The organism is Vibrio sp. 10N.222.49.C9 (genome assembly GCF_041474985.1).
Taxonomy (GTDB): domain Bacteria; phylum Pseudomonadota; class Gammaproteobacteria; order Enterobacterales; family Vibrionaceae; genus Vibrio; species Vibrio crassostreae_C.
Genome location: NZ_JBFRVD010000026.1, coordinates 15,196 through 72,211, shown reverse-complemented (window position 1 = coordinate 72,211; position 57,016 = coordinate 15,196). Strand labels below are relative to the sequence as shown.

Genomic DNA, 57,016 nt, shown 5'->3' with positions numbered 1-57,016 from the left:
TGGGCGAGGCCCCTGAAGCTTGGGACGAACGTGTAGCGGTAATGAGACCATACCAAGTGAATATGGATGTCATTAAGCTCACTGGCAATCCTCAAGTGAAATTCATGCACTGCCTACCCGCTTTCCATAACAATGAAACCGTGATCGGCCAGCAAGTCGCAGATAAGTATGGAATGAACGGTTTAGAAGTTACTGATGAAGTCTTTGAATCGGATTACTCAATTGTGTTTGATGAAGCTGAGAATCGCATGCATACCATCAAAGCGGTAATGGTTGCGACACTGGGTCAATAGCGAATACTGAAAGTAAACAAAAGCGTGATGTAATCGCTTGCGCTCACAAATTGAAAGCGTATAATTCTCGGCAATTTGTCTGAGAGTAGTGAAAATGACGCCAAGCAATGTTGTGATAAAACATAATGATATTGTGAAAACACATAGTAATATTGTGAAAACACCAAATATTGCTCGTAAGCTAAGATGCTTACCAGGCCGTCTATTCTGCTTTTCAGCACTTTTTTAAAGCCTCCCATTATGGGGGGCTTTTTTATGGCCAATACATTATTGTGGGGAAGAAGATCATGGCGAACTCGCTCTATCAAAAGCACATCATCTCAATTCCAGAGCTTTCTCGTGAAGAGCTAGAATTAATTGTTCAAACGGCAGGTCAGCTAAAGGCTGAACCAAACCCAGAACTCATCAAGAACAAAGTTGTTGCCAGCTGCTTCTTCGAACCTTCTACACGAACTCGTCTCTCTTTTGAAACTGCGATTCAACGCATCGGTGGTGATGTGATTGGTTTCGACAGTGGTGGTAACACTTCTTTGGCAAAGAAAGGCGAAACGCTAGCGGACTCGGTACAGGTTATCTCTTCATACGTTGACGCTTACGTGATGCGTCACCCTCAAGAAGGCGCAGCGCGTCTGGCTTCTGAGTTCTCAAACGGTGTACCTGTTATTAACGCAGGTGACGGCGCAAACCAACACCCAACACAAACGTTACTAGACCTATTCTCTATCGCTGAGACACAAGGCCGCCTCGACAACCTAAACGTTGCATTCGTTGGTGACCTTAAGTACGGCCGTACGGTTCACTCATTGACTCAAGCACTAGCGAAGTTCGACAACATCTGTTTCTACTTCGTGGCTCCAGAAGCTCTAGCGATGCCAGACTACATTTGCGAAGAGCTTGATGAAGCGGGCATCAAGTACCAACTATTGACGGACATGGAAGATGTGATTCCTGAGCTCGATGTCTTGTACATGACTCGAGTTCAAAAAGAGCGCTTCGATGAGTCAGAATACGCGCACATAAAATCCGCATACATCCTGACCGCTTCGATGCTGGAAAATGCACGCGATAACCTGAAGGTTCTGCACCCTCTTCCTCGCGTTGATGAAATTACTGTCGATGTCGATAAAACACCTTACGCTTACTACTTCCAGCAAGCAGAGAATGGTGTTTACGCCCGTGAAGCATTGCTAGCCCTTGTTCTTAACGAAACGCTGTAGAGGAGAGATATCATGTCTAAAGAGACTCAATTAAAAGTTGAAGCAATCAGAAACGGTACTGTTATCGACCATATCCCAGCCAATATCGGGATCAAGGTGCTAAAACTGTTCGACATGCACAACTCTCATCAGCGCGTGACGATTGGCCTGAATCTACCGTCTTCTGCACTGGGCGGAAAAGACCTGCTCAAGATTGAGAATGTGTTTATCACAGAAGAACAGGCGAGCAAGCTGGCACTTTATGCGCCTCATGCAACAGTGAATCAAATCGAAGATTACGAAGTAGTTAAGAAGCTACCACTAGAACTTCCTGAGCAAATCAACGATGTGTTCGAGTGTCCAAATACTAACTGTATTACTCACAATGAACCGGTTGAAAGCAGCTTTAAGATCTTTGAAAAGAAAGAAGATATTCGATTGAAGTGTAAGTATTGCGAAAAAGTCTTCTCTCGCGAGATCGTGACAGAAAGATAACGTCAAACTGCAAAGAAGACCGAATGTAAAAACTATCAAATACCTCGCCTGTGCGGGGTATTTTGCGCTTTACCTATCCAAAGTTTGAAGGCACACTGAAAATTGATTTTTATCTAATAACTGATGGAATAAACCAATGACTAAAGTACTTCACACAGAATCTGCTCCAGCTGCAATCGGCCCATACGTACAAGGCGTTGACCTTGGCAACATGGTACTGACTTCTGGTCAAATCCCAGTAAATCCAGCAACTGGTGAAGTATCTGCTGATATCGCAGAGCAAGCTCGCCAATCTCTAGACAACGTTCAAGCGGTTGTTGAAGCTTCAGGCCTGACTGTAAAAGACATCGTAAAACTAACGGTATTCGTTAAAGACCTAAACGACTTCGGCACAGTAAACGAAGTTTACGGTAAATTCTTCGATGAGCACGGCGTTGCAAACTACCCTGCACGTTCATGTGTTGAAGTAGCTCGTCTGCCAAAAGATGTAGGTATCGAGATCGAAGCTATTGCGGTTCGCAAATAGGTTTTAATCTTTAGATTAAACACCTTCTAATAAACGACTTAGCGTAATACTGGGTGTTTATTAGATACAAAAAAAGGTTGCCCCGTTGGCAACCTTTTTTATTGTTCATCGTTTCGCTTAGATAATTACTTTTTATTAAGCTCAACCACTTCTTTGTCTAACTCTTCAAGTTTCGCAGCCATCTGCTCACGAGCTAGGTTAGCCAGTTCACGAACATTAGACTTGTCGTAGCCTTCAGTGCTGATTGGTGGCAGCATTTCAACAATCACGTGACCATTGTTCCAACGGTTTAGCTTCACGCCACCGGTTGAGCTACACACGATAGGGATGATAGGCAAGCCAGCACCAATCGCAGCATGGAATGCACCTGTTTTGAATGGCAGCAGACCACGGCCACGAGAACGAGTGCCTTCAGGGAACATCCAAACTGAAACATCGCTCTCTTTTAGACTCGTCACGACCTGATCAATCGTACCTACCGCTTTGCTACGGTTAGCACGGTCAATTAGGATGTTACCCGTCAACCAGTAAAGCTGACCAAATAGAGGCATCCACACTAGGCTTTTCTTACCAACAGTTACCACTTTTGGCGTTACCGCTGATGAAATCGTGAATAGATCCCAGCTGTTTTGGTGGTTCGCCACATAAACATGTTGGCCGCGAGAGTAGGCATCTTCTGGGATGCGAAGCTCTAACTTCATGCCGAAGATCTTCGACATGCGACCGAAATAACGGCCAAAGGTAAATACGTGTTTCGGGTTGCGTGGACTTAATAGGCAGTAACCACAACCAAATACAAACATAAGAATCGCAAATATCGCCACTGCGAAAATACGTAATATTGCTATCATTTTGTTCCTCACCGACCGCCAAGTTGATTCATCTATTCGCGCAAAAATGAGCAATAGATTTACTCGCGGTAAATACAACTATAAAAAAGCCGAAACCAAGGTTCCGACTTTTATGTTTTCATCTTACTGATTCATGAATCCACTAACCTAGGTTAGTTCGACTCACTAAATCGTGTAATGTTTGCGCCTAAGGCTGACAATTTATCTTCAATCTTATCGTAGCCACGATCGATGTGATAAATACGGTCAACGATGGTTTCACCTTGAGCAATACAGCCAGCAATAACAAGGCTCGCAGATGCGCGAAGGTCCGTTGCCATTACTTGAGCGCCGCTCAGTTTTTCCGTTTCACCACAGATAGCCGTGTTACCTTCGATTTCCGCTTTTGCACCCATTCGCTGTAACTCAGGAATGTGCATAAAACGGTTTTCAAAGATAGTCTCAGTGATAACACCACTGCCCTTCGCCATCATGTTAAGCAGAGTAAACTGTGCTTGCATGTCGGTTGGGAAACCAGGGTGAGGTGCCGTTACGATTTTCACCGCTTTCAGTTCACGACCCGTCATATCAAGACTGATCCAGTCTTCGCCCGTTTCAACCTTCGCACCCGCTTCTTCAAGCTTCGCTAAGGCAGCTTCAAGAAGATGAGCGTTGGTGTTGCGACAAACCACTTTACCGCCAGAAACAGCAGCAGCAACCAGGAAAGTACCTGTTTCAATACGGTCAGCAACCACAGAGTGTTGGCCACCACCAAGACGTTCAACGCCTTCGATAGTAATCGTATCTGTACCTGCGCCAGAAATTTTAGCACCCAGTTTGTTTAGGAAGTCAGCCGTATCAACAATCTCAGGCTCACGCGCTGAGTTATCGAGTACTGTTGTTCCTTCCGCTAGCGTTGCTGCACACATGATAGTAATGGTGGCACCCACACTTACTTTATCCATCACGATGTGCGCGCCTTTCAGACGGCCATCAACACTTGCTTTCACATAACCATCTTCCAACTTAATGGTCGCACCTAGTTGCTCTAGGCCGTGGATATGCAGATCAACAGGTCGAGCACCAATTGCACAACCGCCTGGAAGTGACACTTGGCCTTCACCAAAACGAGCGACTAGAGGACCTAAAGCCCAGATAGAAGCACGCATTGTTTTCACTAAATCGTAAGGCGCACAAAATTCATTAATTTCGCTGCCATCAACATGAACACTACCATTACGCGATACTTTTGCGCCTAAACGCTTAAGCAGTTCCATCGTAGTATCGATGTCACGTAGGTGAGGAACGTTACTTACTTCCACTGGCTCTTCAGCAAGAATTGAAGCAAATAAGATAGGTAGCGCTGCATTTTTTGCGCCTGAGATCGTCACTTCACCGCTTAGCGGCTTATCCGATCCAATAACTCGAAACTTTTCCATCATAAACCTTAAAGTGACATCAGTTTCTTATCACGTTCCCACTCTTCCGGCGTGAAAGCCTTAATAGAAAGAGCATGGATGTCATTGCGTTGAATGTATTCCATTAGTGGGCCGTAGATTAGTTGCTGCTTCTTAACTCGATTCATGCCGTCAAAACATGGATCAACCGCAACAACTTCGTAATGACTGCCTTCCCCTTTCACGAAAATTTCCTGAAGGTTCAGTGCTTCTGCTAATAATTCTTGTACTTTTGTGCTGTCCACAAATAGCTCCTGCCTAATTTTTTATGTGTTCTGCCATCATTGGCTGGATATTGCTCAATTGGAACAACGTTCGTAATTGTTCTGGCACGAAACTGAGCATTATATGACAGTTTTGATTTTTTGCATGCTCTAATAAGTGAATTAGCATCACCATTCCTGCTGAATCGACTCGATTTATATGGCTAAGGTCAATTTCAACGCTCGATTCCGTCGTTTGCCACTTTTCCAATATACGCCAGATTGCAGGGACACTGTCTCGGTCTAAATCACCGAACAGTTGATACTCTTTAGAGCTTAGTGCTTGCCATTGAGAATGGCTCATTATTTGTTACTCTCAAAACGAATCGGTTGTGCGGCTAATTTCTCTAGTTCGTCTGCAACTTGTAAGATGCCTTCTTGACGAATCTTAGTATTCCACTCCGATTGCTTGCTCGACAACAAGCTAATACCTTCGGCAACCATATCAAATGCTTTCCACTCGCCAGATTTCTTGTCTTTGCGAAGCTTAAATTCAAGCTTAATGTTTGGTCGCGGCGTATCGATGATGTCGACCTTGATACTGGTAATGCGGCTATCCGCTTTGATTTTTGGTTCTGGACCAAATTCAATCGTCTGATCTGTGTATTGAGTCAGCACTTGGGCATAAGAAGAAACAAGGTATTTACGGAATGAATCGATAAACACGCCCACGTCTTTTCTATCCGCGCCTTTCAAGTTTGGTCCAAGTAACTTAAGAGCTGCATATTGTGCATTCACATAAGGCATCAACTCTTCTTCCACGATGACCTTCAATAACTCTGGATCTTGGTGGATGTTGTCTTGTTCACTCTTCAAACGCTCAAATGCCACTTCGGCAACTTGAGTCATCATCTGGTAAGGCTGAGTACGGTCAATCGATTCTGCAGCAAAGGCTTGGGTAGAAATAAGCAACGCCATTGCCGCCATAAACATTGATTTCAAGTAACCAATAGCTTTTAAATAACTAATAGTTTTCAACATTATCTTATTCCTTAGCTTCGCTGTCATTAGAACCACCAACGCTATACAGCACTTGGCCAATCAAATCTTCTAGTACCAATGCTGACTTAGTGTCTTCAATTGAATCACCATCGACCAACATCTCTTCATCATCAAAAATGAAGCCTGGAACCAGACTAATGTACTGCTCACCAATTAAGCCAGATGTTAAAATTTGAGCACTAGAGGTATCTGGAAATTGTGAGTACTTCCCGTCAATAGACAGTTCAACGACAGGAAGGTAGCTCTCGGTATCAAGCTCAATGCTTTTAACTCGTCCAACAACGACGCCACCCACTTTCACTGGAGAACGAACTTTTAGGCTGCCAATGTTGTCAAAGGTCGCTTTTAGATTGTAAGTATGGTTCGAACCTATGCCTTTTACGTCAGCGACTTGAAAGATCATGATTAAGATTGCGCAAATTCCGGCAATAACAAAGGTGCCGACCCATAATTCTAATTTTCGAGTTTGTTGCATGATTAATTCCCAAACATCAATGCGGTAAGAACAAAATCTAGCCCTAGTACCGCTAGAGAAGAGTGCACTACAGTGCGTGTGGTTGCCTGACTGATACCTTCTGAAGTCGGTACTGCGTCATAACCATTGAAAAGTGCGATCCAAGTTACGGTGATAGCGAAGACCATACATTTGATCATGCTGTTACCAATATCTCGGCCAAGTTCTACTGAAGACTGCATCGCAGACCAGAAACTGCCGTGATCAATGCCTTTCCAATCAACACCAACCAGTTGACCGCCCCAAATACCTACCGCCATAAAAATCATAGCAAGCAATGGCATTGAGATAAGCCCGGCCCAAAGACGTGGTGCAATAATGCGTTTAAGAGGGTCAACGGCCATCATCTCAAGGCTTGAGATCTGCTCTGTTGCCTTCATTAACCCAATCTCTGCCGTGAGTGCTGAACCGGCTCGACCTGCAAATAATAACGCAGTCACCACAGGCCCCAACTCACGCAACAGTGAAAGCGCGACCATTTGACCAAGGTTTCCCTCAGCGCCGTAGTCAATTAACACGACATAGCCCTGCAGGCTGAGCACCATGCCGATAAACAGACCCGAAACTAAAATAATAGCCAATGACTGAACGCCAACGCTATAAAGTTGTTTTACTAATAAGGGGAAGTTTTTTAGTCGCGGGATGCCAAACAAAGCCCCAAATAACATCAGGCTTGCTCGACCAAATGACTCACAGCTCGCAAGTGTACGCTTACCGACACCCGCAATAGTTTTAACAATCATATTAAAACAAATCCTTTTCTAAGCTCTTCGCAGGGAATCTAAATGGTACTGGACCATCGGCTTCGCCTTGCAAAAATTGCTGCACTCTCGGATCGCTATTGTTGTACAACTCATCAGGTGTTCCAGCGGCAATAATCTTGCTATCTGCCATGAGGTAAACCCAATCAGCAATACTCATCACCTCTGGCACATCGTGAGAAACAACAATCGAGGTTAAGCCCAAGGCTTGATTGAGATTTCGTATCAATTCAACCAATACGCCCATGGTGATGGGATCTTGGCCAACAAACGGCTCATCGTACATGATAAGTTCTGGATCCAGTGCGATTGCGCGCGCCAGTGCGGCACGCCTAGCCATTCCGCCAGACAACTCACTCGGCATCAATTGCGCAGCACCACGTAATCCTACCGCTTCAAGCTTAAGTAATACGATGGTACGAATGAATTTTTCATTAAGTTCAGTGTGCTCTCGCAGCGGAAACGCCACATTATCAAAGACATTGAGATCCGTAAAAAGCGCACCCGATTGGAATAGCATGCTCATTTTCTTACGTGCTTGATATAGCTTTCGACGTGATAATGCAGGGATATTGTCACCATCAAACCAAACTTCGCCTTCATCTGGCGGCAGTTGCCCACCGATCAAACGCAGTAAAGTCGTTTTGCCGATCCCAGACGGCCCCATGATGGCGGTTATCTTGCCTTGAGGCACCTCTAAACTGATGTCATCAAAGATAACGCGGTCACCGCGTGAGAAGCTGAGGTTCTTAACTTTCACAAGCTCAGTGTTCAACATATTTTTGTTGTTTCCTTGCTTTAAAAAACGCCAATTATGGCTGCAATAATAATGAGTCTACTTTAGAATTAAAAGCACTGTTCAATTAATTCATATTAAACAGGAATCTATGCAGGGATTTGAAAGCATTAGGAAATTATCTATTGATCTCTCTTTCTTGCCTGCTAACTGGTAATTAATTTGCCGAGTGACTTCCCTTTTATCTAGCAACAGGTCAAAATTAGCGGTTACTTCTCCGTTTTTATTATTTTTTTAGGAACCATTATGCTTCTTGAAGCGATTGCTTTTCTCGTTATCGGCCTAGGTTTTTTGGTGTGGAGTGCAGATAAGCTAGTTTACGGCGCTGCGGCTCTTGCTCGCAATGTCGGTATCTCACCATTAGTTATCGGCATGACGATTCTTGCAATGGGATCTTCGGCTCCTGAAATGATGGTTTCTGCAACTGCCGCCCTAGATGGCAAAACAGATACGGCTGTCGGTAATGTTTTAGGCTCGAACATCGCCAACATCGCACTGATTTTAGGCATTACAGCGCTTATTAAGCCGCTCTCTATCAGTTCTGGTATCATTCGCCGTGAACTTCCATTAATGATAGGTGTTACCGTATTAGCAGGCGCACTGCTTTGGGACAACCATTTAGGCTTTTATGAAGGCGTGTTGTTGTTTGTTCTTTTTGCCGCTTTCTTATTTGCCATGTTACAAATCAGTCGCAATGAAAAAAAGAATGGCGACGCCTTTCTTGAAGAGCAAGAGTCAGAGATCCCTGAAGGTGTCAGTAACCCTAAAGCTGTAATGTGGGTGATCATTGGCCTAATCGTTCTGCCTTTGTCGGCGAATATGCTGGTGGATAACGCGGTTGTTATCGCAAAATACTTTGGTATGAGTGATCTTGTCATTGGTTTAACCATCATTGCGGTTGGTACCAGCCTACCTGAACTTGCAGCATCACTTGCCGGTGTGATGAAGGGTGAAGATGATATGGCTGTAGGTAATATCATTGGTTCAAACGTATTCAACATCCTTGCTGTTATGGGTATCCCGGGCATCCTAAACCCTTCGATCTTGAGCGAGTTCGCTATGGGTCGTGACTTCTGGGTAATGCTAGGCGTATCGCTACTACTTGTTGTGATGGCACTAGGAAAATCTCGTAGTGTGAATCGTATTGAAGGCGGCGTGTTAATTGTGACGTTCGTGGCCTACCAAAGTTACCTATTAATGAACATGTCGGCTTAATTGTTGATTTAACTTCCCGTACTTGGAGTATTTGATGTCTCAGCCATTTGATTACCGCAGCGTTGCAAAACAAGTTTTGGAAACCGAAGTTGCAGGTCTCACTCAATTAGACCAATATTTTAATGATGATTTTTGTAAAGCTTGCGACCTTATCCTGAACAACAAAGGCAAAGTCGTTGTGATGGGCATGGGTAAATCAGGCCACATTGGCAACAAAATCGCAGCAACATTGGCAAGTACCGGGACATCGGCTTTCTTTGTTCACCCAGGCGAAGCGGCGCATGGCGACTTAGGCATGATCGAACCTGGTGATATTGTGATTGCAATATCCAACTCCGGCGAATCGGGAGAAATCCTCAGCCTATTTCCTGTGTTAAAGCGTCTGAGCATCAAGATCATCAGCATGACAGGCAAGCCAGCATCAAACATGGCAACCCTGTCTGATATCCATTTACAAATTTCAGTACCGGAAGAAGCTTGTCCGCTGGGCTTAGCACCAACAACAAGCACCACGGCGACTTTGGTCATGGGTGATGCATTAGCCGTTGCACTTTTGCAGGCTCGAGGCTTCACCGCTCAAGACTTTGCCCTGTCTCATCCTGGTGGCGCTTTAGGTCGTCAGCTGCTGTTGAAGATCGACGACATCATGCACACAGGCGATTCACTTCCTGTTGTAGCACCCGACGCACTAGTAAGAGACGCTCTACTAGAGATATCTCAGAAAGGCTTAGGCATGACAGCAATCGTTGGTGAAGATGGCCAAATGGCCGGTATTTTTACCGATGGTGATTTACGCCGTATCTTAGACAAACGCGTTGATATCCATAACACGCAGATCGGTGATGTGATGACGCTAAACCCGACGGTAGCCGAGCCAAACATGCTCGCGGTTGAGGGCTTAAACTTGATGCAAGCGAAGAGCATCAATGGCCTGATGTTATGCCAAGAAGGTAAATTAGTCGGAGCGTTAAACATGCATGACTTACTGAAAGCAGGAGTAATGTAATGACACAGACAGTCGAAACTCTATACGGCACTGTTAATTCAGATGTATTTGCAATTGCAAAAGAGATCAAACTGCTGATTTGCGATGTCGATGGTGTCTTCTCTGATGGTCGCATCTACATGGGCAACAACGGTGAAGAGCTGAAAACCTTCCACACTCGTGACGGTTACGGTATCAAATCACTGATGAACGCAGGCATTGAAATCGCGATCATCACGGGTCGCAAATCTCAAATTGTTGAGAATCGTATGACCGCTCTAGGCATTAAGCTGATTTATCAAGGTCAAGACGATAAAGTTAAGGCATACCAAGATATTTGCGATAAGCTTTCTGTAAACCCTGAAAATACAGGTTACATCGGAGACGATCTGATTGACTGGCCTGTAATGGAAAAAGTTGGCTTGAAGGTCTGTGTGGCAGATGGGCACCCGCTACTTGCAAAGCGTGCAAACTACGTGACAACCATTAACGGTGGTCATGGCGCGGTACGTGAAGTCTGTGACCTTATTTTACAAGCAAGAAATGAACTCGACGTGCATAAAGGTTTAAGCATATGAGTTTTACTCGTATTATCTATTTAATACTCATATTTATTGCCTCTTGGTCGACCTATTACTTGTACGACAAAGAGCAAACATCAACGATACAAGTGGCTCCAAATTTGGAGCTGCCCGCGTTTAGTGGCAAAAGCCTGAACAACATTAGCTACGACGAAAGCGGTATTCGCAGCTATCAGGTTGAATCGACGTATTTAGAACACTACTCAGTAGTTGGCGATACGCACTTTCAAAACCCAGTTCTTTCGGTATTCCGTGAAGGGCACACGATTGAATGGCAAGTCACCGCTGATCGCGCGATTATGGATGAGAATCAAGTTGTCACGTTTTATGACAACGTCGTGGCAAAGAACCTGTTGCCAGAAGCCAGCTTCGATACAATGACCACAGATAAAATGGTTGTTGAGCTGCCTAGCCGAGATTTTTATTCAGAGACTCCGGTCCATATGATCGGTACATTTTTTGAAACTGAGGGACAAGCAATGAAAGGTAACTTCGGTACCAACAATGCAATCCTCTTTAATTCTGTTCAAGGTAGATATGAAACTCTTACACCTTAGTTTATTCGCTTTGACCCTTGCGGCACCTAATGTCTATGCTCTGTCTTCGGATAGTGAGCAACCTGTCTACATTGACTCAGACAGCCAGCAATTGGATATGAAAAGTAACCAAGTGACTTTCCTTGGTGATGTGAACCTTAAACAAGGCAGCATCAATATCAATGCCGATAAGGTTATTGTTACTCGTAACGCCGTAAACGGTGAGATTGAAGAAATTCAAGGCTTCGGTAAGCCAGCAACCTTCTCTCAGCTTACTGACGACGGTAAGACACTCTACGGTGAAGCTGACGACCTGCACTACCAGCTTGTTGCCGACCGACTGATCATGACTAAGAATGCGATGTTATCTCAAGATGGCAGCATCATTCGCGGTTCTAAGATCACTTACCAGATCGGTTCTCAGAAATTAGTCGCTGACAGTGGTGAAAACAAACGAGTGTCAACGGTTTTACAACCAACGGAAGTGAATAAGTAACGATGGCTGTTCTTAAAGCAAAAAACCTAGCGAAAACCTACAGTAAACGTAAGGTTGTTACCGATGTAAGCTTACAGGTAGAGTCAGGCCAGATCGTCGGTCTGCTTGGGCCTAACGGTGCAGGTAAAACCACATCTTTCTATATGATTGTTGGTTTGGTGGCGCGTGATGAAGGTACCATCAGCATTGATGACCGAGACATCAGTATCTTACCAATGCACAGCCGCTCTCGTCTTGGTATCGGTTACCTGCCTCAAGAAGCATCGATTTTCCGTAAGTTGTCCGTAGAGAACAACATCATGGCGGTTTTACAAACCCGTGATGAAATGACCAACGAACAACGCCAAGATAAGCTGGAAGACCTGCTAGAAGAGTTCCACATCCAACATATCCGCACCAGCAATGGTATGGCTCTGTCGGGTGGTGAGCGTCGTCGTGTAGAGATTGCTCGTGCACTAGCAGCAAACCCGCAGTTCATTCTATTGGATGAACCATTCGCCGGTGTTGACCCGATCTCAGTAATCGATATCAAAAAAATCATTGTTCACCTGCGTGATCGCGGCTTGGGCGTTTTGATTACCGACCACAACGTTCGTGAAACATTAGACGTGTGTGAAAAAGCTTACATCGTAAGCCAAGGACACCTGATCGCTGAGGGTACTCCTGAAGATGTTCTCAATAACGAACAAGTTAAACAAGTTTATCTAGGCGAACAATTCCGTCTATGATTATATAGAGAGTATCGAGAGTTCTAAGAATAATAACTAGGTAAGTCACACTGAATGAAACCCTCATTACAACTTAAGCTAGGCCAACAGTTAGCAATGACTCCTCAATTGCAGCAAGCGATTCGTTTGTTGCAATTGTCTACTTTAGATTTGCAGCAAGAGATTCAAGAAGCACTTGAATCTAACCCACTACTCGATGTCGAAGAAGGCAATGAAGATACGCCAACATCGGAAGAAAAACCTAGCAGTGACGAAAAAGAAACTGTTGAAGCCACAGAGCAAGACTTACCTGATAGCTCAGACTTAATCGAAAAATCAGAGATTGGCAACGAACTAGAAATCGACACAACTTGGGAAGACGTCTACAGCGCGAACACAGGTAACACGGGTATTGCGATTGATGACGACATGCCGGTTTATCAAGGCGAAACCACTCAAAGCCTGCACGATTACCTACTTTGGCAACTCGACTTAACGCCATTCACTGACACCGACCGAAGCATCGCTTTTGCATTAATCGATGCCATCGACGACTACGGCTACCTCACTGTAACTTGTGAAGACATCCTTGAAAACTTCGACAATGAAGAGATCGAGCTTGATGAAATTGAAGCGGTACGTAAACGAATTCAGCAGTTTGATCCGCTAGGTGTCGGTTCAGTCAACCTGCAAGATTGCTTGTTACTGCAACTGGCAACCTTTCCCCAAGATACGCCTTGGCTTAACGAAGCTAAGTTAGTACTTACTAGCCATATCGACCAACTCGGCAATCGCGATTACAAACTGGTTATCAAAGAGACCAAGTTGAAAGAAGCAGAACTACGTGAAGTTTTGCAACTGATTCAACAGCTGGACCCTCGTCCTGGCAGTAAGATTACTCCGGATGAAACTGAGTATGTGGTTCCAGATGTATCTGTCTTCAAAGACCTTGGCAAATGGTTAGTGACCATTAACCCTGATAGCGTGCCTAAGTTGAAAGTGAATCAGCAGTACGCTGATCTGGGCAGTAAAGGCAACAGCGCCGACAATCAATACATCCGCTCAAATTTGCAAGAAGCAAAGTGGTTAATTAAAAGCCTAGAGAGCCGAAATGAGACGCTACTCAAAGTTGCGCGATGCATTGTTGAACATCAGCGTGATTTCTTCGAACATGGCGAAGAAGCGATGAAGCCAATGGTTCTTAATGATGTTGCGTTAGCTGTTGATATGCACGAATCCACGATCTCTCGTGTGACGACTCAAAAATTCATGCATACGCCACGTGGCATCTTCGAGCTCAAATACTTTTTCTCAAGCCATGTCAGCACTGACAATGGCGGTGAATGTTCATCTACAGCAATTCGCGCACTCATCAAGAAGCTTGTCGCAGCGGAAAATACCGCGAAGCCTCTAAGTGATAGTAAGATTGCTGCTTTACTGGCTGACCAAGGAATTCAGGTAGCTAGACGTACCATAGCGAAATACCGTGAGTCTCTGGGCATTGCCCCATCGAGTCAGCGTAAACGCCTGCTATAAGCTCATTTAGTCGCTAGTTACTTAGCAACTATGATCAGGCAACCAACTGAAAAGGAAAGTCTATGCAAATCAATATTCAAGGCCATCACGTTGATCTTACCGATTCAATGCAAGACTATGTTCACACCAAATTCGACAAACTTGAGCGCTTCTTTGATCATATCAATAGCGTTCAGGTTGTTTTAAAAGTTGAGAAAATCAATCAAATCGCAGAAGCTACCCTGCATATAAATCAGGGGGAAATCCATGCGACAGCAACAGATGAAAGCATGTATGCCGCGATTGATTCATTGGTTGATAAACTCGTCCGCCAACTCAACAAGCACAAAGAAAAGCTAAGTAGTCACTAACATGCAATTAAGCGAAGTACTTTCATTGGACTGCACCAAAAGTGCAGTCCAATGCACAAGCAAAAAAAGAGCCCTTGAGCTCATCAGCCAGATAGCAGCTGAGAGCTGCGGTCAAGATTCAACAGAGCTATTTGAGTGTATGTTGAGCCGTGAGAAGATGGGCAGTACCGGTATTGGTAATGGTATCGCGATTCCCCATGCTCGTATGAATGTCAGTGATAAAGCGATAGCTGTATTACTGCAATGCCAAGATCCTATCGAATTTGATGCGATTGATAATCGTCCTGTCGACCTACTATTTGCCCTGCTTGTTCCTAGCGAACAATGCAAAGAGCATCTAAAAACCCTTTCTTGTATGGCAGAACGACTAAACGACAAGCAGACTCTTAAACAGCTGCGTAATGCTCAGAGCGATCAAGAGCTTTACGACATCATGATTCAAGTGCCAACTTGCGAGCAATAACATGCGATTAATCGTGGTTAGTGGCCAATCAGGGGCCGGTAAAAGTGTTGCGTTACGAGTCCTAGAAGACTTGGGGTATTACTGTGTCGATAATCTACCAGTAAACCTGCTCAACAACTTTGTCGAATCGGTACGCGAAAGCAACCAAAACGTTGCGGTAAGTATTGATATACGTAACCTACCGAAAGAGCCTCAGTTAGTCACCGACACGCTCGAGCAACTCGAGTCAGCTACAAACATCGATGTTGATGTATTGTTCCTCGATGCCAGCAAGCAGACACTCCTTAAGCGCTACAGCGAAACCCGCAGAATCCACCCTTTATCAATTGGCCAAGAAAAGCTCTCTCTTGAGCAAGCGATTGATTTAGAAAAGACACTTCTCAGTCCTCTAGCAGAGCAAGCCAGCATTGTGATTGATAGCAGTGACTGCAACCTCTACGAGTTGAGTGAAAAAGTGCGCTTTAAAGTCGAAGGCAAAGAGAAGCAAGAACTAATCATTGTCTTTCAATCTTTCGGCTTTAAATTTGGTCTGCCAAGCGATGCCGACTACGTGTTTGATGTTCGCTTCTTACCAAACCCTCACTGGGAACCTGACTTACGACCAATGACAGGCCTTGATGCTCCGATTCACTCCTTCCTAGAGCAGCATCAAGAAGTGATTGAACTCAAACAACAGATTCAAGGCTTTGTTGAGCAGTGGCTACCAATGTTAGAGAAAAACAATCGCAGTTACCTAACGGTAGCCATTGGTTGTACTGGTGGTAAGCACCGCTCGGTCTATCTAACCCAGAAAATTGGTGAGTACTTCGAACAACTTGGTCATCAAGTTCAAATCAGACATGTCTCTTTAGAGACGCACCAACAGGGCTAACCATGGAATTAACTCGAACTGTACTGATCCAAAACCGTTTGGGTCTTCACGCTAGAGCGGCCGTAAAGTTGGTTGAGCTTGCACAAAGCTTTGATGCCACTATCACAATTCATAGTGAAGAAGATAAAAGTGCCACCGCAGACAGCGTAATGGGACTATTGATGCTGGAGTCAGCCCAAGGCCAACACATCACGATTCAAGCTTCGGGTACTGATTCACAACAAGCACTTGATGCCGTTTGCCACCTTATCGAAGATAAATTTGATGAGGGTGAGTAGCTAAGACGCTTTACTCACAACACCGCAAACTCAAACGGTGAACCAACCTATATTAAATCTTAGTTCTACCTAAGTTTATGATTTAAATAAGCCCTAGAATTAAGTTACTATTCCAAGCATTGTAAGAATAATGAGATAGGAGGAAAATATGGCAGAGCAATTAGAATTCGACCAAGCTCACCAAACCCTCCAAGAAGTCAGCGAAGCCCTAGAAAACGGCCGATTTGTTCACGTACGCCGACAACTTCAGGACATGGAACCTGAGGATATTGCACACCTTTTAGAAGCCTCCCCTCGCAAAAGTCGTGACGTACTCTGGCAACTCACCGATCCTGAAGACTACGGTGAAATTCTTGATGAACTAAACGAAGACGTCAAAGATGCTCTTGTGTCGAAAATGGCACCTGAGACCTTGGCAGAAGCAACCGAAGGTATGGAAACCGATGACGTCGCGTACGTACTTCGAAGCCTACCCGACGATGTTTCTCGCGAAGTCCTTTCTCAAATGGACTCCGTCGATCGTGCATTAGTTGAAACTGCCCTGTCGTACCCTGAAGATTCAGCGGGTGCGATCATGAACACCGACGTAATCACGATTCGTGGTGATGTCGATGTTGACGTTGTATTGCGCTACATGCGTATGCGTGGCGAACTGCCGGATGCAACTGATGCTCTGTATGTTATTGATGAAGAAGAACGTCTTATCGGTAACCTATCACTTACCACGCTAGTAACGACTCAACCTGATGTCCCTGTTTCAGAAGTGATGGATGATGCCGACGAAGCGATCGCGGTAGAAACCAGTGCGTCAGATATCGCGAGCCTGTTTGAACGTCGTAACTGGGTTTCTGCGCCTGTCATCGATAGTAACCAGCACCTTGTTGGTCGTATCACCATCGATGACGTGGTTGATGTTATCCGTGAAGATGCCGAACACTCAATGATGAGTATGGCGGGTATGGACGATGACGAAGATACCTTCGCACCGGTCGTAAAATCTGCTCGTCGTCGTAGTGTGTGGCTTGGTGCTAACGTACTCGCAGCACTGGCGGCAGCATCTGTATCAAACATGTTTGAAGCAACGCTCGATCAAATGGCAGCGATTGCGGTTCTGATGACTATCGTGCCTTCGATGGGGGGTGTTGCGGGTAACCAAACCGTTGCTCTGGTGATTCGTGGTTTGGCACTCGGTCATATCGGTGACAGTAACAAACGCGAACTGCTACTCAAAGAGGCAGCCATCGGCTTCCTAAACGGCGTTCTATGGGCCGTTATCATTGGTGGTATCGTGGTGGCTTGGAAAGGTAACTGGATACTGGGAGGCATCATCTCAGCGGCGATGATGACCAACTTGATTGTCGCAGGTATTGCTGGTGTAACTATCCCAGTGATGTTGAAGAAGATGAATATCGATCCAGCCCTTGCTGGCGGTATGGCACTGACCACAGTAACCGATGTTATTGGCCTATCGGTGTTCCTAGGCTTAGCGACCATACTGATCTAGTTAGCATAAGCAGTTAGCCAATTTTTGGCGAAATACAGAAAACAAAAAGGGAGCCACGGCTCCCTTTTTTAATTCATCAGATTCGCTTTAATTGAATTACTCACCCGCGACTTTCATCGACTCAAGCAGGATAGAACCCGTTTGAATTTGCGAACGTGTTTCTACGTCGTTACCCACAGCAACAATCTGAGTAAACATGTCTTTTAGGTTACCTGCGATTGTTACTTCTGATACTGGGTATTGGATCTCTCCGTTTTCAACCCAGAAACCTGCAGCGCCACGTGAATAATCACCCGTTACGGTGTTTACGCCTTGGCCCATCACTTCAGTGACTAGGAAGCCAGTACCCAACTCTTTTAGCATCTGCTCAAAGTTTTGACCGGTCGATTTAACGAACCAGTTATGAATACCACCAGCATGACCGGTTGGCGTCATATCCATCTTACGTGCGGCATAGCTCGTTAGTAGGTAAGTTGCTAGCACACCGTCAGTGATGATTTCACGATCTTGAGTGAACACACCTTCGCTATCAAATGGGCTTGAAGCCAAACCACGTAGGATGTGAGGACGCTCAGAGATATTGAACCAATCAGGTAGGATTTTCTGACCTAAATGATCCAATAAGAAAGATGACTTACGGTAAAGGTTGCCGCCACTGATCGCCATCACAAGGTGACCGATAAGACCTGTCGCAACATCGTTAGCGAACATAATTGGGTATTGGCCTGTTGGTAGCTTTTTCGCATCCAAACGGCTAATGGTCTTTTCTGCAGCTTCTTGACCTACACGCTCAGGCGTCCACAGCTCGTCACGGTGACGTGCAACGGTGTAGCTGTAGTCACGCTCCATCTCACCGTTAGCGCCTTGTCCAATTACACAGCAGCTCGTGCTATGACGACTAGAAGCATAGCTTGCTAGTAAGCCATGGCTGTTACCATAAACCTTAACGCCATAGTGGCTGTCGTAGCTTGCGCCATCACTCTGTTTGATCTTATCGCTATAAGCTAACGCTTGCTTCTCAGCAGCAATCGCAATCTCAGCGGCATAGTCAGGGTTTGGTTCATCAGGGTGAAAAAGATCCAAATCTGGAATTTCTTTTACCATGTATTCTTTTGCCGCAGGACCGGCAAATGGGTCTTCAGAAGTGTACTGAGCGATATCAAGTGCGGCCGCGACGGTTTGAGCAATCGCCTTTTCACTCAGATCAGATGTAGATGCGCTGCCTTTTTTCTGGCCGCGATAAACAGTAATACCTAGCGCACCATCACTATTAAATTCAACGTTTTCCACTTCACACATACGTGTTGAAACACTTAAACCCGTTGACTTAGTAATAGCGACCTCAGCTGCGTCTGCACTCACTGATGCCATATCCAACGCTTTAGCTACTGCGGCTTCTAGCTCAACTCTTTGCTGGGCGACTTGCTGTTTTACATCCATATCTATTCTAATTTTTTAGGTCAATATTACGTAGGATAACAAGAATTTCGCTTTCTCCCCAAGATTCTTGCTAAAATAGGCAATATATTCGTTTGAGATAGTGACATAGGCAGAAAAGATGGCTCGCAAAAACCAAAAAGCCCCATGGGAACCAGAAGAAGAAATCATCTGGGTAAGTAAGACAGAAATGAAAACGGACATGGATGCCCTGCAAAAGCTGGGAGAAGAGCTTGTTGGTCTAAAGCCTTCTGTATTAGATAAATTTCCGCTGTCTGAAGATTTGGCACAAGCGATTAAAGATGCACAACGCTTTAAAAATGAAGCGAAGCGTCGTCAACTTCAATACATTGGTAAAGTAATGCGTAATGTCGATCCTGAGCCAATTCAAGCGGCTTTGGATAAAGTACGTAACAAGCACTCACAAGCAACAGCTGAACTACATAAGCTTGAGCAACTGCGTGATCGTGTTGTTGCTGAAGGTGATGCGGCTATTTCAGAAGTAATGGAAATGTACCCTGAAGCAGACCGTCAGCGTCTTCGTCAGCTAGCTCGCCAAGCTAACAAAGAGAAATCAGCGAACAAGCCTGCAAAGTCTTCTCGTGAGATCTTCCAAATCTTAAAAGAGCTAAAGCTAGAAGACTAATCGTTATCTCGCTTTACTCATAGAGTGAATAAAAGACCTAGCACATGCTAGGTCTTTTTGTTTTTGACGCACTCGATATCAAGAAGCACTCAATATCAATAAATACTCACAGGAGTGATGAGTCGTCACTCACCCGCTTTAACAAATGAGCTTAATTCTGTCTGTGGATGATCCGCCGTCAGTGCCTCTATCGAGTCTTCAACCAACACCTTACCTAGCGCCACAAACACAAACTTATTCGCGATACTGCGTGCGTCACCTAAATGGTGAGTCACCATCAAGACCGTAATATTTCGCTCTGCCGCTAATCGCTTCACTAAACTAAGCATCTCTTCACGCAGCAAAGGGTCAAGCGCAGAGAAAGGTTCATCAAGCAGCCAAATATCATGAGGTTGGACAAAACAACGCGCTAACGCGACACGCTGGCGTTGACCACCGGATAAGTGCTCAGGCAATCTATCCAAATACTCTGCAACACCTACTTGTGCGGCTGCTTGCTCAACTTTGAGCTTTTGGGTTGCCGTAAGCTTTAATCCCGGGTGCAGACCTAAACCAATATTTTCACGTACCGTGAGATGGGCAAACAGGTTGTGCTCTTGAAACAACATCGCCAACGGACGCTGATGTGCTTCTTTACCAATAAGCGACTGCCCAGCCACTGATATCTCACCCGATGTAGGCTCGATGAAACCAGCAACTAGCGCCAACAGTGTAGACTTACCCGCACCACTCGGCCCCATAAGCGCAACAATATCGCCCTGCTCAGCTTGAAAATCAAAGCTAAACAACTCTCTGTGATAATGGTAATCCACATCTTTCATCACTAACATCATCGGTTCCTTAATTCTTTAGCATCGAGCTTAGATCTTCGAGTAAATAAGAATTCTATTAAGCTAAAACTGCCGACACTCAGTAACAGTAAGCTCACAGAAACTACCGCCGCCGCTTCCATTTGATAGCTGCCTAACAATTGGAATAGGTACAAAGGCAGAGTTCTAAAATCTTGGCTACCAAACAAAGCAATCGCGCTTAAATCACCCATCGCCAACATAAAGCTGATCGAGAAGGCTTGCGCCATCGGCTTACGCAATGCGCGCCATTCCACGAGCCTGAATCGAGTGAAGCCAGTCATCCCTAAACTCGCACACACATACTGATACTGCTGAGACAGGTGCAGCATAGGTTGAGCCAAGGTTTTAATTACGTAAGGCAGCGCCATTAAGCTGTTGACGGCAATCACGATAAAGAAAGCTAAACTGAATACATCGGTGAATGAACGCAGTAATAAGAAGATACCCGTACTGATCACCAGCCCCGGAGTCACCAAGATAATAGTGCCAATCAGCTCGATTTTATCGGCTCGAAAATTCTTGTTCTGTAAACGCCATGCTCGGCTAGTCAGTAGTATGGCGATACCAATACCAACTGCGATAACACTTGCTAATGACGCGACTTTAACCGAGGTCATTAACGCCGCCCAAAACGGCTCGCTGCTGAGTACGGTTAATGCCTGCGAGTTAATTCCACTGACGATAACCATAGCTAATGGCGGCAATACCAGCATTGAGACTATGATGATCCAAAAGCTATCCCAAGCTTTTGACCACCAGCTGTCCTTAACCAAATATTTCTCTTCAGACAACTGACTGGCCGTCACTGAAATAGGCTTCGATAGGCGTTGAATGCTCACCGCTAGCACACCACACAGCAGCATTTGCCATATCGCGAGCAAGGCACCAGCTTGAAGGTCAAAGTCGAATTTAATCGCCTGATAAATAGCGAGCTCGATAGTGGTTGATTTAGGTCCACCGCCTAGCGCCATCACGGTAGCAAAGCTGGTAAAACACAACATGAAGACTAAGCCACACACATGTGGTAATTGCTGTCTTAAGCGAGGCCATTCAACCCATCTGAATTTGTTCCAATGACTCATACCCAAGTGAGCACAAAGCTTGTGTTGCTCGGCAGGCACGGTATCTAACGCTTGCAGAAGTAAGCGACTGGCATAAGGCAAGTTGAAGAAAACGTGCGCCAGCAAAATACCATTCAATCCGTATATGGAAAATGGCAATTCAATATCGAAGTTCGCCAAAAACTTAGCTAACCAACCACTATTGCCATAGATCGCAAGTAAGCCAAATACACCCACTAACACTGGCAGGACTAAGGTCGACGCGAACAGCCTTAACAACAAAGCGCGTCCAAAAAATTGTCTACGACACAGCGCATGAGCAATAGGTATAGCAAAGCCAACACTCAGCACCGTTGAGAGTGTCGCCTGATAAAAACTGAATTTCGTTACATGCCAATAGTAGGGATCGGACCATACTTGGCTGATATCAAGAGAAGGGGCATTGCTAAGCAATGCCCCAACTGCTGAAACCACGAAGGCGGTAATGAGTATCGCTACCCAAATCCCAACCTTAGGTGTTTTCTTTATCATAGATTGATTTTTTACCGTAAATGGTTCGCTCAGTTAACATCGAACAAACCTTTAAATACAGAAAGTTAGAAAGCTAATTTTTTAAAAGCAAATTAAAAAGTAAGTGCACTCTGCCATTCACGAATCCATGGCTTACGCTTAGCTGCAATTTCTTCGGGCGTAAAGCTTAGCGCTTTCTGAGGAACCGTAAGTTGCTCGAACCCTTTTGGAAGCTCAATATCGGTCACTGGGTACATCCAGTTGCCTGTTGGCATCGCCGATTGGAATTCATCACTTAGGATAAACGCCATAAACTCATCAGCAAGCTTTTCGTTCTTGCTGCCTTTAACCTTAGCGGCCACTTCCACTTGAGTGTAATGCCCTTCTTCGAAGCTTGCTGCTGCATACTTAGAATCGCTTTCAGCAATAATGTGGTAAGCCGGAGACGTTGTATAAGACAACACTAAATCCGACTCGCCTTCTAGGAACATAGAGTAAGCTTCAGACCAGCCTTTGGTTACAGTCACTGTTTTCTGAGCAAGCTTCTTCCATGCTGCTGTCGCTTCATCACCGTATACTGATTTCATCCAAAGCATCATGCCTTGGCCTGGTGTTGATGTACGTGGATCTTGGTAGATGACCTTAAGATCATCACGCTGCTCAACCAGTTCTTTCAAGCTCTTCGGCGGGTTTTCCAGTTTCTCTTTATTGTAAACAAAAGCAAAGTAGCCAAAGTCATAGGGTACAAAAGTGCTGTCGTTCCAACCATTAGGAAGCGTTACCGATGACGTATCAACATTATGCTCAGCCAATAAGCCCGTCGCTTTCGCTTCAGCCATCAGGTTGTTGTCGAGACCTAGCAAGATATCGGCTTTGCTGTTGCCGCCCTCAAGACGTAAACGGTTCAGAATAGACACGCCATCTTCTAGAGCGACAAAATTCACATCACAACCACACTTCTCTTCGAATGCTTTTTCAACGGCAGGACGAGGGCCCCAATCCGCAGCAAAAGAGTCATAGGTGTATATAGTCAAAGTGTTGTCTGCAGCAAAGGCAGAAAAAGAAATAGCTGTAGTAACAGCAAGGGTAGTTAATGTGAATTTCACTGGACGCTCTCCATGGTCTGAGCGGCACAGGTTTGAGGGAGGAGAACGGTAGAGGTTGTTCCTAACTCAATTCCTACGCCAGCATTATCTGGTTCAGGTTTACGGGTCCCAAGCACCTGCTTGATCTCAGCTCGCATTCATTATTTGAATGGTTCGCTCCCCGATGAGTGTTCAGAATTGTAATTTGATTTTTAACAATAAGCTATCAAGTTTGGATCAATTACGTTGATCGTAACCCCAACGTGGCACTAAACCTTGTTCGATACCAAGGTGATCTAGAATACGCGCCACCATAAAGTCGACCAGTTCTTCAATTGACTTAGGTTGATGATAAAAACCCGGGGCTGCAGGCATGATCGTCACGCCCATGGTCGAAAGCTTATGCATATTCTCTAGATGAAGCGTCGAAAATGGCGTCTCACGAACCACCAACAACAGCTGTCCTCGCTCTTTCATGACTACGTCTGCTGCTCGCTCAATCAGGTTATCCGACAATCCATGTGCAATCGAAGCCAAGCTTCCCGCGGAACATGGGCAAACGACCATCTGCTTCGGTGCAGCTGAACCAGAGGCAACCGGCGAGAACCAATCATCTTTGCCACACACCACCAGCTTTTCAGGGGCGCAGCCAAGATGTTTAACCAAAGCTTGTTTCGCCGCATCTGGCCCAGCAGGTAACTTAAGTTCATGCTCGGTCGCCAATACCACTCGCGCTGCCGATGAAATCAGCAAGTAGACCTGATAGTCGGCTGCCAAAAGGCATTCAAGTAAACGCAGGCCATAAGGCGCACCAGATGCGCCAGTGAAAGCAAGGGTTATCGCTTTATCGTGTTTTGTCATGTTCTCAATTACTTCAAATTATAAGGTCGTGGATGCCGTTAGCCTTTGAGTGCCAATCCATCCAACAGTTTTTGATGAATGCCACCAAAGCCACCATTACTCATTACCAAAATTTGGTCGCCAGCTTGTGCCTCTGAGACAATTTTAGCAACGAATGCATCCATGTCATCACTCACGTGTGCCGGTTGGTGACAAGCGTCTGCAACATCTTGAACTGACCAATCAATGTTATCCGGTTGGAATAAGTAGGTAGAATCCGCCTGCTTCAACGAATCAGCCAGTATTTCTTTGTGCACACCACGTTTCATGGTGGCAGAACGAGGCTCTAAAACGGCAATGATTTTCTTAGTGTCGACCTTATTACGTAATCCCCCGAGCGTAAGTTCAATCGCCGTTGGATGATGAGCAAAATCGTCATAAACAGACACACCTGCCACCTCGCCTTTAAACTCCAAACGGCGCTTAGTATTAATAAAGGTAGCTAGTGATTCACAAGCAAGGTCAGGTGTCACGCCCACATGACGTGCAGCTGCAATCGCCATCAAAGCATTATTTACGTTGTGGTCGCCCACTAAATCCCAATTTACGGTTCCAACACATTCATTTTGGAAGTAAACCTCAAATTGAGAGCCATCTTTGACCAGTTTCTTGGCATCCCAGTCGCCTTGCTCGCCACTCGATTCAGTTTCACTCCAGCAACCGCGAGCTAGAACATCTTCAATAGCGCTGTCTTGCTTAGGTGAGAAAATGCGACCATTGCTTGGCACAGTACGCACCAAATGATGAAATTGTCGCTTAATCGCTTCAAGATCGTCAAAGATGTCCGCATGATCGAACTCTAGGTTATTCATCACTAAGGTTCTTGGGTGGTAATGAACGAACTTAGATCGTTTATCGAAAAAAGCACTGTCGTATTCGTCGGCTTCTACCACGAAGAACATGCTTTCACCAAGGCGAGCAGAGATACCAAAGTTACCCAACACTCCGCCAACTAAGAAGCCCGGTGCATAGCCACAGTCTTCCAAGATCCAAGCCAACATGCTTGATGTCGTGGTCTTACCGTGCGTTCCCGATACCGCTAACACCCAACGGTCATGCAGTAAGAACTCTTGCAACCACTGAGGACCAGAGGTGTATCTAAGGTTGTTATCCAACACATACTCAACACACGGATTACCGCGGCTCATTGCGTTACCGATAACCACGAGATCTGGCCTTGGTTCTAATTGGCTAGGGTCGAACCCTTCAATAATTTCAATCCCTTGTGATTCCAACAAGGTGCTCATTGGTGGGTAAACATTCGCGTCACTACCCGTAACCTTGTGACCTAATTGACGAGCCAATACCGCAGCACCACCCATGAAGGTGCCACAAATTCCTAAGATATGAATATGCATAAATTGCTTCCAAACGCTTGGCTAAATAAACAGTGCCTAATTAAAACGGCTTGAACTCATTATCATTAAATGGCGATTAAAAGCGAGCGGCAATGCAAAACAAATTGAGTCGACATAGTAAGTGAGATCTGTGTCGCTTAGTTCATTACCATTAAAAAGATCTAACCTTTAGAATTTAGGTAAGCGTCTAGATGAATAAAGCCCACTCAAGAGGCCGAATCTACAGTGCTCAAATCCCCCCTAATATTGAGAGAAGTTTAAGGAAATAACATGTCTGAGATGCGCACCCTTGGTGAGTTCATTGTTGAGAAACAGAGTGACTTCCCCCATGCAAGCGGTGATCTATCATCCCTTTTGTCGTCTATTCGACTTGCTGCAAAAATTGTTAACCGTGAGATCAACAAGGCTGGCCTAGTCGACATCACTGGCGCTGTTGGTACAGACAACGTGCAAGGTGAAGAGCAGCAAAAGCTAGACCTTTACGCGAACGACAAATTTAAAGCGGCTCTAGAAGCCCGTGACCAAGTTTGTGGTGTTGCAAGTGAAGAAGAAGACGAAGCTGTCGCCTTCAATAAAGAGCTCAACAAAAACGCAAAATACGTTGTACTGATGGATCCACTAGATGGCTCATCAAACATCGATGTAAATGTATCGGTTGGTACAATTTTCTCTATCTACCGTCGAGTATCACCGATCGGTACACCACCAACACAAGAAGATTTCTTACAGCCCGGACACAAGCAAGTAGCCGCGGGTTACGTGATTTACGGTTCTTCAACCATGCTTGTATACACAACAGGTGCTGGCGTAAATGGTTTCACCTACGATCCATCTCTGGGTACTTTCTGTCTATCTCATGAAAACATGATGATTCCAGACGAAGGCAAGATCTACTCGATCAACGAAGGTAACTACATCCGCTTCCCAACCGGTGTTAAGAAGTACATCAAATACTGTCAGGAAAGCGAGCCAAGCGATAACCGCCCTTACACGTCACGTTACATTGGTTCTCTTGTGTCTGATTTCCACCGTAACTTGCTAAAAGGCGGCATCTACTTATACCCAAGTACAGAGAGCCACCCTCAAGGTAAATTGCGTTTGCTTTATGAATGCAACCCTATTGCTTTCCTTATGGAGCAAGCTGGCGGTATTGCATCAGACGGTGCACAGCGTATCATGGATATCAAACCAACTGAGCTACACCAACGTGTGCCTTTCTTCGTTGGTTCAACAAAAATGGTACGTAAAGTAGAAGAGTTTCTTGAGCTGAACCCTGAGTAACCCTCTCATTTCATTCTCAAACTAACGCTATTAAAAAGCCAGCACCTCAGTGCTGGCTTTTTGTTGTCTCGTAAGGTGATTAACTAGTTAGGAATCATTGTTCCGCTGACACCAGTTACCCGAAAGTATTTCTTTATTAGCTGTTATATCAAGCTGATACAAATATACCCATGCTAATCCAAATATAGTCTCTATTTGCTCGCGACGATACTCAACAGGAACATCTTCTAGCCGATCGAGCGACTCTAAAATTTCGTCGTTAATGATATAGACCTCACCAGCGACACTTTTCTTTCCCAAAATCATCGCCGGATAGGCACCTAAATCAAAAAGTGCGTATTCCTTAGGTGTATCAAACTGCCCTAATAAATCGCAGCCCTGCAAATAATGGTGATTGGACTGACCTTGCCTCAAGGTTCCATAGACAAAAACAAGATGCTGCATATGCCCTCCCATACGGCTCTACTCGAACTCAAATTGATAGAGAAGATCCACAGCACTGTCTAGGCCAGAAACAGCTTCAACATAGAGATCCTGCATCAATCTATAACGAACGGTAAACTCACCTAACGAGTTAAAGATACCCACACCATACTTCACCTGTAAGCCAGGCAGGATGTAACCACTTACCGTCACTTGAGAGTCATCGCCAGAGCCTGCAGTATCCAGTTGCAAGTCCTTTACACCAAAGGCTTCACCGATTTCACCAACAACCTTACCACTCTTCGCTAAACTCAAACCGATTAAAGTCGTTGTCATCGAACCGCTCGACTCACCGTCGATATCTTGGCCACGCAAAATATAAGACAGTGCGTTCGCTTGTGGCATCGCTGGGTCAGAATAAATCTCGATGGTAGGCTCTGTCGCAGGGCCAGTCACTCGAATACCAGCGGTCACGTCATCCTGAGTATTATCAGGATTACGAATCGCGTTGATGGCTACGTATGGCTGATCCGGTGGTCCATTCATTAGGATCTTACCCTCTTCGATCAAGAGGTCTTGCCCGAATGATTGATAAGTACCATCGACGATGTTCACTTCACCTGTAATAAATGGACCTTGGTCTTTTTGAGCCACGTTGAGCTTACCGACCAAATCACCTTCAAGACCGAAGGCAGACAGTTTAAAGTCATCACCAATGGAGATATTAATATTCGTCATCACATTGAATGGATTCGTATCTTCGTTTTCTGGCTCTAGATCTTTATTCAAAATAACCTGATCAGAAGAGACGCCAACCGCTGACGGTGGTAAATCTTCAACAACAATTCGTCCCCATGGTAATGCAATATCACCGGTGATTTTCGCCAGATCTGGTGTGACATCAATAGTCATATCAGGTACGACCTTCACCTTAACCATCGGTGGGATATCAACCATCAACTCATCAGCGAAAACTCTAACGTTCGAATGCCATGCTTTAAGATCTTGCCAATCTCCGGTTCCCTCAATATCAAGGTGACCATCAGGTGTTTCGACATTCGCATCCAGTTTTGCACTATAACCATCAAAGTCGAGGTCGATGCGGCCATCTTTCACATCAACAGGCGTAACATCGCCTTTGACTTGAATACCATCAACAGAGAATTGACCAAAGACTTGAGGGTGCATCAGAGAGCCTTTAACTTGAAGATCACTCTCAAGGTCGGCTTTCAATAAGCTGTATTCACCTAGAATGGGTTGTAAGAAATCAAGATGGAACGTGGTCAGCTTAATTGCCGCATCGACCATTTTGTCTTCGGCAAGAATATCCGGTAACGACACCGTGCCAGACAGGTCACCATTGTCGGAAACATCCAACTTAAAATCGGCATCCAGTTTGTTGTCTTTCAGTTGGGCATTCAATGCAACGCTTTCCCAACCCAGTGTGATTGGCTCACCCACTTGTTGAACAACCTGACCTTTCGGCATATCAACGCTTACCGTGACTTCAGGCTCATCTTGTTCAGACCACTTTGCATGAGCAGTCGCATTGACTAAGCCCTGTAATTGCGTCTCTTTAGGCACAAAGGCTTTAATCTGCTCGAAATCGAATTGATTGATGGCTACCTTGGCCTCACCCGATTTTCCGACACGAACGTCTTCATCCAAACACACGCTCGAACCCGATTGTTTCCAACAGTGCGCTTGAACATCGGCAAACTGTTTATCAACATCCGCATTTATCGCGACAGGTTGATCTAACACCCAAGGGCCTTGCTGAGTGGTGATTTTGACTCTGTCTAACGATCCATACCAAATAAGAGAAGGCTTTTGAATCAACTCTCCGGAAATAGCTAAGCTTGTAGACACGATGTCGGATATCACATCAAGTGTCACTGTGTGTTTCTTCTCACCACCACTCACCGTGAGATCAATGCTTTTTACGCTCTGATCTTGATAGGTTAGGTTGTTAGCTTTTAATTCAAGATCAGCTTGAGCTTCAGGCAATGGCAGAGGAACCACAGAGCCATTAAGCGACAAGGATTCTAGTGTTGCTTCGTTATTCCAATCTACCTTATCCACATTTAGAGCGAGATCGACTTCAGGCTTTTTCGTTGGACCACTGAGCTGGATGTTACCAATCACTTTACCTTTCAAATCAGGGACGCTTTTTACAAGCTCAGGGAAGTGAATCTCAACACCCATGTCCCATTTCTTATCAAGCTCACCCTGAGCCTTAATCGAGTTAACACCGTGAGCTAAGCTCAAACCACTGGTTTTCAGTTTTGGTTCACCGCTCGCGCTGCGATCCGACGCTGACAACTGACCTTCGATATCCAGAGGGTATTCTCGCAAGATCCCTTCAATATCCAATTTAGGCAGTTCAATCGCCCAGCCGCCCGCTTCAGTCAACTCACCTGAGGTGACGATGTTTCCACTAATGTTGCCCTCAGCTTCTGGCCACTGCAGACCCGGTTGAATATCTTTGAGTGTCACGTCAGCTTGCCAGTTAATGAGACTCTTCCAGTTCGCTTTAACGACACCGTTAAGCTCACCGCCTAGCGTGTTGAGCTTTAGACGCTCGAGAACAATTTGTTCCGTCGTGCCTTTACCCTGTAGATCGATGGCTAATTCAGGGATTTCCTTACCATCGGCTTCACCTTTAAGAAGAACATTAAAACCATCTAGTGAGCCATCAGCTTTAAATTGCTCAATTGTCGCTTGGTAATCGCTTTTTCCGGTAAGGGGCCACTGTGCTTGTCCGCCCTCTAAAAGAAGGTCAAATGGCAGAGTCGGTTCTAAGGGTTGAATATCCCCAGACAACTTTGCCTCAATCAGCTCAGAAAATTGGGAGTCTAGGTTTAGCTTAGCCACGCTGCCTTGTGCTTTCAGAGACAACTTCTGCCCAACAAGGTCGGTTTCTTTCACCAACGCATCCAAAGAAAGTTCTAGCGGGTAACCGCCCTTGAGCTCAACCTTCGTGGTTAGATTGGCGCTTGCTTGTGGCATATCGAGTTCGAGAGTTGAAACATCAACCGTGTGTTTGCCCGCGCGAGCTTCTAGCCCAAGGTGGTTAACAACGATTGGTGTTTCTTGTTCTAAGGTGAAACGGTTGAGGTCAAAACGCTCCAACACAACCTGCAGAGGAATCCAGACTTCCGGCAATTCGATAGCCGTTTTAACGGCAGCTTTTGGCTCAACCTTTTCTGCTTGCGGTTCTTCTGTCGACTCAGCGAGTTTAACCTTAAGATCATTGAATAAGGTTGGCGATACAGTTAGCTTTTCGCCCTGCATACTCAAAGCCGTAGAGAACAAGCTCCATTCAATTTCATGCCCTAAGATATTCAACTTGATATCAGACAAAGCGATACGGTTGATTACGATTGGCAACGGTGTTTTTACCGATGTTACGGGCGGAGTAGGTTCTGTTTCTTCTGTAGAGGCCGGAGGCAGTTCAGTAAATGCGAAGTCCAATCCTTGAATCGCTAAACGATCGACACACAACTTAGGGTCGAGCAGACAGCGAGGATTAATCGCCAAGTTCAGCTTTTGAACTTTGGTGTCTATATGCAGGCTGTCATCTTTAAACTGAACATTATTAAGCGTAAAGCTCGGGAACAGAGCCCCTTTAGTGCTTTCCACTTTAAGCTGTGGCAACGCTTTTTCAGCGCCCCACAACACAGTGTTCAACCCTGGATTGGTGAACAAAACAAAACCTAGCAAGGCTATCAACAACAGCAAAATAGACGTCAATGAGATCGACGTCCACTTGATGCACTTGCCCATAACTTTGATCATAATTCTGGCCCTAAACTAAAGTGTAACTGGAACTCATCACCTTTTGCTGCATCTAGACCCCAAGCAAAATCTAAGCTCACAGGGCCGACGGGCGACGCCCAACGAACCCCGACGCCGGTACCATGTTTCCATTCAGGTTTATCATTGAAGGCATCACCAATGTCGTAGAATGCTGCGCCCCACCAGTTTCCAACCAAGCGGTATTGGTATTCAAACGAGCTGGTTGCAATGAATTTGGCACCCGTTAGTGCGCCACTTTCATCTCGAGGAGAGATCGACTCATAACCATAACCACGAATGCTATTGTCACCACCAGCAAAGAATCTTAGGGAGGGAGATAGCTTATCAAACTCGTCGGCAAAGTTGCCGCCAAATTGAAGTCGAGTTAAGCCTCGGTGATTGTCGCCAATGCTTCGAATCCAAGCGGTTTGACCTTGAAAACGAACAACCTTAGTTTCAGATAACAAGGTATCATCACCCGCTTCAACCATAATGGTTTGTTTATCGCCCCACATCGGCATCGAACCGCCTCGCGTTCGAGTGCGTGAGAAAGAGATACCCGGCAGCACAAATTGCGCTAAATCATCCTGCAAACCTTGCTCATAGTTTTCGACCAAGTATCGAATGAAGACCGTGCGTTGCCAACCGTTATCCAGTCGCCAATATCTTTCTAGCGCTAAGTTTGACTCCAAACTCTTGGTATCACGATTATCCAAGTTTTTCATACCGTACTTAACTTGATAGTAGTCGTTCAGCACGTCATCCAGAGGGATTTTATAGGTAGCGGTAATCGTCTGTTCAGGTTTAGAAATCGACAGGCTGCTATTGAAGCTATGGCCTTGTTCATTAACCCAAGGTTTTTTCCACTTCAGAGTGCCTTTTACGCCAAGGTCGGTGGATACACCGATACCCGTTTCGATTTGGTTACGAGCTTGCGGAGCAAGGCTAACCTTCATCGGGATCTCTCGGCCTTCGCCTAACTGGCTTAAATCTGGTTCAACAAATACCGAGGAGAACCAATCCGTATTGGACAGGTTTTGGTTGTACTCACCGACTTTGGTGATTGAGTAAGGTTCGCCATCCTCAAATGGTTTAAGTGACTGCACCTTATCTTCTTCTATCTGGCTACCAGTAACCTGAGTAGTACCAAAGTGATAGCGGATACCACTGTTATAATGAAGACGAACATAAGCGCGGTTCAATTCAGGAGCGACTTCTAGCTTACTAAGATCATAAGCACCATCGAAGTAGCCTTTCGCTAAGCCAAGGTTGCGGATCGACGATTTCAAAGAGTCATAATTACCATGATTCAGAGTCGAACCTTTAGACAAGCTACTCTTCGCTATCAAGGCTAAAAAGTCTGGGTCATCCTTGGCTTCACCAGTTAGAACGATATCTGAAGTATAAATAACAACAGGCTCTCCCGGCTCAACCGTAACGGTCATTTCGGTATCATCTTCGGAGTGAGTAAATGTGATTTTAGGGTGGTAGTAGCCTAACGCATTCAGGGCTTCTTTAATCATAGATTCCAAGCGGGATTGGAATCTTAGTGAAACCGAATACTCTTCTTCAGGGATCGCACTCAGATAAGCATCAACATTATCCTCAAGCGCTCCATCTAGCCCTTTGATTTCAAGGGAAACGTCAGCGAAAGCGAGCGTCGATGACAATAGAGTGCCAATCAGAACTGGTAAAGTTTTTCTTATCATGTTTAATTGGTGAAGAAGTTATCAATACGTTAATAAGTGAAAAGAAATAATACCGCTAAATAGGCATTGAGTCTGTAATAAATCCTGGAATAACACGGTCTAATTTAAAGACTTATTCAATATTGACCAACAGTTAATATGAACCCACGTTAAATAAAAGCCAGCGCGGTAAACGTATGCGAAAAGGAATATAACATGCTAAACAAACAACAACTGGTTTCTGCAGCAACCGCACTACCGGGAAATGCTGACCCAATTCGAATCACTGAGCGCCATTTCGTCAATCAAACCGACCTGCTCGATGCACCCACGGGCTCTCAACAAGAAGTCCTGTTTGGTATGGGGTGCTTCTGGGGAGCTGAGCGTTTGTTTTGGCAATTGGATGGCGTTATTTCAACATCCGTTGGTTACGCTGGCGGATACACAGTTAATCCCACTTATGAACAAGTATGTACTGGGCAAACCGGCCATACCGAGGTCGTTCGTGTCATATTTGATAGTGAACAAACCTCTCTAGCTCGAATACTTGAAACCTTTTGGGAGCGTCATGACCCAACTCAAGGGATGCGCCAAGGCAACGATTTAGGGACTCAGTACCGTTCTGCGATTTACACCTTCAGTGAAGAACAACAATCTATCGCTGAGCACTCTAAACGTGAATATCAACGAGCAATGACTGAATCTTTAGGCAACGAGATCACGACGGAAGTTCTGCCTGCTGGAAAATATTTTTTCGCAGAAACCTACCACCAGCAATACCTAGCTAAAAATCCGAATGGGTATTGCGGGTTGGGTGGAACAGGTGTGTGCTTCCCTCCACAATAAAGTGCCGTTCGGCATACCATCGTGAACGACACGCATTAAAAAAGGGCTTCCATCAGGAAGCCCTTTTCATTGTTAATCTATTCGGTGCAAGACAAATCGATAAAGCTCAGTTACACCGGCAACGCTGCAATGGTGCCGTTAACTTCTTTAAAAATAGTGAGCTTTTGTTTGTCTGAAACTTCAGGAAGTAGCACCTTGCCTTGGTCGAAGCGAAACTCTCCAACACCTTCAATAGCAAATTGGCCTTTGAACAGGACTTTAACGAAACGCGCCACCTGACGTGGACGGTAAGTAGAAAATTTTCTTAACATAATACAACCTCAATTCCATTTGAGTACTACAGTCACATACCTGAACAGCGTCGCTGTTCAAAGCACATTTAATCGCTAATTCCTTTAGCAAACAGCAAGATAATCTATTGTTCATCTTGATATTGATGCATTATACCTTTTGGTAACAAGCCTGCAACTTCTTTCCACGTCGTACGATAAAAAAGTTAAAGAGGCATTTTTCAAATTTCATATTATACTTCCTGTGCAAACCAATAAGCGGAACAAAAATATAATGAAAAACAAAACTCTACTGGCTTTTCTAGCCGCAGCCTCTCCACTCTTCGCCAATGCTCACAACCTATCAGTAGGCGCTACCCTGCCTGCCGTCGATGTGAGTAACTATGGTGAGATTGTTCTAAACGACGGAAATACTGGATATCAAGCTTGGGCAACCAATGATCTTCTAGGTAAAGTTCGCGTCGTTCAAGCTATCGCTGGCCGCAGCAGCTCTAAAGAGCTCAACGCACCACTGATGGCAGCCATTACCGCATCGAAATTCTCAGAAGACAGCTACCAAACCACCACTATCATCAACCAAGATGATGCGATTTGGGGTACTGGGTCTTTTGTTAAGTCCTCTGCCGAAAGCAGCAAAGAAGAATTTCCATGGTCTTCTATGGTCCTAGATGAAGACGGCGCCGTTGCGTCAACATGGGCTCTAAAAGAAGAAAGCTCAGCGATTATCGTTCAAGACAATCAAGGTAAAATCTTGTTTGTAAAAGAAGGTGCATTAAACGAATCAGAAGTCACTCAAGTCATTGAGTTGATTAAAGCGAGCCTTTAATAAGATATTCGCGTCTTTTTCGAGACCTAACCAAAGGATATTGTTATATTATAACAGTATCCTTTTTTTAATTCTGTGGTTAATCATCCTGATGTGGCAAAACACACCCAACAATGTGAAACGCAAAACAGGCTTCTTGCTTGGGCTTATGCTCATGTTAAGCGTGTTAGCCGCAACACACATTGTGGATATCGCACCAGAGCACCACACCTCACACCATTGTGAGCTGTTTTCGCTTAATCAGTTCATCACAGCGCACTCACTACCACAGATTCCAGAGTTCCATTCGGAATTTACTGTCGCTATCACAGAGTCAGTAACTTCACTACAGCGGCTATATTTCGCTTATTTGGCACGCTCACCTCCTGTAAATATCGCTTAATTACCACTACTTTTTAATTAACCTTTATTCAGGAAAAAACATGAAACCTACTTTTTTAGCCGTTGTTATCGGCATGACTGTCTCTACAAATGTTCTAGCTAACGAAGAATTCCGCTCTCATGATGCACACGTACATGGCCAAGTTGAAGTAAACATCGCGCAAGATGGGCAAGAATTGCTTGTTGAAGTAACAGCTCCAGGCGCAGATGTGGTTGGGTTTGAACATGCTCCAAAAACTGCAGAACAGAAGAAAGTGTTTGAACAGGCTATCGCACAATTAAACAAGCCAGAAGAGCTGTTTAGTTTTAACAATGCGAGTTGTACTCTGAAGTTCAAGTCAGTAGCAAACACCTTAGAAGGCGGTCATGACGACCATGAAGGCCATGACCATGCGGAACACGGTCATGGCGACCACAAAGACCATGATCACGCTGAACACGATCATGACGACCACAAAGACCATGACCACGCTGAACACGATCATGATGACCACAAAGACCATGACCACGCTGAGCACGATCATGATGACCACGAAGGTCACGACCACCACGATCATGAAGGCCACGATCACTCAGAAGGTGGCCACGGTGAGTTCACTGTTGAGTACCACTATGAATGTTCAGATGTTGCTAAGCTAGACACAGTTAGCACTCAGTGGTTCTCTAAGTTCAGCAACACTGAAAAAATGACGGTGAACCTACTAACAGACACAGCTCAAGTACAAGAAGTGCTTAACGCAGAGCGTATTAGTTTCCGATTCTAATCACTCCTAGATCGGATTAAACGTAAAATAAACAGCCAGGTAAGTCATCGCTTACTTGGCTGTTCAAATCGGTGTGTTCCTGGGAATTTATGTTTCAAATTACTGTCCAGTAGATACACCGCTTTAATTATTGGAGCTAGCATGTCTTCTGACAGTTCATCACTTGTGGTCAAACTCGAAAATATCAGCTTTCGTTGGAAGCCTGAATTACCACCAACGTTAGAGATCCCCTCTCTTCACATCCAAGCCCAAGAGCACCTTTTTATTAAAGGGCCAAGTGGTTGTGGAAAATCAACTTTGTTAGGGCTACTGACCGGAATCAACCAAGCTGAGCAAGGAGAAGTCTCTATCCTTGATCAAGACCTCACTCAGCTTACACCTCGTCAAAGAGATAAATTCAGAGCCGATCATATTGGTTATATTTTCCAACAATTTAACCTGCTTCCTTATCTATCAGTTATCGATAACGTGACGCTTCCTTGCCAGTTTTCACAGATACGTAAACAGCAAGTCGCTGAAAGCCAGAAAAGCTTACAAGAGACGGCTCGAGAGTTGTTACTCAGATTAAAACTACCTCAAGCTTTAATGGACAAGCCCGTTACCGAGTTAAGCATCGGTCAACAACAACGTGTTGCTGCCGCTCGTGCTTTGATCGGCCAACCCAAAATCATTATTGCCGACGAGCCAACCTCGGCTTTGGATCATGACAACCGAGAAGCTTTTATCGAACTGTTGTTAGAACAAGCCAACCAGGCAGGTTCTACTCTTATCTTTGTTAGCCATGATCCAACACTAGAAAAGTTGTTCACTCGAACCATAGATTTAAAAACCGTTAACCAAGCTAAGGTTGTCGTATGAAAGTAATTACTCACTTAGCCTTAAAAAGCGTACTCAACCGTAAAGCCACAGCCATTCTAACTATTCTCACTGTGGCTGTATCCGTCATTCTATTACTCGGTGTGGAACGTGTAAGAACCGAAGCTAAGAGCAGCTTCGCCAATACGATTTCAGGTACTGACCTTATCGTCGGTGGCCGCTCTGGTCAGGTAAACCTGCTGCTTTATTCCGTATTTAGAATCGGTAATGCGACCAACAACATCGACTGGAAAAGCTATGAAGAATTTAGCCAGCACAACGCTGTAAAGTGGGCGATCCCAATCTCATTGGGTGATTCACATAAAGGCTTCCGCGTAATGGGCACGAACCATAGCTACTTCGAGAATTATCGCTATGGAAGTAAGCAACCACTTACTTTTCAGCAAGGCAAAGAGTTTAATCAGCTATTTGACGTAGTGATTGGTGCCGACGTCGCGAAGAAGCTAGATTACAAAATAGGTGATCAAATCATTCTTGCGCACGGTATCAGTGATGTTGCGTTTAGCCGTCACGATAATCTGCCCTTCAAGATTGTGGGAATACTCGCGCCAACAGGAACACCAGTAGACAAAACCGTACACGTATCGCTAGAGGCAATCGAAGCAATTCATGTTGGCTGGGAATCAGGTGCCAACCTCGGGCACACACCGAATGCTGAAGCGCTAAAGCAACGTGACTTCCAACCGAAGCAGATTACCGCGATGATGGTTGGCCTTAAATCGAAGATCCAAACCTTCGCACTGCAACGAGAAATCAATAACTACCGCCAAGAACCTTTAAGCGCCATTATGCCGGGCATTGCGCTTCACGAATTGTGGGGAATGATGGCTGTAGCAGAACAAGCACTACTGATTGTTTCAGGGTTTGTTGTTGTCGCCGGATTATTGGGTATGCTCAGTAGCCTACTCACTAGCTTGCAAGAAAGGCGTCGAGAGATGGCTATCCTACGTGCGATGGGCGCAAGACCTCGTCATGTGTTTGGTTTACTGATCAGTGAAGCCAGTGCACTAACCTTCCTTGGCATTACATTAGGTGTTGCAGTGCTGTTTGCGCTGATCGCAGTGGTTGCTCCTATTGTGCAACAAAGTTATGGTATCAACATATCGATATCCGCAATCACACCGCATGAGTGGAAACTGCTTATGCTGGTACAAGTTGCCGGAATCATTATCGGCTTTATTCCCGCTTTCAGGGCTTACCGCCAGTCATTGTCTGATGGCATGACGATTCGAATCTAAAATAGGAACCTACGATGCAACGCAAATTCCTACTGATACTTGGGCTACTTCTGTTCCCATTTATCAGTACAGCTCACGCTGAAACCACTCAGAATGACGAATCGGTATTAACACTTGAATGGATTGATTTGATTCCAGAATCAGAACGTGCTCAGCTAGATTCATTTGGTATGCCGATGGTTGACCACAATAGTATGGACAAACCTCAACAATCGACACTTGGTGCTGTTCGCCCAGAGCTGAATGGCAGCACAGTGAAGATTCCTGGCTTTGTGATTCCATTGGAAGGTGATGAGAATATGATCACTGAGTTTCTGCTGGTACCGTACTTTGGCGCATGTATCCACGTGCCACCGCCGCCACCGAACCAAATCATCTACGTGAAGTTCCCGAAAGGTGCACCAATACAGCAGTTATGGGATGTGATCTATTTGGTCGGAACGCTGAAAACTGAGTCAATCAGCCATGACTTAGCGCAAACCGGTTATCTTATTGAAGGTACTGCGATTGAAGAGTATGACGACATGTAGTCATTAGAAGGGTGGCTCAAGGATGAGCTGCCGTCACTGAACGAGTGTGATCATTCAATAACAGTTTAATAACGATAATTTTCTTCTGAATTACGCGATGTAATTAGATAAGTAAGCTAGAACAGCGACATAAGTCGCGAGTAATAACCCTATACTAAGCTGTTTCTTCAGCTTGTTATCATTGGCTTGATTCATAACTCCTCCTTGAGAATTACAACAAATTTAACATTTTATTATCACTAGCAAAAGTAAAATTTTGTTGAAACCTTCAACTCTGCACGCAAAATCTAGCCACCAATAAGATAAAGAGTTACATTTTAGACAGTTATACCAATCACAATAAGTAAGTGTTCAGAAATAGCGTAGAAAAAAGGCTTGAGAACCAGGCGGAGCTTTTTGATAAGTGGTTATTCTACAATCAAAAGTTCTAACGCCGTTATCGAGCGTTTTAACAAGCTAGAGCGAGCAATTATTTACTACGATTGGTCTTGAGTCGTCTCCTAACGGTACTCTTATGTCAGAAACCAAACAGCCAGTGATCATTGAGCATGCTAGCGATACACAGCAAAAGCATGAGAAAAAGCCTCATATTGCCGACAGTGCCAGCAGAATGCTGCACATCGCACAAAGCTTCGGCCTCGATTTCTTAATTAGTCATAGTGCCAAGCCAAAGGATAAAGCTGAGAGTACGCTTATCGAACGGGCACTATTGCGAGAGAAAAAACGTAGAGAGCTTCGCCAAAAGAACCTAGAACAGATTCTAAAGTTGGCGCACTCTTCATGTAAGGATGAAGCGGCTGGAGACCCGGATCAGGACTGGCTATACCGTTTCTTCGACATGGCACAAGAGATCCACAATACATCGATGCAGAGGCTATGGGCTCAAGTACTGAAACGAGAAGTCACCAACCCAGGCTCGACGTCGATGAAGGCACTGCAAATCTTAAAAGACATGACGCCAAAGGAAGCACTGACCTTACAAAGAGCAGCTTCATTAGGCTGCAGTTTTGGTAGCGATAACAGCAGAAAGCTCTTACTCGGCTTTAAATCTCATGCTGGGCTATTCAACTTTGGCAAAAGGGACACCACCAACACCATCAACCTTGGTGGGCACAACCTGCCCTACTCCAGCTTGCTCCACTTGATAGAGCTCGGGATTATTCTGGGCACAGAATTAGAATCCGGAGAGATTGATTTCGATCCAGCCCTGCACCTAACCTATCAAGGTAAGAGCATGTCACTGGCACCATTATCAAAAGGCGTGAAGCTGGTTTACTACCGATTCAGCCCTACAGGCAATGAGCTTTGTACCTTGCTCGGTAACAAGCCAAACACGCAGTATTACGATCAACTGATTGCACTATTGAGCCAGAAATTCACAGTACAGACAGAAGTGAAAAGCAGCGTGAATTACACCGTCTAGACACTCTACGGAGCTAAAATAGACGATGTAAGAAGTGAAGTATTAAGAGGAATAAAGAGAATCTAGGGGATAGGTTTCTTGTCTCGGTAAACCAAGGCTGTACTACTTATCAGTCATGAATAAGTCGATAAGTAAGTGAACAGCCTTAGTCGTACCAACGATCTCAATTGGCTAAAATATTTCGCTTCTCCAACGCATCAATACACAGTTCGACCAATTCATCGAGTGTCTTCTCACCTGCAGGTAGATCAATCTCAGGGTTCTGAGGCGCTTCGTACACTGAACTAATACCTGTAAAGTTCGGGATCTCTCCGGCACGTGCTTTCTTATACAGACCTTTAGGATCACGCTGTTCGCAAACCTCTAATGGCGTATTGACGAACACCTCAAGAAACTCACCTTCCGGCAATAAATCTCTCACGAGTTGCCTTTCAGCTTGATGCGGAGAAATAAAGGCTGACAACACGATCAAGCCTGCATCTGCCATCAATTTAGCAAGCTCACCAATACGACGGATGTTCTCTCGACGATCTTGCTCAGAGAAGCCAAGGTCACTACATAATCCATGACGCACATTGTCGCCATCCAATAAATAAGTATGGTAACCAATCTGTGCCAAGCGATTTTCTAATGCTCCAGCGACTGTCGATTTACCAGAACCAGACAACCCCGTGAACCAGAGCACGGCTGGCTTTTGTGATTTCAGATCCGCGCGAAATGTTTTATCAATCGAGTGTTGATGCCACACAACATTCTCATCTTTGGGTTTGAGTACTGCGGTCATAATTAGTCCTTTAAATAAACAGCATTAAAATGGGAAAAAATAAGGAATTAGGGTCAGCACCAAGCCCGAATATACAATCGAGATTGGTATGCCGATACGTAGGTAATCCGTTAAATGGTAATTACCTACGCTATAAACAAGTAAGTTGGTTTGATAACCGTATGGAGATATAAAACTGGCACTGGCACCAAACAGTACCGCCATGATGAACGGCATAGGGTCAACGCCATAACCTACTGCCATACTGTAGCCAATCGGAAATGAGAGTGCTGCAGCCGCATTATTGGTCACCAGCTCTGTCAAAACCAAAGTCATAAAGTAGGTAGCAACTAACGCACCGAATACGCCCCAGCCATTAAACGCCTCCATAAACATCAGCCCCATCCGCTCAGATAAACCCGATGAAATCATCAGTTGAGCAATAGAAAGTGCAGAGCCCACGATCACCACAATGTCGACTGGGAAACGGCGGCGGAGCTCACCCAGTTGCACCACGCCAAATGCCACCAGCAACAGTAGAAAACCAGCTAAGCCTTTGATAATAGGTACTGCATCGATAAGGGCTAAACCAATCACGCTAGCAAAGCCGAGCAACACGAACGTCGATTTGTCGGCATCAAGCTTGGCACTCGAATCTAAGTCATTCATCAACACAAACTCTTTGTTGTGTTGTTGGCGCTGTTCTTCAAAGCGTTTACCTGGAACCAAAATCAAGGTATCACCAGCGGTCAATGTGATATTCCCTAGCCCACCTTCTAGGCGTTCATGGCCACGACGAATAGCAACCACAACCGCATCGAAACGATCTCTAAATTGGCTGGTTTTCAGGGTTTTGTTACAGAAGCTTGCCGACGAACTCACCACCACTTCAACAAAGCTCTGGCCATTCAAATGATGCTGACCAAACAGGGTTAAACCTTGGATTTCTTGCAGTGTTGCAACACTCTCTACATCACCACAAAACAGCAATCGGTCGCGAGCTTGAAGAATAAAATCAGGGTCAATAGATGCGGTGGTCTTACCGTCTCGAATCACTTCCGCTAAGAACAGTTTTCTCAATGCTCTGAGGTTGTTTTCACTTACGCTGCGACCAACTAACGGTGAGCCCGGCTCCACTCTGGCTTCTAAAAAGTAAGGCAGATCATCTTGAGAACCATCATCGTAGCTGGGTAAAAAATAGCTAAGAGGAATAAGGATCAACACGCCGCCGATCAAAACAGCTAAACCGATCAAGGTGGGTGTGAAAAAGTTTAAGCTCGGCAATCCGGCATCTTCAACAAAGCTATTGATGATCAAGTTGGTTGATGTGCCGATCAATGTCAGGGTGCCACCTAAAATGGCAGCGTATGACAAAGGGATAAGTAACTTAGATGGCGCGTGCTGTTGATTACGTTTGATCGCACCGATCAAAGAAACCACCACTGCCGTGTTATTGGTAAAAGAAGAAAGTAACGCTGTGGAAATACCCAACTTCGCAACCACGGTGCCTAGCCTACCTTCAGAGATATTGCGGCTAACCCAACTGATTAAGCGAGTTTTCTCCAACGCACTTGATGCGAGGATAAGAAGAATTAAAGTCAGTAACGAGGAGTTAGTGAAGTTATTGGCTAAGCTCGACAAGTCGATCATGCCAGCCATAAAAGCAATAAACGCCGCGCCAGCAAATATAAAGCTTGGCTTAATACGGGTAACGAGCAGGCAAGTAATGATGCCGAGCAAAATCGCTAATACAAATCCTTGTTGCCACATATACCCGTCCTTTATGGCGGAAACGATCGGTTTCCGCCTAATTCAATAAGCTGTTACTTGGTCGTTTATGACTTCAGTAGTTGGCTTAGATCTTTGGCATCCCAATGAGGGAAATGTTTGCGAACCAATGCGTTGAACTCAAGTTCAAATGCAGAGAAGTTACCGACTTGCTGTTCAACAGAGTCCAAACGGTCTCGAATCAAACCCGCACCAACCGTCACGTTGGTTAGACGGTCGATAACGATGAAGCCACCGGTATCCGCACTCTCACGGTATTTATCCAATGCAACAGTCTCGTTCAAAGACCATTCACACAAGCCAATACCATTCAGTGGTAACTCATCGACAGCGTGGGTCGACAGGTTGTTGATGTCATATTGGTGGCGAACTGTTTCAACCTGACCGACGGTTTTCTTGCCTGCGATCTTGATGTCGTAAGCTTTGCCCGGTTGCAATGGTTGCTCTGTCATCCACACGATGTCAGCCAATACGTGGTTAGTGGATTCAATCTGCGCGTTTTCTAGCACAATCAAATCACCACGACTGATATCAATCTCATCTTCAAGGGTCAGTGTTACTGCCAAGCCCGCTTGCGCAGACTCCAAATCACCATCAAAAGTTACAATGCGTGCAACCTTAGAGGTTTTACCCGACGGCAGCGCCTTGATTTCATCACCGACACTGACACGGCCAGAGGCAACGGTGCCAGCAAAACCGCGGAAGTCTAAGTTAGGACGATTGACGTACTGAACTGGGAATCGGAATTCACCTGCCGAACGCTTTTGGTCAATGTCGACGTTCTCTAACACTTCTAGCAGAGATGGGCCTTCGAACCATGCAAGCTCTTTACTTGGTGCAGCAACGTTGATGCCTTCAAGCGCCGATACTGGCAAGATCTGAATATTGGTTTCGCCTTCTAGGTTTTCTGCAAACTCTAGATACTGATCGCGAATCTCTTCAAAACGATCTTGTGAATACTCCACAAGATCCATCTTGTTTACAGCAACGATGAAATGCTTCAAACCAAGCAGGTTAGAGATAAACGAGTGACGACGTGTTTGATCCAGAACGCCCTTACGAGCATCAATCAAGATCACCGCCAGATCACACGTTGAAGCGCCTGTTGCCATGTTGCGCGTATACTGCTCATGCCCAGGAGTATCAGCAATAATGAACTTACGTTTTTGAGTCGAGAAGTAGCGGTAAGCCACATCGATCGTGATCCCTTGCTCACGCTCAGCCTGCAGACCATCAACAAGCAGTGCCAAATCAGGTTTCTCACCTGTCGTTCCCACTCGTTGGCTATCCGAGTGAACCGCCGCTAGCTGATCTTCATAAATCTGTTTTGTATCATGGAGTAAGCGACCGATTAGCGTACTTTTACCGTCATCTACCGAGCCACAAGTTAAAAATCTAAGCATAGATTTATGCTGATGCTGACTTAGATAACCTTCAATCCCTAGTTCAGCCAATTCGGCTTCTACTGCACTATTCATTTTTCTTTCCTTAGATTCTTAGAAATAACCTTGGCGCTTTTTCAGCTCCATAGAGCCCGACTGATCATGGTCAATCGCTCGACCTTGACGCTCACTAGACGTCGCCACCAGCATCTCTTCAATAATGCCCGTTAGCGTATTCGCCTCAGATTCAACCGCTCCGGTTAATGGGTAACAGCCTAAAGTACGAAAACGAACGCTTTTCTCTTCAATCACTTCACCTTCTTGCAGCTCCATACGGTCATCATCAACCATGATCAGCATGCCATCACGCTCAACTACAGGGCGTTTGTCTGAAAGGTAAAGTGGAACAATATCGATGCTCTCTAGATAGATGTATTGCCAGATATCGAGCTCAGTCCAATTAGATAGCGGGAAGACACGAATGCTTTCGCCCTTATTAACCTGACCGTTGTAGGTGTGCCAAAGCTCTGGACGCTGGTTTTTTGGATCCCACGTATGGTTCTTATCACGGAAAGAATAAACACGTTCTTTCGCACGAGATTTTTCTTCATCACGACGCGCACCACCAAAAGCCGCATCGAACCCATACTTGTTTAACGCCTGCTTAAGGCCCTGTGTTTTCATGATGTCAGTGTGCTTCGAAGAACCATGTACAAATGGGCTACAACCCATCTCAATACCTTCTGGGTTCTTATGTACTAAAAGGTCGAAGCCGTACTTTTTAGCCGTACGATCACGAAACTCAATCATCTCGCGGAATTTCCAATCCGTATCTACATGCAATAACGGGAATGGAATCTTGCCTGGATAAAACGCTTTGCGAGCTAAATGAAGCATCACAGAAGAATCTTTTCCGATGGAGTACATCATCACTGGGTTATCAAACTCAGCCGCTACTTCACGGATAATATGAATACTTTCCGCTTCGAGCTGTTTTAGGTGGGTTAAACGTTCTTGGTCCATTTCAGTGCTTCCTTTAAGGCTCGCGTTACGAGCAATTCATTACTTGGTCTTGCCAAGCAAGGGATTTAACTCATCCACTTGAGTGAATGGGAGTATTGGCACTAGAAGAAAACAGAAGCTTCGTTTTGAGCTATCCTTGCTATTCATCTGCCTGATACGTCCTTGATATAGGCATTATGACGAGCCTCTCATATTACTGGAAATTCTAAAATTTCATTTTTTATTCGAAAAGCTGATAAGGGATTGAATTTACCGATAAGCAGGTGAAATGAATGGACTAATATTATCGATATCAGTTGCACATCGATTAATCAGGTTTGGGAGGCGTCTTGCAGAACACCATAAAGTAATCGATCTAAGTCACGAATTGACATTCGTTGTAATCATTGTTTCATTCGGTTTTGTTACATTACGCAACGAATTTTCTACTATCCACTTTGGAGCTACAAAATGAAAGTTGCAATGAAACCTTTGTCATTGGCTGTACTTGCGGGTCTTGGTTTGACTTTAGCAGGCTGCACAACAACACCAGATACCGATGAAGTGATTAAATTACGTGTCGTAGAAACGACGGATATCCATACCAACCTAATGGATTACGACTACTACAAAGACAAGCCATCGAAAAAAATTGGCTTAGCACGTACTGCAACTCTAGTAAAAGAAGCTCAAAGCGAAGTAACCAACAGCGTATTAGTTGATAACGGTGACTTGCTGCAAGGTAGCCCAATGGGTGACTACATGGCAGACAAAGGCATCGAAGTAGGCGAAGTTCACCCTGCATACAAAGCTATGAACCAGCTAAGCTACGACGCTGCAAACCTAGGTAACCACGAATTCAACTACGGTCTTGATTTCCTAGAAGAGTCAATCAACGACGCTGATTTCCCGTACATCAGTGCTAACGTTTACGACGCAAAAACCAAAGAACACTACTTCACACCTTACATCATCAAGACGCACACGTTAGAAGATACTGCAGGCGTAGAGCATGAAGTAAAAGTCGGCTACATCGGTTTCGTTCCACCACAAATCATGACGTGGGATAAGAAGAACCTTGAAGGTAAAGTAATCGCTCGCGATATCATTGAGACAGCTAACGAGTTAGTGCCTCAAATGAAAGCGGAAGGCGCTGAAGTTATCGTTGCTATCCCTCACTCAGGCGTATCAACGGACCCATACAGAAATGGCGAAGAGAACTCAACGTTCTACCTATCTGAAGTAGACGGCATAGATGCAATCGCATTCGGCCACTCTCACGCAGTGTTCCCAGGTAAAGGTTTTGATGACATTCAAGGCATCGACAACGAAACTGGCACAATGAACGGCGTTGCAGCAGTAATGCCAGGTCGTTGGGGTAGCCACGTTGGTGTTATGGACCTAACACTTGCACAAAAAGACGGTAAGTGGGAAGTAGTAAAAGGCCAATCAGAAGCACGCCCTATCTACGACAAGATCGAGAAGAAATCACTTGCAGATGCTGATGAAGGCATCGTAACAGCACTAGAAAAAGACCACGCAGGTACTCGTGAGTTTGTTAACCAACCAATTGGTAAAGCAGACGACGTGATGTACAGCTTCCTGTCTCTAGTACAAGACGATCCAACAGTGCAGATTGTTAACCTTGCACAGAAAGATTACGTTGAACAGTTCATCCAAGGTGACCCAGACCTAGACGGTACACCAGTACTTTCTGCTGCTGCGCCATTCAAAGCCGGTGGCCGTAAGAATGACCCAGCGAACTTCACTGAGGTTGAATCTGGCCAACTGACATTCCGTAACGCGGCTGACTTATACCTTTACCCGAACACGCTAGTTGCAATGAAGGTAACAGGTCACGAAGTAAAAGAGTGGCTTGAGTGTTCTGCTGGCCAATTCAACCAAATCGATGTGAACTCAACAGCACCACAACAGCTGATTGAGTGGGATAACTTCCGTACTTACAACTTCGATGTTATCGACGGTGTGGATTACCAAATCGACGTAACTCAGCCTGCGAAATACGATGCAAACTGTAAAGTCGTTAACCCTGATTCTCAGCGTATTGTTGGCCTAACTTACCAAGGTAAGCCAATCGACATGAAGCAAGACTTCCTGATCGCAACCAACAACTACCGAGCTTACAGCGCTAAATTCCCAGGCACAGGTGAAGACTTCATCGCATTTGATGCACCAGATGAGAACCGTACTGTACTGGCGAACTACATCTCTCGCGTAAGCAAAGAGCAAGGCCAAGTGAGCCCAACAGCTGACAACAACTGGTCATTCGCACCAATCAAAACGGATAAAAAGCTAGATATCCGCTTTGAAACGTCGCCAAGTGAGAAAGCGGTACAGTTCATTAAAGAGAAGGGTCAATACCCAATGAAACGTGTTGCCACTGACGATGTTGGTTTCGGCGTTTACCAAATTGATCTAACTAAATAGATTACTCTAGTAATCAATAGTTAACCTTCTAAAAGGCTGAGTTTAACGACTCAGCCTTTTTCTTTTCTTATCTAAATTCTTAGTGTAAGGCCTCAGCTTTCGAAGCTTAAACTCCTGCTCATTCTTCGCCTAATATCGCACACCTCAAATCACCTATTGAATCCAATCAACGTAAAAAAGCAGCAATTCGCTGTAAGTTTTTCTGAGCTCCTCCTGTCTATTTAATTTACTACACTCAATGAATGGCCGGTAAGCCATTCATCTATAGGATAGATAAGGACATTTGATGGGCACCGTCGAGAGCATTCAAGCATGGTTACATTCAGGGGAGGAGTCGCTGCTATGGCTGATGCTTGGCATTATCGCGCTTTCTTACCTGCTTGAAGATCTGGCAATCGTGACGGCCGCTGGTTTAGCGACTCAAGCACTCATCCCACCGCAATATGCGTTACTTGCAATTTTCATTGGCATTGCCACTGGTGATCTTGGTCTTTATTACCTTGGTAAATCAGGACGTTACTTCCGAGGCGTTCGATATAAAGCCCTCACCAATAAGTACTTTCGTTCGCTTCGTACCAAATTACGCCAAAACGCATTCAGCAGCCTTTTTGTTATCCGCTTTATTCCTGGGCTACGCACCGTTGGTTTTACTCTGAGTGGCTTTTTCGCCATCCCACTGCCTACTTTCTTATTTGCCGTCATCGGCGCAACTGCGCTCTGGACTGGCATTGTCTTCTCTGCCATCTACTATTTAGGGACATCAGCCTGGCTGCAAGCCTCTGAATATCAATGGATCATCATCCCGTGTGCCATCGTTTTGCTGTTTATCGGCAATCGATTAATGAATAAAACCTACTCTAGAGGGCTATCATGAGTTCACCGCAAGATATTCGCATCATTCCCGCACATCAAATTAATGCAGGTATGCCTCTGCTTGAAAAAGATACCGTGCGAAGTGTCTCTCCTTATGAGTTTCTTCCGACTTGGTTCTTCTACACGCCAGTGGTCATTCAAAGCCTGATGCAAGGGTTACGGCACTTTGACTGGGCGCTGCCGCTCATCGCCAATCCAAGCATTAAGTTAAGCGGCATGGTAGGCGAATCAAAACATGAGATATTGAGCCTTGCCGGATCTTCAAGTCAGCGTTGGATCTCACCGTTTATAACCCTAACCAAAACGGATCTCGGCAGTAAAAAACAAGCCGAAGACGCACGCAGCGCACTCATACAAACGGATCTTGATTTCCCTATCGTGGCTAAGCCGGATCTTGGCTGTCGAGGTGTTGGCGTTAAGCTGATCAACAACCAAGTTCAACTTGAGCAATATGTCGAATCTTTCCCAAATAATGCTCGCTTTCTACTGCAAAAAAAGGCGCCTTATCAAGCCGAAGCGGGTGTTTTCTACGTTCGTTACCCAAATAAAAAGCAAGGTGAGATCATCTCGATCACACTCAAATATGCGCCAATGGTGATGGGTGATGGCAAGTCGACACTCAAGCAGTTAATTGAAAACAGCCCGCGCGCTGGGCAACTCAGCCACCTGTATCTACCAAGGCATGAAGATAAATTGGATCAAGTGCTCGCAGAGGGTGAAGAGTTCCAACTCGCGTTTGCAGGCAGCCATAGCCGTGGCTGTATCTTCCGAGACGGTAATCAATACATCACTCAGGCTCTAACAGAACGCTTAGACGAGATATTCGACGACTTCGATGGCTTTCACTTTGGTCGACTCGACGTCAAGTTTAAAGACATGTACAGCCTAATGAACGGTGAGGATTTCACGATTCTTGAGGTCAATGGCGCAAGCAGTGAGGCTGGACATATCTGGGATCGCAACACCCCATTACGAGAGATATTTTCTACGCTACTCCTGCAATATCGCATTCTTTTTGATATTGGCGCTCAGCAAAAACAACGAGGCCACCAATCCCCTTCTTTCAAGAGCTTATTTGCGGCGTGGCAAGAAGAGCGACGTCTTGTTCAACAATATCCGACTACCGACTAACTTTGCACGAGGATCATGAATGAACCCCATAGCCCAACCGAGCGCCCTTACTTCTTTCTCTCCTAGTATCAAGGGAGCGGTAGAGATATTGAATCAGGGTCTAGAGTTTTTGTTAGCGATTTCTGACAGCGATTACCTGACACGAGCAAAGCCACACGTTACAAGCTCTATCGGTGAACATACTCGTCACACACTGGATCTTTTTCACGCCTTGATTTTAAAAGAGGATGAGACCGTTGATTACAACACTCGTCGTCGTGGTCATCCTGTCGAATACGACCGCTCTATTGCAGTCAAAGAGATCCACTATGTGATCAACTGGCTTGAACGATTAGACCGTCGAGATCTCGAAGCGCCTATCATGATCCAAACCGAGGTTTCGATGGATGCTCAAGTGTTCGCAAGCCTGCCTTCAACGCTCGAAAGAGAGGTCACCTTTGCCGCACTGCATGCCAATCATCATTACGCGATGATCAAGGTGATCACCACCTTCCTAGACGTCGAGACCTGCAACACCTTGGGTTATGCCCCAACCACCAACAGCTATCTGAGGGAGCAATAATCATGTGTTCAGTATCTTGGCTGCTTGAAGAGAATGGTTATCAGGTCTTTTTTAATCGTGATGAACAAAAGACGCGAGCACTGGCAATGCCACCCAGACAATATCGAGTCAACGGTGTCGATATCATTATGCCACTCGACCCAACTGGCGGCGGTAGCTGGATAAGTATTAATGAGTTCGGGCTTTCGCTATGCCTACTCAATAACTATCAAGGCACAGTGCCCGTTGGTCCTTTAGTAAGCCGCGGTTTGCTACTTAAAAACCTATCATCGAGTCGTAATATCAGTCAGCTATCTGAAGCGTTTCACAAGCTAGACCTACACTCTTTTGCCCCATTTACCTTGCTAGCTTTCGCGCCCAATCTAACCCAACACAATGGTCTGGTTATCGCCTACATGTGGGATGGTATTCAACAGAAAATAGTCGACACTGATTCTCCACTCTTCTCATCCGGTGTTGATTTAGAGCGAGTGCAAGCCTACCGACAAGCAAAATATGATCAGCTCATGGCGGCAGGTAAGAATCAACAGAACTTACTGATGTTCCACTCTCACCATCACAATGAGCAACCTCATTTAGCGACCTGTATGCATCGCGAAGACGCACATACCGTGAGCTTTACACACTTACGTAACCTGCATGGTCAAGCCTCTATGTTTTATGCACCCGGCTCACCATGCGAACCCATTAAACCATGTCAGATAAATCAGCAGCGCTTTACCTTTGATTTATCACCCGCAATCAATCTATAGATGGAGTCCATCATGAGAAAACTATTCACCATGGTTCTGCTACTTGTTAGCCCGTACGTATTTGCCGCCGATGAAATCTATACCGGCTTCTTTAGCAGTAAGGCACTCGATGGCTACGATACCGTGGCTTATTTCACGTCTGGGAAGCCTGTTGAAGGGAGCAAGAAGTTCAGCACAGAGTACAAAGGCGCGGACTGGTATTTCTCTTCTGAAAAGAATCTGACTTTATTTGTTAATAATCCTGAAAAATATGCCCCTCAATATGGTGGTTATTGCGCATGGGCCGTTTCTGCCAAAAACGACTTCGCACCAGGTGACCCACAGTATTGGACCATAGTTGATGACAAACTTTATCTTAACTACGACCAAGAGATTAAGCAGCGCTGGGAACAAGACCAAGCACAGCATATTCAACAAGCCGATAAAGTTTGGCCGCAACTGATTAAGTAAGGTAATTTCATTATGATTGATAGTCCTTTTCGTTTACCACGTTACACGCCTTTTGGTTTAGGTGAGTCTGTTGTCGAGTGGGCAACTGGGCTATCTAAGCTAGACCGACTCTACCAAGATCGTAAAAACGAGTTATCTAGCTTCGAATTCATGAATTACACTCTGTCGGCGCTCAATATCGACTACTCGGTTGCATCGGGAAGCACGGAAAACATCCCGGAAGAAGGGCCTGTCGTGATTGTGGCGAACCACCCGCTTGGCGCCATCGAAGGCGTGATCCTTGCCGATCTCGTAGGATCAGTAAGAAAGGATGTGAAGGTGCTGGCCAATGAGTTACTTAAGCGCCTGCCTGAACTGGATGATCTTTTCATCGGTGTCGATGTCTTTAACAGTAAAGAATCGAAACGCACCAATGCCAAAGCGATTCGAGATGCCAATCGTCATTTGGCTGATGGTGGACTATTGATTGTATTCCCAGCAGGTGAAGTATCAAGCTACCGTAAAGGGGCAAAAACACTGACAGACATCGAGTGGAGCAAGTCGGTAGCGAAATTCGTCAAACGTCACCAAGCCACCACGGTACCTATCTTTATCAATGGCAAGAACAGTGAGCTTTTCTATCAAGCGGGTCGTGTTCATCCACTGTTGAGAACCGCTCTACTCGGGCGTGAACTTCTTAATAAACAAGCGACAACTATCTCTATCTCGATTGGCTCATCGATTCCGTATTCAGAGATAAAATCGTTTGAAAAAGAGATGGATATCGTCAACTACCTACGACTTAATACCTATCTAATGAGTCAACAAGATAGTCCGAACACGCCAATCCACGCGCCCTCTTTCGATACCCAAGTGATAGCGCCTATTCCACCAGAAGTCTTATCAATAGAGATAGACTCACTCCCTGAAGAGATGAAACTGCTCGAGCAAGGGAACTTTGAGGTCTACTGCACACCAAGCCAATCCATTCCTAACTTAATGCGCGAGATTGGTCGAGTAAGAGAAGAAAGCTTTAGAGAAGTCGGAGAAGGCAGCGGGCTGGCCTGTGATTTAGATGAGTATGACCTTTACTACCATCAACTGTTTGTGTGGAATAAAACCAAGGCAGAACTGGTTGGCGCGTATCGACTCGGTATGGTCGACAAACTCATCGCTGAGCACGGGCTTGATCAGCTTTACTCTCGTAGCCTGTTTAACTACAACCAAGAATTCATTGATACTCTAGAAAACAGCATTGAGCTTGGGCGATCGGTAGTAAGTAAACCTTACCAAAAGAGCCTGAACTCACTGTTACTATTGTGGAAAGGCATTGCGACCTTTGTGTCTCGTCACCCTCAATATACCCATCTGTTCGGCCCAGTCAGTATCAGCAATGATTACAGCCACAATGCGCGTCTGTTGATCGCGACCACGTTATCAATCCACCATTATGATGAGGAAAAGGCGAATTTGGTTTCACCTTCGTCACCACTCAATACCAGCAGTCATGTGTTCTGGCAAAATCACCTGCTCTCTTCACTGGCGAGTGTGCCTCTGCTCTCTAAAGTGTTAGCACGCATGGAGCAAGGTAAAGGCCTGCCGGTACTGCTGCGCCAATATCTAGGGATGAACGGTAAACTGGTGTGTTTTAATGTCGACCCATCGTTTAATGATGCCTTGGATGGCTTGATTGTGGTGAACCTTAAAAAGGTACCACTGAAGACTCTGGGTAAATACATGGGCAGAGAGCTTGCTCAAGATTACCTAGAGCAACACGCACGCCGCTGATTTATCCCGCTCTGTACCTCTCTCCAAATAAGTGCGATGATTTCGGCACTTATTTGGGTTAGGTTATTTTCATGCACACCTCTTTTATCGAACAACTACAAAGCTTCGACTTCTCTGAAAGCCAGATTGAATCTCTAGTTGCTGTCGCCAAGCCACTTGAGTTGCCAACCAGACACATCTTGATCAATCAAGGTGAGATGGCGAGTTCAATCTACTTTGTACTTGAAGGCTTGTGCCATGCCTGCTACCTCACTGATGATGGTAAGCAATACAGTAAAGAGTTCTATTGGGAACAAGATTGGATCATCGGCTTTGAGAGTCTGATAAAAAGCCAAGCGTCCCCTTACCTATTAGAAACGCTGACTCCCATCACCATGTTAGAGCTGCCAATGAATGCGGTTATCGAGTGGCGTGCATCAAATAATCCTTTGTATTTAAAGCTGTTAGAAACACAGCTGATGCATAAGGAAAACAAAGAACGCTTCATGCTGCTCTATACACCAGAGCAACGTTATCAGCTGTTCTGCGAGCACTATCCCGACCTTGAGCAGCGCTTAAATGACAATCAAATTGCCGCTTATCTAGGAATCACCGCAATCAGCCTGAGCAGAATTAAAGGTCGAATTAACAATAGTTAATGCCAACAATCATCACGCATAGTACATTCAGAGCATCGATAATCTCTGGATGTAAACATGATCACTTGGCACTCAATTCCTTTTTCTGAACTCTCAACACAACAGCTTTATCAACTACTTAAATTAAGAGTCGATGTATTTGTGGTCGAGCAGACTTGTCCTTATCCAGAGCTGGACGGTAAAGATACACTCGCGGGTGTTGAGCACCTGCTTGGCTATGCTGATGAAGAGTTGGTAGCGTGTGCACGTTTATTACCACCAGGTACCTCTTACGACAACACCAGCATCGGTCGAGTCGCAACCAAGCAATCGGCAAGAGGTGGTGGCTTGGGGCATCAATTAATCAAAGAAGCATTAACACGCTGCGAGGCTCTTTGGCCAAATACGGCCATTGATATTGGCGCGCAGCAACACCTAGAAAACTTCTATGCGAGCCACGGCTTCAACACCATCTCGGATATGTATCTCGAAGATGACATTCCTCATATAGACATGAGATTAGAAAAATAATGACGAATATCACTGCCGGTATTCTATTGTTGGTTGCAGGTAACTTGTTTGCCTCGCTTTCCGACGTAGCGGTAAAGCTGTTAAATGGCGAAGTACCGCCCTTACAGTATATTTTTTTCCGACAGTTGATATCTCTGGTCATCATCACCCCTTTGTGGCTACAGCAGAAAAAAGAACAACGGCGCTTACAGCAGGCTAAGGTAACCTTCATTCGAGGTCAGTTAATTCTGATCGGCAGTGGGTGCATGGTGGTCGCGATCACTCACTTGTCTTTGGCAACCGCCAACGCAGTATTTTATGTCGCGCCTTTACTGATGTTGCCGCTCTCAATGTTGCTATTGAAAGAGCAACCGGCACTCGGCAAGGTTATCGGCACAACCATAGGTTTTATTGGTGCATTGATTGTCTTGAGGCCATCACAATTTCATTGGGCGGCACTGTTTGCTTTGGGGACAGCACTCACCCTAGCACTATTTAATGTACTCGTAAGAAAGCTTCCTAGTGAGCAAACGGTGGTCACTACGCTGTGGTGGACAACCTTATTCTCTATTCCAGCCTCATTAGTACTGTGCTTCTTATACTGGCAGCCAGTGTCTGTGGAGCATTTGGGATACATAGCCCTGAGTGCGACGCTAATCTTAAGTTACAACGGCCTTGCGGTTGCTGCCTATCAAAAAGCACACTCTAGCCAAATTGCCTTGGCTGAGTATTCAGGATTGGTGTTTGTCGCGCTAATAGGTGCAATATGGTTCGATGAGATTCCGGATACATTAACCTTTATCGGAATCATGCTTATCATCTTGCCACTCGCCCCTTTCAAGCGACCAAAAAAAAGAGCTAATGCTTAGCTCTTTTCTATCGTTTATCTGTGTCTGGTGAAGCGCTTTAACTCAGGCTCACTATTCATCTACTTACTGCGACCAAAGCCACCATCGGATAAGCGGAAGAACATCACCGAAGTGTCGCCTTTCTCTAGCTGAAGAATGTCCAACTGCCCAGTTTCAGCAAGTTTGAAACGAACCAGCTGGCCTTTACGAATCTGACTGAGCGGCTTATCTGCACCTTCAATTCGCACTAACGCATTCAAGTCAGACAATGGCAAATCGTTGTTTCGAAAAACCTGCGCTAACGTATCCCCTTGCTTAACAAGGTACTCCTGCCAATTTTTGTTACTCGGTTCTAATGAGCTGTTCTTGGCATTTTGCTGTTCGCTTAAGCCGACGGTGTTTATTTCAAGCTCAACGCGCGATGTTGTTGGAGCTGTGTCTACTTTAGGTTCTGGTAGCGGCACAAAAAGTAATATCAGTACGATCGGAGAAATCACCATCAACAGTCTTTGGTGTAACTTCGGCAATGAACCCCAAGTTTGCGCTGTCGAGGTTTTCATTTTCTTCACATCGATCGAACTCAATTTCTCTTTGACCTGATTCAGTCGATCCTTGAATTCTGCTAAGTGGTCAACTTTCTGTTTTTTCTTTTGACGACGATTCATACCACTGCGTCCTATACATTGAATAACTACAGTATAAAAACCAAAGTACCAACAGTATAGATCTTTCCGTCACAACAAGGCCCAAAGCGAGAAAATTGACATGGCTGTGATTTGGGCACGGTAAAGCGCAAGTGATCAGGGACTAGCCGTTTCTTCACGCTGCTAATACTGGTATTCTTACCCTTTTCGTACTGACAAAAAGAGTGACTTTTCATGTCTGAAGTAAAATTTGAAACTGTAGAGCAAAAAGCTAGCTACGGTATCGGTCTACAAATGGGCCAACAACTTGCTGGTTCTGGTCTTGAAGGCCTAAACGTTGACGCAATCGCTGCTGGTATCGCAACAGCTCTAGTTGGCGACATGCCAGCTATCGAAGTTGACGAAATCAACAACGCACTACAAGAGCTACACACTCGTGGTGAAGCTGCACGTCAAGAACTAGCTAAAGCTGCTGCTGCTGACGGCGAAGCTTTCCTAGCTGACAACGCTCTTCGTTCAGAAGTAACGGTTCTTGAGTCTGGTCTTCAGTACGAAGTACTAACTGAAGGTACTGGCGAAATCCCAACTGCAGACAAGCAAGTACGTGTTCACTACCACGGCGAACTAACTGACGGTACTGTTTTCGACAGCTCTGTATCTCGCGGTCAACCTGCTGAATTCCCAGTAACTGGCGTAATTCAAGGTTGGGTACAAGCTCTACAAATGATGCCTGTTGGCTCTAAGTGGAAGCTATACATCCCTCAAGATCTAGCATACGGTGAGCGTGGCGCAGGTGCTGCAATCCCACCATTTGCTGCTCTAGTATTTGAAGTAGAACTTCTAGCAATTCTTTAATTTTTATAAAAACCTTTAGTAAAACAAAATACTATAGGTAAATAAAATTGAAATAATCCAACGGCGATGTGACTACATCGCCGTTTTTCGTTTATAGTGAAAGAGTAAATTACTTTATTACTTAAGGACGAATAATGAAGAAAGTACTCATCACAGTTTTAAGCAGCCTAGCTGTTGTCTCTTGCGCTAGCACTAGCGACTCTGAACAAACCAGTTCATCATCAGATACCAACTATTCCCAACTATCCCAAACTGCACTGATGGCTGCAGTGAATATGTGGTCTCAGCAGAACGAAACAACACCGCTTGTGGATACGGTAGCTGACCAAGCTTCTGTTACCAGCGACCAAGCAGTTGGCGGTATTGGTTCAATGTTAGCCCTTGCACAAAACTCTCTTGGCACAGCCGACAACAAAGAACTCGCGACACTTATTCCGGGTATGTCGAGCCTTGAGTCTACTGGTCTATCATCGCTACTAAGCTCACAAGGTGCCGTTGAAAGTGCGTTTTCTGGATTAGGTATGGATCCATCAATGGTTACAACATTTGCACCCATCATTCTTCAAGCACTGCAGTCACAAGGTGCAACGAGCGGCCTGATGGATTCACTTTCAGCTATATGGCAATAATCGTTAGTTATTAATAGCTAGCTTAAAATCTAATAAGGGCACTTCGGTGCTCTTTTTTGTGCGTGGAAGAAAAGATATTTGAGATACGAGATACGAGATACGAGACACGAGACACGAGACACGAGACA

General features: G+C 45.2%; 61 protein-coding genes and 1 riboswitch (1 of these 62 cut by a window edge). Of the genes, 38 read left to right on the top strand and 23 right to left on the bottom strand.

The annotated features are described in order from the left end of the window. The 4 genes from AB4585_RS12350 to AB4585_RS12335 form a co-directional block, all read left to right on the top strand. On the top strand, positions 1-293 hold the 3' end of the coding sequence (locus tag AB4585_RS12350) for an ornithine carbamoyltransferase (protein ID WP_017058928.1). Its footprint begins 712 nt before the window's first position; 293 of the gene's 1,005 nt are visible here — the last part of the coding sequence; its start codon lies off the left edge, out of view; the stop codon is at positions 291-293. Positions 294-580: 287 nt separating this feature from the next. Beyond that, positions 581-1,510 (top strand): aspartate carbamoyltransferase, encoded by a 930-nt coding sequence (gene pyrB / locus AB4585_RS12345; protein ID WP_012604860.1) that lies wholly within the window; start codon positions 581-583, stop codon positions 1,508-1,510. 12 nt (positions 1,511-1,522) lie between these two features. Further along, on the top strand, positions 1,523-1,984 hold the full coding sequence (gene pyrI, locus AB4585_RS12340; protein ID WP_017058927.1) for an aspartate carbamoyltransferase regulatory subunit: 462 nt from the start codon (positions 1,523-1,525) through the stop codon (positions 1,982-1,984). A gap of 136 nt (positions 1,985-2,120) precedes the next feature. Then, a complete protein-coding gene (locus tag AB4585_RS12335; RefSeq protein ID WP_004735319.1) occupies positions 2,121-2,510 on the top strand; it encodes a RidA family protein in 390 nt (129 codons plus the stop codon). Positions 2,511-2,635: 125 nt separating this feature from the next. Here the strand turns inward: AB4585_RS12335 and AB4585_RS12330 are convergent, their stop codons facing one another. From AB4585_RS12330 to mlaF, 8 genes are all read right to left on the bottom strand, one after another. Beyond that, a complete protein-coding gene (locus tag AB4585_RS12330) occupies positions 2,636-3,361 on the bottom strand; it encodes a 1-acylglycerol-3-phosphate O-acyltransferase (protein ID WP_017058926.1) in 726 nt (241 codons plus the stop codon). A 152-nt stretch (positions 3,362-3,513) separates the two neighbouring features. Continuing rightward, positions 3,514-4,779, bottom strand: a complete 1,266-nt coding sequence (gene murA, locus AB4585_RS12325; protein ID WP_017058925.1) for a UDP-N-acetylglucosamine 1-carboxyvinyltransferase — start codon at positions 4,777-4,779, stop codon at positions 3,514-3,516. An 8-nt stretch (positions 4,780-4,787) separates the two neighbouring features. Then, on the bottom strand, positions 4,788-5,042 hold the full coding sequence (ibaG, locus tag AB4585_RS12320) for a BolA family iron metabolism protein IbaG (RefSeq protein ID WP_017058924.1): 255 nt from the start codon (positions 5,040-5,042) through the stop codon (positions 4,788-4,790). 13 nt (positions 5,043-5,055) lie between these two features. Next, positions 5,056-5,364, bottom strand: coding sequence for a lipid asymmetry maintenance protein MlaB (locus tag AB4585_RS12315; protein ID WP_017058923.1), 309 nt, complete (start codon positions 5,362-5,364; stop codon positions 5,056-5,058). Next, the gene (locus tag AB4585_RS12310) at positions 5,364-5,993 is read right to left on the bottom strand and encodes a phospholipid-binding protein MlaC (protein WP_120459707.1); all 630 of its coding nucleotides are present in this window, start codon (positions 5,991-5,993) and stop codon (positions 5,364-5,366) included. The genes AB4585_RS12315 and AB4585_RS12310 overlap by 1 nt, the downstream gene beginning before the upstream one ends. A gap of 52 nt (positions 5,994-6,045) precedes the next feature. Further along, entirely contained in the window at positions 6,046-6,537 is a 492-nt protein-coding gene (gene mlaD, locus AB4585_RS12305; protein ID WP_017058921.1) for an outer membrane lipid asymmetry maintenance protein MlaD, read from the bottom strand. A gap of 2 nt (positions 6,538-6,539) precedes the next feature. Next, the gene (gene mlaE, locus AB4585_RS12300; protein WP_017058920.1) at positions 6,540-7,319 is read right to left on the bottom strand and encodes a lipid asymmetry maintenance ABC transporter permease subunit MlaE; all 780 of its coding nucleotides are present in this window, start codon (positions 7,317-7,319) and stop codon (positions 6,540-6,542) included. 1 nt (position 7,320) lies between these two features. Then, positions 7,321-8,115, bottom strand: a complete 795-nt coding sequence (gene mlaF, locus AB4585_RS12295) for a phospholipid ABC transporter ATP-binding protein MlaF (protein ID WP_017058919.1) — start codon at positions 8,113-8,115, stop codon at positions 7,321-7,323. Between the two features lie 264 nt (positions 8,116-8,379). On the opposite strand from mlaF, the gene AB4585_RS12290 reads away from it, so the two are divergent. The 12 genes from AB4585_RS12290 to mgtE all read left to right on the top strand — a co-directional run bounded on the left by AB4585_RS12290 (position 8,380) and on the right by mgtE (position 17,655). After that, entirely contained in the window at positions 8,380-9,348 is a 969-nt protein-coding gene (locus tag AB4585_RS12290; RefSeq protein WP_017058918.1) for a calcium/sodium antiporter, read from the top strand. 34 nt (positions 9,349-9,382) lie between these two features. Further along, positions 9,383-10,354 carry an arabinose-5-phosphate isomerase KdsD gene (gene kdsD / locus AB4585_RS12285; protein ID WP_372169914.1) on the top strand — a complete coding sequence of 324 codons (972 nt, stop codon included), beginning with the start codon at positions 9,383-9,385 and terminating at the stop codon, positions 10,352-10,354. Further along, the gene (gene kdsC / locus AB4585_RS12280; protein WP_017058916.1) at positions 10,354-10,911 is read left to right on the top strand and encodes a 3-deoxy-manno-octulosonate-8-phosphatase KdsC; all 558 of its coding nucleotides are present in this window, start codon (positions 10,354-10,356) and stop codon (positions 10,909-10,911) included. The genes kdsD and kdsC overlap by 1 nt, the downstream gene beginning before the upstream one ends. Beyond that, on the top strand, positions 10,908-11,471 hold the full coding sequence (gene lptC, locus AB4585_RS12275; RefSeq protein ID WP_017058915.1) for an LPS export ABC transporter periplasmic protein LptC: 564 nt from the start codon (positions 10,908-10,910) through the stop codon (positions 11,469-11,471). The genes kdsC and lptC overlap by 4 nt, the downstream gene beginning before the upstream one ends. Beyond that, entirely contained in the window at positions 11,452-11,946 is a 495-nt protein-coding gene (gene lptA / locus AB4585_RS12270; RefSeq protein ID WP_017058914.1) for a lipopolysaccharide transport periplasmic protein LptA, read from the top strand. The genes lptC and lptA overlap by 20 nt, the downstream gene beginning before the upstream one ends. 2 nt (positions 11,947-11,948) lie before the next feature. Then, positions 11,949-12,674: an LPS export ABC transporter ATP-binding protein gene (lptB, locus tag AB4585_RS12265; RefSeq protein WP_004735304.1), complete on the top strand. Its 726-nt coding sequence runs from the start codon at positions 11,949-11,951 to the stop codon at positions 12,672-12,674. Positions 12,675-12,728: 54 nt separating this feature from the next. Beyond that, positions 12,729-14,189 (top strand): RNA polymerase factor sigma-54, encoded by a 1,461-nt coding sequence (locus tag AB4585_RS12260; protein ID WP_017058913.1) that lies wholly within the window; start codon positions 12,729-12,731, stop codon positions 14,187-14,189. A gap of 62 nt (positions 14,190-14,251) precedes the next feature. Then, complete coding sequence (hpf, locus tag AB4585_RS12255; protein WP_009847742.1) at positions 14,252-14,539, top strand: ribosome hibernation promoting factor; 288 nt, start codon at positions 14,252-14,254, stop codon at positions 14,537-14,539. Position 14,540: 1 nt separating this feature from the next. After that, the gene (ptsN, locus tag AB4585_RS12250; protein WP_004738707.1) at positions 14,541-15,002 is read left to right on the top strand and encodes a PTS IIA-like nitrogen regulatory protein PtsN; all 462 of its coding nucleotides are present in this window, start codon (positions 14,541-14,543) and stop codon (positions 15,000-15,002) included. Position 15,003: 1 nt separating this feature from the next. Next, positions 15,004-15,873, top strand: a complete 870-nt coding sequence (rapZ, locus tag AB4585_RS12245; protein WP_017058912.1) for an RNase adapter RapZ — start codon at positions 15,004-15,006, stop codon at positions 15,871-15,873. Positions 15,874-15,875: 2 nt separating this feature from the next. Further along, positions 15,876-16,151 (top strand): HPr family phosphocarrier protein, encoded by a 276-nt coding sequence (locus AB4585_RS12240; RefSeq protein WP_008220439.1) that lies wholly within the window; start codon positions 15,876-15,878, stop codon positions 16,149-16,151. A 148-nt stretch (positions 16,152-16,299) separates the two neighbouring features. Then, positions 16,300-17,655 (top strand): magnesium transporter, encoded by a 1,356-nt coding sequence (gene mgtE / locus AB4585_RS12235; protein WP_017058911.1) that lies wholly within the window; start codon positions 16,300-16,302, stop codon positions 17,653-17,655. A gap of 96 nt (positions 17,656-17,751) precedes the next feature. On the opposite strand, the gene pmbA is transcribed toward mgtE, so the two are convergent. After that, the gene (pmbA, locus tag AB4585_RS12230) at positions 17,752-19,095 is read right to left on the bottom strand and encodes a metalloprotease PmbA (RefSeq protein ID WP_017058910.1); all 1,344 of its coding nucleotides are present in this window, start codon (positions 19,093-19,095) and stop codon (positions 17,752-17,754) included. A 118-nt stretch (positions 19,096-19,213) separates the two neighbouring features. Between pmbA and yjgA the strand changes: the two genes are divergently transcribed. Next, positions 19,214-19,738 (top strand): ribosome biogenesis factor YjgA, encoded by a 525-nt coding sequence (yjgA, locus tag AB4585_RS12225; RefSeq protein ID WP_017058909.1) that lies wholly within the window; start codon positions 19,214-19,216, stop codon positions 19,736-19,738. Between the two features lie 125 nt (positions 19,739-19,863). Here yjgA and thiQ read toward each other — a convergent pair whose 3' ends face one another. From thiQ to mpl, 5 genes are all read right to left on the bottom strand, one after another. Beyond that, entirely contained in the window at positions 19,864-20,568 is a 705-nt protein-coding gene (gene thiQ, locus AB4585_RS12220) for a thiamine ABC transporter ATP-binding protein (protein ID WP_017058908.1), read from the bottom strand. After that, positions 20,568-22,181, bottom strand: a complete 1,614-nt coding sequence (thiP, locus tag AB4585_RS12215; protein ID WP_017058907.1) for a thiamine/thiamine pyrophosphate ABC transporter permease ThiP — start codon at positions 22,179-22,181, stop codon at positions 20,568-20,570. The genes thiQ and thiP overlap by 1 nt, the downstream gene beginning before the upstream one ends. A 92-nt stretch (positions 22,182-22,273) precedes the next feature. After that, positions 22,274-23,266, bottom strand: coding sequence for a thiamine ABC transporter substrate binding subunit (gene thiB, locus AB4585_RS12210; RefSeq protein ID WP_102320274.1), 993 nt, complete (start codon positions 23,264-23,266; stop codon positions 22,274-22,276). Positions 23,267-23,319: 53 nt separating this feature from the next. Next, a riboswitch (TPP riboswitch) is annotated at positions 23,320-23,439 on the bottom strand. Between the two features lie 43 nt (positions 23,440-23,482). Further along, positions 23,483-24,106: a flavin prenyltransferase UbiX gene (locus AB4585_RS12205; RefSeq protein WP_372128573.1), complete on the bottom strand. Its 624-nt coding sequence runs from the start codon at positions 24,104-24,106 to the stop codon at positions 23,483-23,485. 38 nt (positions 24,107-24,144) lie between these two features. Then, a complete protein-coding gene (gene mpl, locus AB4585_RS12200; protein ID WP_065584318.1) occupies positions 24,145-25,503 on the bottom strand; it encodes a UDP-N-acetylmuramate:L-alanyl-gamma-D-glutamyl-meso-diaminopimelate ligase in 1,359 nt (452 codons plus the stop codon). A 270-nt stretch (positions 25,504-25,773) separates the two neighbouring features. Between mpl and fbp the strand changes: the two genes are divergently transcribed. Then, positions 25,774-26,784 (top strand): class 1 fructose-bisphosphatase, encoded by a 1,011-nt coding sequence (gene fbp, locus AB4585_RS12195; protein ID WP_008220458.1) that lies wholly within the window; start codon positions 25,774-25,776, stop codon positions 26,782-26,784. Positions 26,785-26,871: 87 nt separating this feature from the next. Here fbp and AB4585_RS12190 read toward each other — a convergent pair whose 3' ends face one another. From AB4585_RS12190 to AB4585_RS12180, 3 genes are read right to left on the bottom strand one after another with little or no spacing between them, the layout of a single operon-like run. Then, complete coding sequence (locus AB4585_RS12190; RefSeq protein WP_372169912.1) at positions 26,872-27,228, bottom strand: gamma-glutamylcyclotransferase; 357 nt, start codon at positions 27,226-27,228, stop codon at positions 26,872-26,874. Positions 27,229-27,246: 18 nt separating this feature from the next. Further along, positions 27,247-31,005 (bottom strand): translocation/assembly module TamB domain-containing protein, encoded by a 3,759-nt coding sequence (locus AB4585_RS12185; RefSeq protein ID WP_372169910.1) that lies wholly within the window; start codon positions 31,003-31,005, stop codon positions 27,247-27,249. Beyond that, positions 31,002-32,714 (bottom strand): autotransporter assembly complex family protein, encoded by a 1,713-nt coding sequence (locus AB4585_RS12180; RefSeq protein WP_065584316.1) that lies wholly within the window; start codon positions 32,712-32,714, stop codon positions 31,002-31,004. The genes AB4585_RS12185 and AB4585_RS12180 overlap by 4 nt, the downstream gene beginning before the upstream one ends. Positions 32,715-32,909: 195 nt before the next feature. Here AB4585_RS12180 and msrA point away from each other — a divergent pair, with 195 nt between their 5' ends. Then, positions 32,910-33,539: a peptide-methionine (S)-S-oxide reductase MsrA gene (gene msrA / locus AB4585_RS12175; RefSeq protein ID WP_017058899.1), complete on the top strand. Its 630-nt coding sequence runs from the start codon at positions 32,910-32,912 to the stop codon at positions 33,537-33,539. A 110-nt stretch (positions 33,540-33,649) separates the two neighbouring features. On the opposite strand, the gene AB4585_RS12170 is transcribed toward msrA, so the two are convergent. Continuing rightward, on the bottom strand, positions 33,650-33,850 hold the full coding sequence (locus tag AB4585_RS12170; protein ID WP_017058898.1) for a DUF1107 family protein: 201 nt from the start codon (positions 33,848-33,850) through the stop codon (positions 33,650-33,652). 253 nt (positions 33,851-34,103) lie between these two features. Here AB4585_RS12170 and AB4585_RS12165 point away from each other — a divergent pair, with 253 nt between their 5' ends. The 7 genes from AB4585_RS12165 to AB4585_RS12135 all read left to right on the top strand — a co-directional run bounded on the left by AB4585_RS12165 (position 34,104) and on the right by AB4585_RS12135 (position 39,867). Next, complete coding sequence (locus AB4585_RS12165) at positions 34,104-34,655, top strand: YtfJ family protein (RefSeq protein WP_017058897.1); 552 nt, start codon at positions 34,104-34,106, stop codon at positions 34,653-34,655. 91 nt (positions 34,656-34,746) lie between these two features. Beyond that, on the top strand, positions 34,747-35,037 hold the full coding sequence (locus AB4585_RS12160; RefSeq protein ID WP_017063722.1) for a DUF2607 family protein: 291 nt from the start codon (positions 34,747-34,749) through the stop codon (positions 35,035-35,037). A gap of 40 nt (positions 35,038-35,077) precedes the next feature. After that, entirely contained in the window at positions 35,078-35,800 is a 723-nt protein-coding gene (locus AB4585_RS12155; protein WP_017058895.1) for a DUF2796 domain-containing protein, read from the top strand. Between the two features lie 141 nt (positions 35,801-35,941). Continuing rightward, positions 35,942-36,658, top strand: a complete 717-nt coding sequence (locus tag AB4585_RS12150) for an ABC transporter ATP-binding protein (RefSeq protein ID WP_017058894.1) — start codon at positions 35,942-35,944, stop codon at positions 36,656-36,658. Beyond that, positions 36,655-37,914 carry an ABC transporter permease gene (locus AB4585_RS12145; protein WP_017058893.1) on the top strand — a complete coding sequence of 420 codons (1,260 nt, stop codon included), beginning with the start codon at positions 36,655-36,657 and terminating at the stop codon, positions 37,912-37,914. The genes AB4585_RS12150 and AB4585_RS12145 overlap by 4 nt, the downstream gene beginning before the upstream one ends. Before the next feature lie 14 nt (positions 37,915-37,928). Continuing rightward, positions 37,929-38,444 carry a DUF3299 domain-containing protein gene (locus AB4585_RS12140; RefSeq protein WP_017058892.1) on the top strand — a complete coding sequence of 172 codons (516 nt, stop codon included), beginning with the start codon at positions 37,929-37,931 and terminating at the stop codon, positions 38,442-38,444. A 514-nt stretch (positions 38,445-38,958) separates the two neighbouring features. Continuing rightward, positions 38,959-39,867: a TIGR03899 family protein gene (locus AB4585_RS12135; RefSeq protein ID WP_017058890.1), complete on the top strand. Its 909-nt coding sequence runs from the start codon at positions 38,959-38,961 to the stop codon at positions 39,865-39,867. Positions 39,868-40,030: 163 nt separating this feature from the next. On the opposite strand, the gene cysC is transcribed toward AB4585_RS12135, so the two are convergent. From cysC to cysD, 4 genes are all read right to left on the bottom strand, one after another. Next, positions 40,031-40,651 (bottom strand): adenylyl-sulfate kinase, encoded by a 621-nt coding sequence (gene cysC / locus AB4585_RS12130; RefSeq protein WP_017058889.1) that lies wholly within the window; start codon positions 40,649-40,651, stop codon positions 40,031-40,033. A 24-nt stretch (positions 40,652-40,675) separates the two neighbouring features. Next, a complete protein-coding gene (locus AB4585_RS12125) occupies positions 40,676-42,400 on the bottom strand; it encodes an SLC13 family permease (protein WP_017058888.1) in 1,725 nt (574 codons plus the stop codon). A 65-nt stretch (positions 42,401-42,465) separates the two neighbouring features. Further along, a complete protein-coding gene (gene cysN, locus AB4585_RS12120; RefSeq protein ID WP_017063719.1) occupies positions 42,466-43,896 on the bottom strand; it encodes a sulfate adenylyltransferase subunit CysN in 1,431 nt (476 codons plus the stop codon). Between the two features lie 18 nt (positions 43,897-43,914). Continuing rightward, entirely contained in the window at positions 43,915-44,859 is a 945-nt protein-coding gene (cysD, locus tag AB4585_RS12115) for a sulfate adenylyltransferase subunit CysD (RefSeq protein WP_226088532.1), read from the bottom strand. Positions 44,860-45,273: 414 nt separating this feature from the next. On the opposite strand from cysD, the gene AB4585_RS12110 reads away from it, so the two are divergent. From AB4585_RS12110 to AB4585_RS12065, 10 genes are all read left to right on the top strand, one after another. Then, the gene (locus AB4585_RS12110; RefSeq protein WP_372155201.1) at positions 45,274-47,250 is read left to right on the top strand and encodes a bifunctional 2',3'-cyclic-nucleotide 2'-phosphodiesterase/3'-nucleotidase; all 1,977 of its coding nucleotides are present in this window, start codon (positions 45,274-45,276) and stop codon (positions 47,248-47,250) included. A gap of 286 nt (positions 47,251-47,536) precedes the next feature. Continuing rightward, positions 47,537-48,124, top strand: a complete 588-nt coding sequence (locus tag AB4585_RS12105; RefSeq protein ID WP_372056148.1) for a DedA family protein — start codon at positions 47,537-47,539, stop codon at positions 48,122-48,124. Continuing rightward, positions 48,121-49,254 carry an ATP-grasp domain-containing protein gene (locus tag AB4585_RS12100; protein ID WP_017058884.1) on the top strand — a complete coding sequence of 378 codons (1,134 nt, stop codon included), beginning with the start codon at positions 48,121-48,123 and terminating at the stop codon, positions 49,252-49,254. The genes AB4585_RS12105 and AB4585_RS12100 overlap by 4 nt, the downstream gene beginning before the upstream one ends. A 19-nt stretch (positions 49,255-49,273) precedes the next feature. Continuing rightward, positions 49,274-49,816: a hypothetical protein gene (locus tag AB4585_RS12095; RefSeq protein ID WP_372155203.1), complete on the top strand. Its 543-nt coding sequence runs from the start codon at positions 49,274-49,276 to the stop codon at positions 49,814-49,816. A gap of 2 nt (positions 49,817-49,818) precedes the next feature. Further along, complete coding sequence (locus AB4585_RS12090) at positions 49,819-50,568, top strand: NRDE family protein (protein WP_017058882.1); 750 nt, start codon at positions 49,819-49,821, stop codon at positions 50,566-50,568. Between the two features lie 12 nt (positions 50,569-50,580). Next, positions 50,581-51,018, top strand: coding sequence for a YHS domain-containing (seleno)protein (locus AB4585_RS12085; protein ID WP_017063714.1), 438 nt, complete (start codon positions 50,581-50,583; stop codon positions 51,016-51,018). A gap of 12 nt (positions 51,019-51,030) precedes the next feature. Continuing rightward, positions 51,031-52,785, top strand: coding sequence for a lysophospholipid acyltransferase family protein (locus AB4585_RS12080; RefSeq protein WP_017058880.1), 1,755 nt, complete (start codon positions 51,031-51,033; stop codon positions 52,783-52,785). A 71-nt stretch (positions 52,786-52,856) separates the two neighbouring features. After that, positions 52,857-53,423 carry a Crp/Fnr family transcriptional regulator gene (locus tag AB4585_RS12075; RefSeq protein WP_017058879.1) on the top strand — a complete coding sequence of 189 codons (567 nt, stop codon included), beginning with the start codon at positions 52,857-52,859 and terminating at the stop codon, positions 53,421-53,423. Positions 53,424-53,480: 57 nt separating this feature from the next. Continuing rightward, entirely contained in the window at positions 53,481-53,933 is a 453-nt protein-coding gene (locus AB4585_RS12070; RefSeq protein ID WP_017058878.1) for a GNAT family N-acetyltransferase, read from the top strand. Next, positions 53,933-54,781 carry a DMT family transporter gene (locus AB4585_RS12065; protein ID WP_017063713.1) on the top strand — a complete coding sequence of 283 codons (849 nt, stop codon included), beginning with the start codon at positions 53,933-53,935 and terminating at the stop codon, positions 54,779-54,781. Before AB4585_RS12070 ends, AB4585_RS12065 begins: the two co-directional genes overlap by 1 nt. A 59-nt stretch (positions 54,782-54,840) precedes the next feature. Here AB4585_RS12065 and AB4585_RS12060 read toward each other — a convergent pair whose 3' ends face one another. Beyond that, positions 54,841-55,425 carry a LysM-like peptidoglycan-binding domain-containing protein gene (locus AB4585_RS12060; protein WP_017068022.1) on the bottom strand — a complete coding sequence of 195 codons (585 nt, stop codon included), beginning with the start codon at positions 55,423-55,425 and terminating at the stop codon, positions 54,841-54,843. A 213-nt stretch (positions 55,426-55,638) separates the two neighbouring features. Between AB4585_RS12060 and AB4585_RS12055 the strand changes: the two genes are divergently transcribed. Both AB4585_RS12055 and AB4585_RS12050 read left to right on the top strand, forming a co-directional pair. After that, positions 55,639-56,259 (top strand): FKBP-type peptidyl-prolyl cis-trans isomerase, encoded by a 621-nt coding sequence (locus tag AB4585_RS12055; RefSeq protein ID WP_008220519.1) that lies wholly within the window; start codon positions 55,639-55,641, stop codon positions 56,257-56,259. A gap of 134 nt (positions 56,260-56,393) precedes the next feature. Next, a complete protein-coding gene (locus AB4585_RS12050) occupies positions 56,394-56,888 on the top strand; it encodes a DUF2780 domain-containing protein (RefSeq protein WP_017058875.1) in 495 nt (164 codons plus the stop codon). The last annotated feature ends 128 nt before the right edge of the window (positions 56,889-57,016 follow it).

Coding starts and splice junctions, on each gene's coding strand:
- AB4585_RS12260 (WP_017058913.1), top strand. CDS start 12,729: ATGAAACCCTCATTACAACTTAAGCTAGGCCAACAGTTAGCAATGACT.
- mlaE (WP_017058920.1), bottom strand. CDS start 7,319: ATGATTGTTAAAACTATTGCGGGTGTCGGTAAGCGTACACTTGCGAGC.
- mlaD (WP_017058921.1), bottom strand. CDS start 6,537: ATGCAACAAACTCGAAAATTAGAATTATGGGTCGGCACCTTTGTTATT.
- mpl (WP_065584318.1), bottom strand. CDS start 25,503: ATGCATATTCATATCTTAGGAATTTGTGGCACCTTCATGGGTGGTGCT.
- AB4585_RS12110 (WP_372155201.1), top strand. CDS start 45,274: ATGAAAGTTGCAATGAAACCTTTGTCATTGGCTGTACTTGCGGGTCTT.
- fbp (WP_008220458.1), top strand. CDS start 25,774: ATGTCTGAGATGCGCACCCTTGGTGAGTTCATTGTTGAGAAACAGAGT.
- AB4585_RS12145 (WP_017058893.1), top strand. CDS start 36,655: ATGAAAGTAATTACTCACTTAGCCTTAAAAAGCGTACTCAACCGTAAA.
- mgtE (WP_017058911.1), top strand. CDS start 16,300: ATGGCAGAGCAATTAGAATTCGACCAAGCTCACCAAACCCTCCAAGAA.
- lptC (WP_017058915.1), top strand. CDS start 10,908: ATGAGTTTTACTCGTATTATCTATTTAATACTCATATTTATTGCCTCT.
- kdsC (WP_017058916.1), top strand. CDS start 10,354: ATGACACAGACAGTCGAAACTCTATACGGCACTGTTAATTCAGATGTA.
- murA (WP_017058925.1), bottom strand. CDS start 4,779: ATGGAAAAGTTTCGAGTTATTGGATCGGATAAGCCGCTAAGCGGTGAA.
- mlaF (WP_017058919.1), bottom strand. CDS start 8,115: ATGTTGAACACTGAGCTTGTGAAAGTTAAGAACCTCAGCTTCTCACGC.
- AB4585_RS12290 (WP_017058918.1), top strand. CDS start 8,380: ATGCTTCTTGAAGCGATTGCTTTTCTCGTTATCGGCCTAGGTTTTTTG.
- thiQ (WP_017058908.1), bottom strand. CDS start 20,568: ATGTTAGTGATGAAAGATGTGGATTACCATTATCACAGAGAGTTGTTT.
- AB4585_RS12135 (WP_017058890.1), top strand. CDS start 38,959: ATGTCAGAAACCAAACAGCCAGTGATCATTGAGCATGCTAGCGATACA.
- AB4585_RS12095 (WP_372155203.1), top strand. CDS start 49,274: ATGAACCCCATAGCCCAACCGAGCGCCCTTACTTCTTTCTCTCCTAGT.
- AB4585_RS12240 (WP_008220439.1), top strand. CDS start 15,876: ATGGAATTAACTCGAACTGTACTGATCCAAAACCGTTTGGGTCTTCAC.
- AB4585_RS12185 (WP_372169910.1), bottom strand. CDS start 31,005: ATGATCAAAGTTATGGGCAAGTGCATCAAGTGGACGTCGATCTCATTG.
- AB4585_RS12205 (WP_372128573.1), bottom strand. CDS start 24,106: ATGACAAAACACGATAAAGCGATAACCCTTGCTTTCACTGGCGCATCT.
- msrA (WP_017058899.1), top strand. CDS start 32,910: ATGCTAAACAAACAACAACTGGTTTCTGCAGCAACCGCACTACCGGGA.
- AB4585_RS12310 (WP_120459707.1), bottom strand. CDS start 5,993: ATGTTTATGGCGGCAATGGCGTTGCTTATTTCTACCCAAGCCTTTGCT.
- AB4585_RS12090 (WP_017058882.1), top strand. CDS start 49,819: ATGTGTTCAGTATCTTGGCTGCTTGAAGAGAATGGTTATCAGGTCTTT.
- AB4585_RS12160 (WP_017063722.1), top strand. CDS start 34,747: ATGTGGCAAAACACACCCAACAATGTGAAACGCAAAACAGGCTTCTTG.
- AB4585_RS12085 (WP_017063714.1), top strand. CDS start 50,581: ATGAGAAAACTATTCACCATGGTTCTGCTACTTGTTAGCCCGTACGTA.
- AB4585_RS12105 (WP_372056148.1), top strand. CDS start 47,537: ATGGGCACCGTCGAGAGCATTCAAGCATGGTTACATTCAGGGGAGGAG.
- hpf (WP_009847742.1), top strand. CDS start 14,252: ATGCAAATCAATATTCAAGGCCATCACGTTGATCTTACCGATTCAATG.
- AB4585_RS12180 (WP_065584316.1), bottom strand. CDS start 32,714: ATGATAAGAAAAACTTTACCAGTTCTGATTGGCACTCTATTGTCATCG.
- AB4585_RS12150 (WP_017058894.1), top strand. CDS start 35,942: ATGTCTTCTGACAGTTCATCACTTGTGGTCAAACTCGAAAATATCAGC.
- ptsN (WP_004738707.1), top strand. CDS start 14,541: ATGCAATTAAGCGAAGTACTTTCATTGGACTGCACCAAAAGTGCAGTC.
- rapZ (WP_017058912.1), top strand. CDS start 15,004: ATGCGATTAATCGTGGTTAGTGGCCAATCAGGGGCCGGTAAAAGTGTT.
- thiP (WP_017058907.1), bottom strand. CDS start 22,181: ATGATAAAGAAAACACCTAAGGTTGGGATTTGGGTAGCGATACTCATT.
- cysN (WP_017063719.1), bottom strand. CDS start 43,896: ATGAATAGTGCAGTAGAAGCCGAATTGGCTGAACTAGGGATTGAAGGT.
- AB4585_RS12050 (WP_017058875.1), top strand. CDS start 56,394: ATGAAGAAAGTACTCATCACAGTTTTAAGCAGCCTAGCTGTTGTCTCT.
- yjgA (WP_017058909.1), top strand. CDS start 19,214: ATGGCTCGCAAAAACCAAAAAGCCCCATGGGAACCAGAAGAAGAAATC.
- cysC (WP_017058889.1), bottom strand. CDS start 40,651: ATGACCGCAGTACTCAAACCCAAAGATGAGAATGTTGTGTGGCATCAA.
- lptB (WP_004735304.1), top strand. CDS start 11,949: ATGGCTGTTCTTAAAGCAAAAAACCTAGCGAAAACCTACAGTAAACGT.
- pmbA (WP_017058910.1), bottom strand. CDS start 19,095: ATGGATGTAAAACAGCAAGTCGCCCAGCAAAGAGTTGAGCTAGAAGCC.
- AB4585_RS12065 (WP_017063713.1), top strand. CDS start 53,933: ATGACGAATATCACTGCCGGTATTCTATTGTTGGTTGCAGGTAACTTG.
- AB4585_RS12080 (WP_017058880.1), top strand. CDS start 51,031: ATGATTGATAGTCCTTTTCGTTTACCACGTTACACGCCTTTTGGTTTA.
- AB4585_RS12100 (WP_017058884.1), top strand. CDS start 48,121: ATGAGTTCACCGCAAGATATTCGCATCATTCCCGCACATCAAATTAAT.
- AB4585_RS12055 (WP_008220519.1), top strand. CDS start 55,639: ATGTCTGAAGTAAAATTTGAAACTGTAGAGCAAAAAGCTAGCTACGGT.
- AB4585_RS12070 (WP_017058878.1), top strand. CDS start 53,481: ATGATCACTTGGCACTCAATTCCTTTTTCTGAACTCTCAACACAACAG.
- AB4585_RS12335 (WP_004735319.1), top strand. CDS start 2,121: ATGACTAAAGTACTTCACACAGAATCTGCTCCAGCTGCAATCGGCCCA.
- pyrI (WP_017058927.1), top strand. CDS start 1,523: ATGTCTAAAGAGACTCAATTAAAAGTTGAAGCAATCAGAAACGGTACT.
- AB4585_RS12060 (WP_017068022.1), bottom strand. CDS start 55,425: ATGAATCGTCGTCAAAAGAAAAAACAGAAAGTTGACCACTTAGCAGAA.
- AB4585_RS12125 (WP_017058888.1), bottom strand. CDS start 42,400: ATGTGGCAACAAGGATTTGTATTAGCGATTTTGCTCGGCATCATTACT.
- kdsD (WP_372169914.1), top strand. CDS start 9,383: ATGTCTCAGCCATTTGATTACCGCAGCGTTGCAAAACAAGTTTTGGAA.
- AB4585_RS12165 (WP_017058897.1), top strand. CDS start 34,104: ATGAAAAACAAAACTCTACTGGCTTTTCTAGCCGCAGCCTCTCCACTC.
- AB4585_RS12140 (WP_017058892.1), top strand. CDS start 37,929: ATGCAACGCAAATTCCTACTGATACTTGGGCTACTTCTGTTCCCATTT.
- AB4585_RS12170 (WP_017058898.1), bottom strand. CDS start 33,850: ATGTTAAGAAAATTTTCTACTTACCGTCCACGTCAGGTGGCGCGTTTC.
- AB4585_RS12315 (WP_017058923.1), bottom strand. CDS start 5,364: ATGAGCCATTCTCAATGGCAAGCACTAAGCTCTAAAGAGTATCAACTG.
- lptA (WP_017058914.1), top strand. CDS start 11,452: ATGAAACTCTTACACCTTAGTTTATTCGCTTTGACCCTTGCGGCACCT.
- AB4585_RS12075 (WP_017058879.1), top strand. CDS start 52,857: ATGCACACCTCTTTTATCGAACAACTACAAAGCTTCGACTTCTCTGAA.
- AB4585_RS12190 (WP_372169912.1), bottom strand. CDS start 27,228: ATGCAGCATCTTGTTTTTGTCTATGGAACCTTGAGGCAAGGTCAGTCC.
- AB4585_RS12155 (WP_017058895.1), top strand. CDS start 35,078: ATGAAACCTACTTTTTTAGCCGTTGTTATCGGCATGACTGTCTCTACA.
- pyrB (WP_012604860.1), top strand. CDS start 581: ATGGCGAACTCGCTCTATCAAAAGCACATCATCTCAATTCCAGAGCTT.
- AB4585_RS12330 (WP_017058926.1), bottom strand. CDS start 3,361: ATGATAGCAATATTACGTATTTTCGCAGTGGCGATATTTGCGATTCTT.